The sequence below is a fragment of the Micromonospora sp. NPDC003944 genome, from assembly GCF_053605225.1.
Genome location: NZ_JBSGIV010000012.1, coordinates 56,415 through 111,995 on the forward strand (window position 1 = coordinate 56,415; position 55,581 = coordinate 111,995).

Annotated in this window: 56 protein-coding genes (2 of these 56 running past the window's edge); 30 read left to right on the forward strand and 26 right to left on the reverse strand. The window is 71.3% G+C overall.

Translation table 11 applies throughout. The features are described from left to right. The 7 genes from ACWER9_RS08495 to ACWER9_RS08525 all read left to right on the forward strand — a co-directional run. A protein-coding gene (locus tag ACWER9_RS08495) for a class I SAM-dependent methyltransferase (protein ID WP_452301185.1) crosses the window boundary here: on the forward strand, positions 1 to 1,064 show its 3' portion. It extends 280 nt beyond the left edge of the window; only the last 1,064 of its 1,344 coding nucleotides appear in the window; the start codon falls outside the window, past its left edge; it ends in the stop codon at positions 1,062 to 1,064. A 101-nt stretch (positions 1,065 to 1,165) separates the two neighbouring features. Continuing rightward, positions 1,166 to 1,723: an ArsR/SmtB family transcription factor gene (locus tag ACWER9_RS08500; RefSeq protein ID WP_355005525.1), complete on the forward strand. Its 558-nt coding sequence runs from the start codon at positions 1,166 to 1,168 to the stop codon at positions 1,721 to 1,723. Then, positions 1,716 to 2,585, forward strand: coding sequence for an SRPBCC domain-containing protein (locus ACWER9_RS08505; RefSeq protein WP_452301186.1), 870 nt, complete (start codon positions 1,716 to 1,718; stop codon positions 2,583 to 2,585). The genes ACWER9_RS08500 and ACWER9_RS08505 overlap by 8 nt, the downstream gene beginning before the upstream one ends. Before the next feature lie 174 nt (positions 2,586 to 2,759). Beyond that, complete coding sequence (locus ACWER9_RS08510) at positions 2,760 to 2,993, forward strand: zinc-ribbon domain-containing protein (RefSeq protein WP_452301187.1); 234 nt, start codon at positions 2,760 to 2,762, stop codon at positions 2,991 to 2,993. 315 nt (positions 2,994 to 3,308) lie between these two features. Next, positions 3,309 to 5,576 carry a putative bifunctional diguanylate cyclase/phosphodiesterase gene (locus tag ACWER9_RS08515; RefSeq protein ID WP_452301188.1) on the forward strand — a complete coding sequence of 756 codons (2,268 nt, stop codon included), beginning with the start codon at positions 3,309 to 3,311 and terminating at the stop codon, positions 5,574 to 5,576. A 39-nt stretch (positions 5,577 to 5,615) separates the two neighbouring features. Next, positions 5,616 to 6,374 (forward strand): MerR family transcriptional regulator, encoded by a 759-nt coding sequence (locus ACWER9_RS08520; RefSeq protein ID WP_452301189.1) that lies wholly within the window; start codon positions 5,616 to 5,618, stop codon positions 6,372 to 6,374. A 54-nt stretch (positions 6,375 to 6,428) separates the two neighbouring features. After that, positions 6,429 to 7,202, forward strand: a complete 774-nt coding sequence (locus ACWER9_RS08525; protein ID WP_452301190.1) for a hypothetical protein — start codon at positions 6,429 to 6,431, stop codon at positions 7,200 to 7,202. A 7-nt stretch (positions 7,203 to 7,209) separates the two neighbouring features. Here ACWER9_RS08525 and ACWER9_RS08530 read toward each other — a convergent pair whose 3' ends face one another. Further along, positions 7,210 to 8,577 (reverse strand): serine hydrolase, encoded by a 1,368-nt coding sequence (locus ACWER9_RS08530; RefSeq protein WP_452301191.1) that lies wholly within the window; start codon positions 8,575 to 8,577, stop codon positions 7,210 to 7,212. 152 nt (positions 8,578 to 8,729) lie between these two features. Here ACWER9_RS08530 and ACWER9_RS08535 point away from each other — a divergent pair, with 152 nt between their 5' ends. Next, positions 8,730 to 9,014: a putative quinol monooxygenase gene (locus ACWER9_RS08535; RefSeq protein WP_452301192.1), complete on the forward strand. Its 285-nt coding sequence runs from the start codon at positions 8,730 to 8,732 to the stop codon at positions 9,012 to 9,014. A gap of 21 nt (positions 9,015 to 9,035) precedes the next feature. Here ACWER9_RS08535 and ACWER9_RS08540 read toward each other — a convergent pair whose 3' ends face one another. Further along, complete coding sequence (locus tag ACWER9_RS08540) at positions 9,036 to 10,577, reverse strand: gluconokinase (protein WP_452301193.1); 1,542 nt, start codon at positions 10,575 to 10,577, stop codon at positions 9,036 to 9,038. 168 nt (positions 10,578 to 10,745) lie between these two features. Here ACWER9_RS08540 and ACWER9_RS08545 point away from each other — a divergent pair, with 168 nt between their 5' ends. The 3 genes from ACWER9_RS08545 (at position 10,746) to ACWER9_RS08555 (ending at position 13,776) form a co-directional block, all read left to right on the forward strand. Then, entirely contained in the window at positions 10,746 to 11,879 is a 1,134-nt protein-coding gene (locus ACWER9_RS08545) for a hypothetical protein (protein WP_452301194.1), read from the forward strand. A 45-nt stretch (positions 11,880 to 11,924) separates the two neighbouring features. After that, a complete protein-coding gene (locus ACWER9_RS08550) occupies positions 11,925 to 12,458 on the forward strand; it encodes a WapI family immunity protein (RefSeq protein ID WP_452301195.1) in 534 nt (177 codons plus the stop codon). A 94-nt stretch (positions 12,459 to 12,552) separates the two neighbouring features. Next, the gene (locus ACWER9_RS08555) at positions 12,553 to 13,776 is read left to right on the forward strand and encodes a hypothetical protein (RefSeq protein WP_452301196.1); all 1,224 of its coding nucleotides are present in this window, start codon (positions 12,553 to 12,555) and stop codon (positions 13,774 to 13,776) included. Positions 13,777 to 13,800: 24 nt separating this feature from the next. On the opposite strand, the gene ACWER9_RS08560 is transcribed toward ACWER9_RS08555, so the two are convergent. Next, positions 13,801 to 14,238, reverse strand: a complete 438-nt coding sequence (locus tag ACWER9_RS08560; protein WP_452301197.1) for a VOC family protein — start codon at positions 14,236 to 14,238, stop codon at positions 13,801 to 13,803. 172 nt (positions 14,239 to 14,410) lie between these two features. Between ACWER9_RS08560 and ACWER9_RS08565 the strand changes: the two genes are divergently transcribed. Both ACWER9_RS08565 and ACWER9_RS08570 read left to right on the forward strand, forming a co-directional pair. Beyond that, a complete protein-coding gene (locus ACWER9_RS08565; protein WP_452301198.1) occupies positions 14,411 to 14,743 on the forward strand; it encodes a type II toxin-antitoxin system RelE/ParE family toxin in 333 nt (110 codons plus the stop codon). Then, a complete protein-coding gene (locus ACWER9_RS08570; protein ID WP_452301199.1) occupies positions 14,740 to 15,039 on the forward strand; it encodes a helix-turn-helix domain-containing protein in 300 nt (99 codons plus the stop codon). The genes ACWER9_RS08565 and ACWER9_RS08570 overlap by 4 nt, the downstream gene beginning before the upstream one ends. 17 nt (positions 15,040 to 15,056) lie before the next feature. On the opposite strand, the gene ACWER9_RS08575 is transcribed toward ACWER9_RS08570, so the two are convergent. The 4 genes from ACWER9_RS08575 to ACWER9_RS08590 form a co-directional block, all read right to left on the reverse strand. Next, positions 15,057 to 18,140 carry a DUF3427 domain-containing protein gene (locus ACWER9_RS08575; RefSeq protein WP_452301200.1) on the reverse strand — a complete coding sequence of 1,028 codons (3,084 nt, stop codon included), beginning with the start codon at positions 18,138 to 18,140 and terminating at the stop codon, positions 15,057 to 15,059. 54 nt (positions 18,141 to 18,194) lie between these two features. Then, positions 18,195 to 19,136, reverse strand: coding sequence for an aminoglycoside phosphotransferase family protein (locus tag ACWER9_RS08580; RefSeq protein WP_452301201.1), 942 nt, complete (start codon positions 19,134 to 19,136; stop codon positions 18,195 to 18,197). After that, entirely contained in the window at positions 19,133 to 20,593 is a 1,461-nt protein-coding gene (locus tag ACWER9_RS08585; protein WP_452301202.1) for a helix-turn-helix domain-containing protein, read from the reverse strand. Before ACWER9_RS08585 ends, ACWER9_RS08580 begins: the two co-directional genes overlap by 4 nt. A gap of 108 nt (positions 20,594 to 20,701) precedes the next feature. After that, positions 20,702 to 21,220, reverse strand: coding sequence for a flavoprotein (locus ACWER9_RS08590; protein WP_452301203.1), 519 nt, complete (start codon positions 21,218 to 21,220; stop codon positions 20,702 to 20,704). Positions 21,221 to 21,436: 216 nt separating this feature from the next. On the opposite strand from ACWER9_RS08590, the gene ACWER9_RS08595 reads away from it, so the two are divergent. Continuing rightward, on the forward strand, positions 21,437 to 22,564 hold the full coding sequence (locus tag ACWER9_RS08595) for an FAD-binding oxidoreductase (RefSeq protein ID WP_452301204.1): 1,128 nt from the start codon (positions 21,437 to 21,439) through the stop codon (positions 22,562 to 22,564). A gap of 32 nt (positions 22,565 to 22,596) precedes the next feature. After that, the gene (locus ACWER9_RS08600; RefSeq protein WP_452301205.1) at positions 22,597 to 23,253 is read left to right on the forward strand and encodes a hypothetical protein; all 657 of its coding nucleotides are present in this window, start codon (positions 22,597 to 22,599) and stop codon (positions 23,251 to 23,253) included. Between the two features lie 96 nt (positions 23,254 to 23,349). Here the strand turns inward: ACWER9_RS08600 and ACWER9_RS08605 are convergent, their stop codons facing one another. Then, a complete protein-coding gene (locus tag ACWER9_RS08605; protein WP_452301206.1) occupies positions 23,350 to 24,228 on the reverse strand; it encodes a fibronectin type III domain-containing protein in 879 nt (292 codons plus the stop codon). Between the two features lie 206 nt (positions 24,229 to 24,434). On the opposite strand from ACWER9_RS08605, the gene ACWER9_RS08610 reads away from it, so the two are divergent. Next, on the forward strand, positions 24,435 to 24,584 hold the full coding sequence (locus ACWER9_RS08610) for a hypothetical protein (protein ID WP_452301207.1): 150 nt from the start codon (positions 24,435 to 24,437) through the stop codon (positions 24,582 to 24,584). Between the two features lie 33 nt (positions 24,585 to 24,617). Next, positions 24,618 to 25,325 (forward strand): hypothetical protein, encoded by a 708-nt coding sequence (locus tag ACWER9_RS08615; RefSeq protein ID WP_452301208.1) that lies wholly within the window; start codon positions 24,618 to 24,620, stop codon positions 25,323 to 25,325. A gap of 63 nt (positions 25,326 to 25,388) precedes the next feature. On the opposite strand, the gene ACWER9_RS08620 is transcribed toward ACWER9_RS08615, so the two are convergent. Beyond that, on the reverse strand, positions 25,389 to 26,009 hold the full coding sequence (locus ACWER9_RS08620; protein ID WP_452301209.1) for a hypothetical protein: 621 nt from the start codon (positions 26,007 to 26,009) through the stop codon (positions 25,389 to 25,391). Further along, on the reverse strand, positions 26,006 to 27,097 hold the full coding sequence (locus tag ACWER9_RS08625) for a helix-turn-helix domain-containing protein (RefSeq protein WP_452301210.1): 1,092 nt from the start codon (positions 27,095 to 27,097) through the stop codon (positions 26,006 to 26,008). Before ACWER9_RS08625 ends, ACWER9_RS08620 begins: the two co-directional genes overlap by 4 nt. A gap of 198 nt (positions 27,098 to 27,295) precedes the next feature. Here ACWER9_RS08625 and ACWER9_RS08630 point away from each other — a divergent pair, with 198 nt between their 5' ends. Then, on the forward strand, positions 27,296 to 27,919 hold the full coding sequence (locus ACWER9_RS08630; RefSeq protein WP_452301211.1) for an 8-oxoguanine DNA glycosylase OGG fold protein: 624 nt from the start codon (positions 27,296 to 27,298) through the stop codon (positions 27,917 to 27,919). Positions 27,920 to 27,924: 5 nt separating this feature from the next. Here ACWER9_RS08630 and ACWER9_RS08635 read toward each other — a convergent pair whose 3' ends face one another. Next, positions 27,925 to 28,293 carry a DUF4180 domain-containing protein gene (locus ACWER9_RS08635; protein WP_452301212.1) on the reverse strand — a complete coding sequence of 123 codons (369 nt, stop codon included), beginning with the start codon at positions 28,291 to 28,293 and terminating at the stop codon, positions 27,925 to 27,927. Continuing rightward, positions 28,286 to 28,738: a helix-turn-helix domain-containing protein gene (locus ACWER9_RS08640; RefSeq protein ID WP_452301213.1), complete on the reverse strand. Its 453-nt coding sequence runs from the start codon at positions 28,736 to 28,738 to the stop codon at positions 28,286 to 28,288. Before ACWER9_RS08640 ends, ACWER9_RS08635 begins: the two co-directional genes overlap by 8 nt. Positions 28,739 to 28,909: 171 nt before the next feature. On the opposite strand from ACWER9_RS08640, the gene ACWER9_RS08645 reads away from it, so the two are divergent. Further along, positions 28,910 to 32,239, forward strand: coding sequence for an ATP-binding protein (locus tag ACWER9_RS08645; RefSeq protein WP_452301214.1), 3,330 nt, complete (start codon positions 28,910 to 28,912; stop codon positions 32,237 to 32,239). A 255-nt stretch (positions 32,240 to 32,494) separates the two neighbouring features. On the opposite strand, the gene ACWER9_RS08650 is transcribed toward ACWER9_RS08645, so the two are convergent. The 3 genes from ACWER9_RS08650 to ACWER9_RS08660 are packed head-to-tail and all read right to left on the reverse strand — an operon-like array spanning position 32,495 to position 34,944. After that, entirely contained in the window at positions 32,495 to 33,352 is an 858-nt protein-coding gene (locus ACWER9_RS08650; protein ID WP_452301215.1) for an ABC transporter permease, read from the reverse strand. Further along, positions 33,349 to 34,362 carry an ATP-binding cassette domain-containing protein gene (locus ACWER9_RS08655; protein ID WP_452301216.1) on the reverse strand — a complete coding sequence of 338 codons (1,014 nt, stop codon included), beginning with the start codon at positions 34,360 to 34,362 and terminating at the stop codon, positions 33,349 to 33,351. The genes ACWER9_RS08650 and ACWER9_RS08655 overlap by 4 nt, the downstream gene beginning before the upstream one ends. Before the next feature lie 27 nt (positions 34,363 to 34,389). Then, the gene (locus ACWER9_RS08660; RefSeq protein ID WP_452301217.1) at positions 34,390 to 34,944 is read right to left on the reverse strand and encodes an NADPH-dependent FMN reductase; all 555 of its coding nucleotides are present in this window, start codon (positions 34,942 to 34,944) and stop codon (positions 34,390 to 34,392) included. Between the two features lie 132 nt (positions 34,945 to 35,076). Between ACWER9_RS08660 and ACWER9_RS08665 the strand changes: the two genes are divergently transcribed. Beyond that, complete coding sequence (locus tag ACWER9_RS08665) at positions 35,077 to 35,622, forward strand: GNAT family N-acetyltransferase (protein WP_452301218.1); 546 nt, start codon at positions 35,077 to 35,079, stop codon at positions 35,620 to 35,622. A 60-nt stretch (positions 35,623 to 35,682) separates the two neighbouring features. Here the strand turns inward: ACWER9_RS08665 and ACWER9_RS08670 are convergent, their stop codons facing one another. Together ACWER9_RS08670 and ACWER9_RS08675 are read right to left on the reverse strand one after the other, a co-directional pair. Next, a complete protein-coding gene (locus ACWER9_RS08670; RefSeq protein WP_452301219.1) occupies positions 35,683 to 36,534 on the reverse strand; it encodes an aldo/keto reductase in 852 nt (283 codons plus the stop codon). Positions 36,535 to 36,631: 97 nt separating this feature from the next. Next, positions 36,632 to 37,597: a LysR family transcriptional regulator gene (locus tag ACWER9_RS08675; protein WP_452301220.1), complete on the reverse strand. Its 966-nt coding sequence runs from the start codon at positions 37,595 to 37,597 to the stop codon at positions 36,632 to 36,634. A 52-nt stretch (positions 37,598 to 37,649) separates the two neighbouring features. Between ACWER9_RS08675 and ACWER9_RS08680 the strand changes: the two genes are divergently transcribed. Together ACWER9_RS08680 and ACWER9_RS08685 are read left to right on the forward strand one after the other, a co-directional pair. After that, complete coding sequence (locus ACWER9_RS08680) at positions 37,650 to 38,576, forward strand: serine hydrolase (RefSeq protein WP_452301221.1); 927 nt, start codon at positions 37,650 to 37,652, stop codon at positions 38,574 to 38,576. A gap of 154 nt (positions 38,577 to 38,730) precedes the next feature. Further along, positions 38,731 to 39,726 (forward strand): MBL fold metallo-hydrolase, encoded by a 996-nt coding sequence (locus ACWER9_RS08685; protein ID WP_452301222.1) that lies wholly within the window; start codon positions 38,731 to 38,733, stop codon positions 39,724 to 39,726. 43 nt (positions 39,727 to 39,769) lie between these two features. Here ACWER9_RS08685 and ACWER9_RS08690 read toward each other — a convergent pair whose 3' ends face one another. Genes ACWER9_RS08690 through ACWER9_RS08700 form a run of 3 tightly spaced genes read right to left on the reverse strand, consistent with a single transcriptional unit; the run spans position 39,770 to position 42,161 of the window. Further along, positions 39,770 to 40,309, reverse strand: a complete 540-nt coding sequence (locus tag ACWER9_RS08690; protein ID WP_452301223.1) for a DUF1697 domain-containing protein — start codon at positions 40,307 to 40,309, stop codon at positions 39,770 to 39,772. A gap of 29 nt (positions 40,310 to 40,338) precedes the next feature. Then, entirely contained in the window at positions 40,339 to 41,007 is a 669-nt protein-coding gene (locus tag ACWER9_RS08695) for a response regulator (RefSeq protein ID WP_452301224.1), read from the reverse strand. Beyond that, positions 41,004 to 42,161: a sensor histidine kinase gene (locus tag ACWER9_RS08700; RefSeq protein WP_452301225.1), complete on the reverse strand. Its 1,158-nt coding sequence runs from the start codon at positions 42,159 to 42,161 to the stop codon at positions 41,004 to 41,006. The genes ACWER9_RS08695 and ACWER9_RS08700 overlap by 4 nt, the downstream gene beginning before the upstream one ends. Positions 42,162 to 42,330: 169 nt before the next feature. Between ACWER9_RS08700 and ACWER9_RS08705 the strand changes: the two genes are divergently transcribed. The 3 genes from ACWER9_RS08705 to ACWER9_RS08715 are packed head-to-tail and all read left to right on the forward strand — an operon-like array spanning position 42,331 to position 46,593. Continuing rightward, the gene (locus ACWER9_RS08705) at positions 42,331 to 43,080 is read left to right on the forward strand and encodes an ABC transporter ATP-binding protein (protein WP_452301226.1); all 750 of its coding nucleotides are present in this window, start codon (positions 42,331 to 42,333) and stop codon (positions 43,078 to 43,080) included. Continuing rightward, positions 43,074 to 45,503: an FtsX-like permease family protein gene (locus tag ACWER9_RS08710; RefSeq protein ID WP_452301227.1), complete on the forward strand. Its 2,430-nt coding sequence runs from the start codon at positions 43,074 to 43,076 to the stop codon at positions 45,501 to 45,503. The genes ACWER9_RS08705 and ACWER9_RS08710 overlap by 7 nt, the downstream gene beginning before the upstream one ends. Before the next feature lie 43 nt (positions 45,504 to 45,546). Continuing rightward, positions 45,547 to 46,593, forward strand: a complete 1,047-nt coding sequence (locus tag ACWER9_RS08715) for a hypothetical protein (RefSeq protein WP_452301228.1) — start codon at positions 45,547 to 45,549, stop codon at positions 46,591 to 46,593. Between the two features lies 1 nt (position 46,594). On the opposite strand, the gene ACWER9_RS08720 is transcribed toward ACWER9_RS08715, so the two are convergent. From ACWER9_RS08720 to ACWER9_RS08735, 4 genes are read right to left on the reverse strand one after another with little or no spacing between them, the layout of a single operon-like run. Next, a complete protein-coding gene (locus ACWER9_RS08720; protein WP_452301229.1) occupies positions 46,595 to 47,158 on the reverse strand; it encodes an SOUL family heme-binding protein in 564 nt (187 codons plus the stop codon). A gap of 32 nt (positions 47,159 to 47,190) precedes the next feature. Further along, positions 47,191 to 47,940, reverse strand: coding sequence for a YqeB family protein (locus tag ACWER9_RS08725; RefSeq protein ID WP_452301230.1), 750 nt, complete (start codon positions 47,938 to 47,940; stop codon positions 47,191 to 47,193). A 2-nt stretch (positions 47,941 to 47,942) separates the two neighbouring features. Next, positions 47,943 to 48,734, reverse strand: a complete 792-nt coding sequence (locus ACWER9_RS08730; RefSeq protein WP_452301231.1) for an ABC transporter permease — start codon at positions 48,732 to 48,734, stop codon at positions 47,943 to 47,945. Further along, positions 48,731 to 49,627, reverse strand: coding sequence for an ABC transporter ATP-binding protein (locus ACWER9_RS08735; protein WP_452301232.1), 897 nt, complete (start codon positions 49,625 to 49,627; stop codon positions 48,731 to 48,733). The genes ACWER9_RS08730 and ACWER9_RS08735 overlap by 4 nt, the downstream gene beginning before the upstream one ends. 132 nt (positions 49,628 to 49,759) lie before the next feature. Between ACWER9_RS08735 and ACWER9_RS08740 the strand changes: the two genes are divergently transcribed. From ACWER9_RS08740 to ACWER9_RS08750, 3 genes are all read left to right on the forward strand, one after another. Then, complete coding sequence (locus tag ACWER9_RS08740) at positions 49,760 to 51,013, forward strand: sensor histidine kinase (protein ID WP_452301233.1); 1,254 nt, start codon at positions 49,760 to 49,762, stop codon at positions 51,011 to 51,013. Continuing rightward, positions 50,992 to 51,705, forward strand: coding sequence for a response regulator (locus ACWER9_RS08745; protein ID WP_452301256.1), 714 nt, complete (start codon positions 50,992 to 50,994; stop codon positions 51,703 to 51,705). Before ACWER9_RS08740 ends, ACWER9_RS08745 begins: the two co-directional genes overlap by 22 nt. Before the next feature lie 190 nt (positions 51,706 to 51,895). After that, positions 51,896 to 52,249 carry a hypothetical protein gene (locus ACWER9_RS08750; RefSeq protein ID WP_452301234.1) on the forward strand — a complete coding sequence of 118 codons (354 nt, stop codon included), beginning with the start codon at positions 51,896 to 51,898 and terminating at the stop codon, positions 52,247 to 52,249. Positions 52,250 to 52,350: 101 nt separating this feature from the next. Here ACWER9_RS08750 and ACWER9_RS08755 read toward each other — a convergent pair whose 3' ends face one another. Next, complete coding sequence (locus ACWER9_RS08755) at positions 52,351 to 53,139, reverse strand: D-Ala-D-Ala carboxypeptidase family metallohydrolase (protein WP_452301235.1); 789 nt, start codon at positions 53,137 to 53,139, stop codon at positions 52,351 to 52,353. A 304-nt stretch (positions 53,140 to 53,443) separates the two neighbouring features. On the opposite strand from ACWER9_RS08755, the gene ACWER9_RS08760 reads away from it, so the two are divergent. Both ACWER9_RS08760 and ACWER9_RS08765 read left to right on the forward strand, forming a co-directional pair. Beyond that, complete coding sequence (locus ACWER9_RS08760; RefSeq protein ID WP_452301236.1) at positions 53,444 to 54,082, forward strand: DUF6642 family protein; 639 nt, start codon at positions 53,444 to 53,446, stop codon at positions 54,080 to 54,082. 43 nt (positions 54,083 to 54,125) lie between these two features. Beyond that, the gene (locus ACWER9_RS08765) at positions 54,126 to 54,587 is read left to right on the forward strand and encodes a PPOX class F420-dependent oxidoreductase (RefSeq protein WP_452301237.1); all 462 of its coding nucleotides are present in this window, start codon (positions 54,126 to 54,128) and stop codon (positions 54,585 to 54,587) included. 202 nt (positions 54,588 to 54,789) lie between these two features. Here the strand turns inward: ACWER9_RS08765 and ACWER9_RS08770 are convergent, their stop codons facing one another. Beyond that, on the reverse strand, positions 54,790 to 55,581 hold the 3' portion of the coding sequence (locus ACWER9_RS08770; RefSeq protein ID WP_452301238.1) for a serine hydrolase domain-containing protein. 441 nt of this gene lie beyond the right edge of the window; 792 of the gene's 1,233 nt are visible here — the last part of the coding sequence; the start codon falls outside the window, past its right edge; it ends in the stop codon at positions 54,790 to 54,792.

The following is a 55,581-nucleotide window of genomic DNA, read 5'->3' on the forward strand; positions in this document are numbered from 1 at the left end:
GGGTGCACCCGGGCGACCCGTACGAGGCGTTGCGGGTGCTCAAGGACGAGCTGCGGTTGCGCCCACCGTCGTTGGCCGAAGGGCTGGCGCTGGTCCGTGGGCTGGGCTGGGAGCGGCTGATGCCGCCGCCGGCACCGCCGCAGGAGGCGCAGCCACGCTGGAAGCGGGTGGTGAACGGGCTGCGGCACTCCCGGGTACGGGACAGCACGGCGATCTCGCACCACTACGACGTCTCGAACGCCTTCTACGAGAAGGTCCTCGGCCCGTCGATGACGTACACCTGCGCGGTCTTCCGTTCTCCGGACGACACGCTGGAGCAGGCCCAGGCCGCGAAGTACGACCTGGTCGCCGGCAAGCTGGCGCTGGAGAAGGGGATGCGGCTGCTGGATGTGGGCTGCGGCTGGGGTGGCATGGTGCGCCACGCCGCCCGGGAGTACGGCGTCAAGGCGCTCGGGGTGACCCTGTCGAAGGCGCAGGCGCAGTGGGCGCAGGCGGCGATCGAGCGGGAGGGGTTGACCGGGCTGGCCGAGGTGCGGCACATGGACTACCGGGACGCGCCGGCCGAGCAGTTCGACGCCATCTCATCGATCGGGTTGACCGAGCACATCGGGGTGCGCAACTACCCGACCTACTTCGGGGCGTTGCGTAGTCGGCTGCGCCACGGTGGGCGCCTGCTCAACCACTGCATCACCCGGGCGGACAACCGGGCGCCGCACCGCTCCGGCGCGTTCATCGACAGGTACGTCTTCCCGGACGGCGAGTTGGCCGGTCCGGGCCGGTTGGTCAGCGAGATCCACGACGCCGGGTTCGAGGTGCACCACGAGGAGAACCTGCGCCAGCACTACGCGCTGACGCTCGCCGCCTGGTGCCGCAACCTGGTCGACCACTGGGACTTCTGCGTCTCCGAGGTGGGTGCGGGCACCGCCCGGGTGTGGGGGCTCTACATGGCCGGGTCGCGGATGGCGTTCGAACGCAACGGCATCCAGCTGCACCAGGTGCTTGCCACCCACAACGGTCCGAACGGTGTCAGCGGCTACCCGTTGCGACCGGACTGGTTGCCCTGACCATCTGCTGAGTGCCGCCTGAAGCCGCGTCGAGAAAAGTCGGCGCGGCTTCTCGCGAACCGATTGACAAAGAAGTTTTGTACGTACAAACTGATTTTGCCATGAGAGACGTCCTGTACCTGGAGCAGATCGAGCAGGCCGAAGTCCTGCTCAAGCCGCATCGCGTCGAGGTGCTGCGGCAACTGGCCGAACCGCGCACCTGCACCGAGGTCGCGGCCCGACTCGACCAGACGCCACAACGCGTCTACTACCACGTCAAGCAACTCGTCGCGGCCGGCCTCGTCGAGCTGGTCAACGAACGCAAGGTCCGCGGCATCACCGAAGGCATCTACCAGGCCGCCGCCCGGTCCTACTGGCTCTCCCCACGGCTCGTCGGGCGGATCGGCCTACGCCGGGCCCGCGACGAGCTGAGCCTCGGCTACCTGCTCGACCTGATGGAGGAGGTCCAGGCCGACATCGCCGGCCTGGACCGGGCGGCACCCGAGCTGCCCTCGATCGGGGTCTCCGGCGAGATCCGGGTGCCGGCCGAGCAGCGCCAGCAGTTCCTGCACGACCTGCAAACCGCACTTCAGGACCTGTTCACCCGCTACGGCGGCAGCGAAGGAGATGCCTTCAAGCTGGCCGTCGCCTGCTATCCGAAAGGGAACGACAATGAGTGAGCCGATGAAGGTCCAGGCCCGTCTCTCCGCGCCGGTCGGGCGCGTCCGCCAGGCCCTGACCGACCCGGCCGAGCTGCGTGTCTGGCTGGCCGAGCACGCCGAGGTCGAGCTGCCCCGGCGGTACGAGTTCTGGGGCCGCTACACGCCCGAGGGTGACGCCCCGCACCAGCGGCTGCTGCACGCCGACGACGACACGCTGCGCTTCACCTGGCTGCTCGACGGCGTGGAGACCACCACCGAGTTCCAGTTGACCGCCGAGGGCACCGACAGCACCGTGCTGACGCTGACCCAGAGCCACTTCGACTTCGCCGAGGCGATGAGCGGCTCCAGCATCCGGGGCGTGCTTCAGACGTTCTGGGCGCTGTCCATCGCCAATCTGGCCGCCCACCTGGAGGGCAAGCCACTGTTGCCCCGCACCGACTTCACCTCCGCCGACCTTCGTGGCGAGCTGGTCATCGCCGCCCCCGTCGACAAGGTGTGGGAGTCACTCACCGACTCCGAGCAGGCGAGCGCCTGGTTCGGCTACCCGATCGGCATCGAGCCCTGGGTCGGCGGCCGGTACGCCATGGGCGGCTTCGAGACCGGCTACGCCGCCAAGATCGTCGACCTGGAGCCCGGTCGGCGGTTGTCCGTCGACTGGGGGCCGACCGGCGTGTCGAACTGGGAGCTGGCCGAGTCCGGCGGCAAGACCACGCTGACGTTCGTGCAGAGCGGCTTCGACGAGACCAACCCTCCGTACGGGGCCTGGAGCGGGTCGGTCGCCGGGCTGTACGAGCTGCGCCGCTTCCACGAGGTGCCGAACTGGCAGCCGATCTGGCTCGCCGAGGAGATCCCCGGCCTGGAGCCCGCACCGTCCAACTGACAGTCGCACGTCCGCCCTCGCCCACGTCGCGCCGGCCCAAGATCCGAGCAACATCGGGGAAACTGCTGCCTCCAGCCGCACGGAGGCAGCAGTTTCCCCGTACTTGAGCAGATCTTGTGACTTCCATCGGTGGGAGGTGGTGACTTTTCGCGGTCGGGTGGGTACTGGCTGGCGATGTTCTTCATCTTTGGTCTGCGTACCAAGGTCGACAGGTCCGGTGTCGTGCAGCAGGTCTGCCGCCACTGCGGCAACCAGGCCGCACAGGTGGTCACCCGCCGTTCGACGAAATTCACCCTCTTCTTCATCCCCCTCATCCCGATCCGCACCCGGTACGCGCAGCAGTGCACGTTCTGCGCGGCCGAGTACGAGATCTCCAGGTCCGACGCCGAGCGCCTCCCGGTCGGCTGAGCCGACGATGGAACGCTTCCTCTGCTGGCTGATCGGTCGACAGACGTCCTCGGTCGACGTGGCCGTGCACACAGTTGCCCGTCCGCCCTGCACCCCCGGCCGGCGTAGGCGCCGCCGCACCCGTCGGCCGTTGGCCGGCACCGCACTGCCCCGTTCACCCTGGAACAGATCCGCGGGCCGCTGAGCAGCGGCCGGGGCCGAGGCGGGGTGAACGTTCGGCTCTGGCGGCGTTTCTGGGCGCTGGTTAGGCTTTCGGGGTTTGCCGTGGACCGGCGCCGCCGAGGGTGCACGCACGACGAAAGAGCCGGAGCGACCGTGTCCCGACAGGACGGACAGCAGGCTGCGGGGGCGCTCAACCCCGCCGGTGCTGTCGTGGCGGCTGCCGTCATCGCGGTGGAGGCGGTCTGGCTGTTCGGCGCGTTGCCCGGCGCCGCACTTGTCAGCGATGTCGGCGCGATGCTCGTCGCCGGCTGGGCGACGTTCGCGTGCGTGGGGGTGGCCCGTCGGCATCCGACGCCGTTGCGCCGGTTCTGGACGCTGCTCGCCGTCACCATGGGGCTCGCCGCGTTCGGTCGGGCGATCTGGACGGTGCAGCGGCTCGTCGGCGACGACCTGCCGCACACCCCGGTGGTCGGGGTGGTCTTCACCGCCGGCATCCTGACCGGCACGGCCGCGCTGCTCAGCTCGCCGTCCGCACCGAGGACCGCGGTGGGGCGGGCCCGTACCCTGCTGGACGGGGTGATCGTCGCCCTGGCCCTGGTGCCGATCGGTTGGGTGCTCGTCTTCCGTGGGGTCGCCGCCGCCGAGCTGGCCGACCCGGCGCGCACCCTGGGGCTGCTCTTCCCGATGTTCGACCTGATGCAGCTCACCATCCTGGTGGCGGTCTCCGGGCCGGCCCGGCCGATGTGGCGGCCGATGAGCATCCTCGCGGCGAGCCTCACCCTGCGGGTTGTCGCCGACGTCGTCTACGTGTCGCTGGTCGCCCGTGCGGACTACGCGGCCGGTCACCCGATCGACCTGTGCTGGCCGTTGAGCTACCTGCTGATCGGCCTCGCCACCCGGAACCCGCCGCCACCAAACTGCGACGGCACCGACGACACCGCCGAGTCGCCGCTGCCGCCCTGGTGGCGGGTGGCGTTGCCGTACCTGCCGGTGGGTGGGGCGATCATCGCCGTGGTGCTGGCCCGCCGGCCGACCGGGCAGACCCCGCAGTTGGTGTTCGTGACGATGATGGTGTTGCTTGCGGCCCTCGCCGTTCGGCAGGGGTTGGCCGCGAACGAGAACCTCCGATTGGTGGCCCGGCTGCGTCGGCTCGCGTACGGCGACCAGCTCACCGGGCTGCCGAACCGGCTGCTGTTCAACCGGCGACTGCGGCTGGCCCTGCGCGACGGGGGGCCGGTGGCGGTGCTGCTGCTCGACCTGGACGGGTTCAAGCAGGTGAACGACCGGTTCGGGCACGCCACCGGGGACACCCTGCTGACCGGGCTCGCGGCGCGGATGCACGCTGCCGTCGACGGTGACGGCACCATCGCCCGACTCGGCGGTGACGAGTTCGCGGTGCTCGTCGACGGCGAGCGGCAGGTGTCGCCCGAGCGGCTTGCCGAGCGGCTGTTGGACGCGTTGCGGCCCTCCGACGACGAGGAGGACGTCGGGGTGCACCCGTCGGCGAGCATCGGCATCGCCGAGTTCGGCCCGCAGCACGCCTCCCACAGCGACCTGCTGCGCGACGCCGACATCGCCATGTACGCGGCCAAGGCGGCCGGGAAGTCCGCGTACCGGACGTGCACGGCGGCCCTGCGGGAGTCGGCCGTCTCCCGTGCCGAGTTGATCGCCGACCTACGTCGGGCCGTCGACGAGGACCAGCTGCGGCTGGAGTTCCAACCCATCGTCGACCTGGCCAGCGGGGCGGTACGCAGCGCCGAGGCGTTGGTGCGCTGGCGGCACCCTCGGCTGGGGATGCTGCCGCCGTCGAGGTTCCTGCCGCTGGCCGAGGAGACCGGGCTGATCCTGCCGATCGACCGCTGGGTGATCCACGAGGCGTGCCGGGCCGCCGCCACCTGGCGGGGGCGGGCGCCGGACGCGACGGTCGCGGTGAACATCGCCGCCGCGCACCTGCGCCGGCCGGATCTGATCGCCACCGTCACCGCGGCCACGAGCGCCGCCGGGTTGGCACCGAGGGCGTTGACCCTGGAGTTGACCGAGTCGGCGCTGATCGAGGGCACCGAGGCGGTGCTGGAGCGGCTGCACCAGCTCCGGGAGCTGGGCATCCGGATCGCCATCGACGACTTCGGCACCGGCTACTCGTCGCTGAGCTACCTGCACCGCATCCCGGCGACCGAGCTGAAGATCGACAGGTCGTTCGTGGCCCGGTTGGGCACCGACGACCGGGCGTACGCCACGGTGGAGATGGTCACCCGGCTGGCCGGCGCGTTCGACCTGGCGGTGGTCGCCGAGGGGGTGGAGACCGAGCGCCAGCACGAGGCGGTCACCGCGATCGGCTGCCCACGCGGTCAGGGCTATCTCTACGGGCGGCCGGACGGCCCCGCGATGGTGGGCCAGAATTGGAGTTTGACTCTCACGTAGCGGCAGGCAGGAGCCTGGTTCCCGGAAGGGAGGGGGACCATGGCGTACACGGTGGGTCAGGTGGCGAAGATCGCCGGCGTGACGGTGCGGACGCTGCACCACTACGACGAGATCGGCTTGCTATCGCCGAGCGGGCGCACCTCGGCCGGTTACCGCCGCTACGACGACGCGGACCTGCAACGGCTGCAAGTCGTCAGGTACTACCGGGAGCTGGGTTTCCCGCTTGAGGAGATCACCGCGATCATCGACGACCCGGCGGCCGATCCGGCTGCCCATCTGCGCCGACAGCACGAGCTGCTGACGGTACGGCTGAAGCGGTTGCAGGAGATGGTCACGGCGATCGAGTTCGCGATGGAGGCACGCAAGATGAACATCCAACTCACGCCGGAGGAGCGGTTCGAGGTCTTCGGTGACGTCGACCCGGAGGAGCACCAGGCCGAGGCGGGGCGGCGGTGGGGTGACACCGACGCGTACCGGGAGTCGAACCGGCGGGTCGCCGGCTACACCAAGGACGACTGGCTGCGGAACAAGGCGGAGAACGAAGACTGGGGTCGGCGGGTCGTCGCGCTGATGGCCGCCGACGCACCCGCGGACGGTCCGGCGGCGATGGAGGTGGCCGAGGAGCACCGGCAGCTCATCAGCCGCTGGTTCTACGAGTGCTCGTACGAGATCCACACCGGGTTGGCCGACATGTACGTGGCCGACGAGCGGTTCACCGCGTACTACGAGGCCATCGCCCCGGGGCTGGCCGCGTACCTGAACGAGGCAATCCACGCCAACGCGATCAGCCGGGCGTGACGACTGGCGGTCCGGCTACTCTGGCCGGACCGCACCGCCCCCGGGGAGATGACTGTGCAGAAACCGAAGCTGATCGCCGCTGGTGTCGTCGTCGCCGTGGCTGTCGCCGCCGGCGTGTGGGCACTTGTGGCCACCGGGGACGAACCCGGTGCGGGTCGCCCGGTGGCGTCGGCGGGCCCGACCGACCCGGCCGGTGTGCTCAAGGCCGCCGCCGGCAAGGTCGACGAGCAGACCTACAAGTTGACGTTGAGCAGCGGCGGGGCGTCGGGCGGGGACGGCACGGTGGTGCTCTGGGACCCGGGGGCGAAGCGTGGTCTGGAGACCACATCCCTGAAGGTGCCGAGCGGCGAGGTGAAGATCGAACGGCTCACCACCGGGCCGGACGTCTACGTGCGGGTCAGCGCCCCGGACCGGCGCGTTCCGGTCTGGGACGGCAAGACCTGGTGGCATGTCGGGGCTCCGGGCTCACCCCCCACCAACAAGGGGCTGGACAACACCAGGTTGGCCGGCACGGTCAGCGCGGCGACCGCCGTCCGGCAGACCGGTGCGCGGGAGTACGCGGGCACGTTGGACCTGCGCCAGAGCGCCGCGGTGCTCGGCGAAGGGGTCGGCGGTGTGCTCGGTGACCGGGCCGGGGCGGTGCCGTTCACCGCTGCAGTCGACGAGCAGGGTCGGCTGGTCCGTTACCGCATCGAGTTGGCGAGCAAGCAGTCCGAGGTCGCCCAGCTCGACCTGACGTACTCGGACTTCGGGTTGTCGGTGTCGGCGGACCCGCCGGCGGCCGACGTGGTCGGCGAGGACCCGCCGGCGAACATCCCGGGCGCCTGACGCCGGTTCACTCCTCGACCGCCCCGTCGACCGGGGGGACCAGGAAGTCGTAGACGGTGCGGGCCATCCGCCGGACCGTCTCGTCGCCGGTGGCCATGGGGCCGGCGGTGAGGAACGCGACGGCGGTCTCGGTGCCGGGGATCAGGTAGTAGCCGACGTCGTGTGAGGCGTCCGGCAGGTCACCGGTCTTGTGGGCCACCGGCACGCCTGGTGGCAACGCCGCCGGGATCTTCGTGTTCAGGGTCTGTTCCCGCATGAACCCGATCATCAGGTCGCGCGAGGCGGGGGTGAGGATCTCGCCTTCCCAGACCGCGCCGAGCAGCGACACCACGTCGTCCGGGCTTGTGTAGTTCTCCTCGCCGCGCTGCGCGGCCGCGCTGTCCAGCATCCGGCGGGCCAGGATGGTGGAGCGTTGGTTCATCGAGTCGATCAGCGCGTTGACCGGCGCGAACCCACCCAGGTAGGTGATCAGCACGTTCGCGGCCACGTTGTCGCTGTACTTGATCAGATACTGGGCGAGCCGGTGCAGGGTCACCACCTGCGGGAACGTCTCGAACTGCAACTGACCGGTGCCACCGACCACGTCCTCCGGGGTGACAAGCACCCCGTCGTCGAGGAAGACCTGTCCACAGTCGACCCGACGCAGCAACTCGACCAGGATCCACAGTTTGATGACGCTCGCCGCCTTGGGCCGCAGCGATCCGTTGACGGCGATCTGCTGGTCGCCGTAGCGGCCGGACAGGTCGCGGACGGTGGCCCCGGCCGGGTTGAGGCTCGCATCGGCGACCACCCGGGCGAGCTGCCCGCTGAGCGGGAACAGGCGGGCACCGGCGACCGGGTCGGTGGGCGGCTGCGGACTGGTGACCACCACGCCGGTCAGCGTCGTCGGCGGGCGGTGCCGTGGGATCACCTCGAGGGTGCCCTCGCTGCGCCCGACAAGCGGCACCCGGTAGCGGTAGGCCGTGCCGCCGACGACGACAACCCCGCTCGCCACCCCGGCGGCGACGCGCATGCCCGGGTCGCCGACCCGACCGGTGTCGCCGTCGCAGGCGCGGTAGCGCACGGTGTGCCCGAGCGAGTCCACCGCGAACACACCGCCCGGGAACGACAGCCAGGACACCTCGCTCGTCGGCGGGCGCTCCGGAGTCGGGTCCACCCCCGGCTCGTGGCCCTGACCGTCGCCGGGCTCAGCTCCGTACCCCGGCGGGGTCGTCTGCGCCGGGTCCGCGCCGGGCGCGCGGCCCGGACCGTCCGCGGTGGCCGGCCCGGTCGTCGCGAGCACCGCGAGCGCGACCGCCGCCGTCAGGACTTTCAGGGGTACGCGGGCAGAGTTGCCCAGCAGGGAAGATGAGCGCCTCTTGTCGCTTTTTCTCACGTTTGCACGATATGAAGCGCCGGAGGCTGGTGAGGCCGGCGGGACCTGCATCACCCGTCCGGGGCGGCAACGTCCCCCCGAACACCATGACCCACAGGTATAAAGACGACGCACAGGCATCACGCTTCACGGCCACTCACCCCGGAGGACTCGTGCTGATCATTGCCGGCAGCCTGAAGGTCGAACCGGCCACTCGCGAGGCGTACCTGTCCGACTGCCAACAGGTGATCGCGCGGGCGCGCGCCACCGCCGGCTGCCTCGACTTCCTGCTGGTGGCCGACCCGTTGGAGCCCGACCGGATCCACGTCTACGAACGCTGGGAGTCACCGGAGCAGTTGGCCGCGTTCCGTGGCTCCGGGCCGGACGACGCGCAGGAAGCGGCGATCCTCGACGCCGACGTGCAGCGCTACCTGATCGCCGGCATCGAGGCGCCCTGACCCGGTGCGAACCGGCACCGGTCACCCCGTTGGTTCGGGATCGGTGGGCAGGCCGGGCGCCATCCGGCGGATCGAGGTGAAGGCGGGTGTGAGGGCCTCGTACAGCTCGGCGAAGAGCGGCAGCAGCGACGCGTAGGTGGCGGCGGCGGCCGGGTCGGGGCGGACCGTCTCCTCGATCTGCACCAGGTCGGCGGCGAGGTCGATGCTGGGGATCAGCCCGAGCGCCTCCATGCCGAGCAGCGCCGCGCCGAAGCTCGACCCCTCGTGCGCGGCCGGGAAGCTCACCGGCATGCCGAGCACGTCGGCGAGCATCTGCCGCCACAGGCCGCTGCGGGCGAAGCCGCCACCGGCCCGGATCTCGCGGACCTCGTTGCCGGCCGCACGCACCGAGCTGAGCACCAGCGCGAGCTGCTGACACACACCCTCAAGCGCGGCCCGCACCAGGTGCTCGCGGCGGTGCCCGTGGGTCAACCCCACGTACGCGCCGCGCGGCAGGGCGCTCCAGTGTGGTGCGCGTTCGCTGTGCAGGTACGGAAGCATGATGAGCCCGCCCGAGCCGACCGGCGCGCGGGCCGCCAGGGCGACCAGATCCTCCTCGGAGTGCTCACCGAGATCCGGGGCGAGCGCCGCGCCGGCCCACTTGAGCACGATGCCGCCGTTGTTGATCGCGCCACCGACCGCCCAGCGGTGCTCGGTCAGCGCGTAGCAGAACACCCCGCCGAGCGGGTCCACGCCGGGCCGCTCGACCATCACCCGCATCGCCCCGCTGGTGCCGATCGAGCAGGCCACCATGCCGGGGTGCACAGCGCCCAGCCCCAGGTTCGCAAGCGGACCGTCGCCCGCGCCGACCACCACCGGGGTGCGCTCCGGCAGGCCGGTCTCGGTCGCGGTCCGCGGGGTGAGGTTGGGCAGCACGGCGGTGGTGGCGACCAACTGCGGGAGCTGCGCCTCGGTGATACCGGCGATGTTCAACGCCTCGCTGTCCCACTCCAGCGTGTGGATGTCGAGCAGGCCGGTGGCCGACGCGATCGAGTGGTCGGTGACGAGCGTGCCGCAGAGCCGCAGCAGCACCCAGTCCTTGATGCCCACCCAGTGCGCGACCCGCGCGAAGAGCTGCGGCTCCTGCTCGGCGTACCAGAGCAGCTTGGGCAGGGGCGCCATCGGGTGCATCGGCGTGCCGGTACGCCGGTGCAGGGCCAGCCCCGACGGCACCGCCCGCAACCGCTCGGCCTGCCGGGTGGAGCGCGAGTCGGCCCAGGTCACCGACGGGGTGATCGGATTGCCGTCCCCGTCGAGCCCGATCAGGCTGTGCATGGCCGAGCCGAACGACAGCCCGGCCACCGGTTGGACCAGCTCGGCCACGACCAGGCTTATCGACTGGAGCACCGCTTCGAGGATGAGCTGCGGGTCCTGCTCGGCGTAGCCGGGTTCGGGGTTGTTCAGCGGGTAGCCGGCCAGGTGACTGCCGAGCTGCCGTCCGTCTGTGTCGTACGCGACGGCCTTGGTGCTCGTGGTGCCGATGTCGACCCCGATCACGACCCCGGGCAGCGTGACTGTCGGCACGACCGTCACCCCCTCGGAAACGTGAATCGACGCAAGCTTATCGCCCTAACGTGCTGGTTGGTCCGCCGATCGGGTACTTCGCCCGTTTCGGCGTGTCTGGGCACCGCGCCACGCCTGTTAAACCCGGTGACACCCCAGATTGGTGGCCTGCGCGGCGAAGGAGTCGGCGTGGCAAAGACTGATTCGACGGGTTCCACTTGGCGGTACCGGTGGGCGCACCGGCAGAACGTGCGGCGGGTCAGCACGTACCGCGGCGCCGAGGCGGCGTGGCGGCGACGCGACGACGAGTTACGGCGGCTCCGCGCCCTGGCCGCCGACTTCCAGGGGTCGGCCGCCGCCGGCGCCGGTCTGGCGTTGGAGTTGGCCGCCGACGAGGTGGTGCTCTGGGCGCTGCCGGCGGCGCAACTTGTCGAGGTGCGGCACACCACGGTGCTGCCCGCGCCGGATCTCGCGGTCGCCCCGAGTGCCGGGCCGCTGCGTCCACGTCGCCCGGACGGCGTACGCGTCACCGACGCCGGCATGGCCGTGATCACCAACCGTCGACTCGTGCTGCTCGGCGGGAGGGGCCGGCGCGACTGGGCGTACGGCCGGATCACCGGCCTGGCCCACGACCCGGCGGCGCCGGTCACCCTGATCCAGGTGCTGGACCGGCGGCGTACCTCCGGGCTGTTGCTGCCCACCGACGCCGCGCCGGACTTCCGGTTCAAGCTCACCCTGGCCTTCGCCGACGCGATCGAGCAACGCGCCGCGGTGCTCGCCCAACTCGACGAGCTGATCGCCGAGCACGCCCAGCTCAAGCCGTTCCGGCCGGCCGTGGCCACCCCCGGGCAGGCCCGGCTGTCGTCGTTCGTGCCCGGGGGGCGCAGGACCATCGCGGTGGCGGCGGCCATCGCGCTGCTGGTGCCGGCGGCGCTTATCGAGTCGGACCCGTCCGACCGGAGGGAAGTCGCCGTGGCCGCGACCCCGGCGCCCACCGCGAGCGCCGCACCCGCGCGGATCGGCCCGGCGCTCGCCCTGAAACCCCCGCCACCGAAGCCGACACCATCACCACGCCGGTCGCCGAGCGCGACCCCGGGCCCACGCTGCGGGGCGCCGGAGAACCCCCTGGGGTACGACTTCTGCGGCGGCACACGGATCCGCAAGCCGGCCGCCGAGGTGTGCGACTGGTTCGACTGCGTACCGGAGTTCTGGGCCGGTCGCGGTTACCTCGTGCAGTGCCGCGACGGGTCGGTCAGCCTGACCGGCGGCCGGTCCAGGGCCTGCGCCGAGCACGAGGGCGTACGGCGGACCGTCACCAAGTGACCGATTCAGGGGCTAAAGTCCGCTTCGCTCGGCCAGAATGATCGAGTGGAGATCCGGTCTGACGATGGCGCGAGGGTGCGGATACGCCCCGTCGGCTACCAGCCCGGCATCGACCCGCCCGACGACCCCGACCGGGCCACCCCCGGCTGGCACGACTGGCTGCTCATCGAGGTGGACGCCCGCACCGCCGACGGTCAGAACTGGTCGCACCACTACCCGAGCCTCATGGTCGAGGAGGCCCGCGCGCTCGGCGGGTGGCTGCACGGGCAGGCCACCGCCGCCCTCGCGCTGAGCGCGCCACCGGCGATGGTGCGGTTCACCGAACCCAACCTGGCCCTGCGCAGCCGAGTGCTGCGCAGACGCCGGCTGGAGTTGATCGTGGAATTCTCCGCCGAGTCGCTGCCGCCGTGGATGCGCCGGCCGTCAAGCGCGATCTACCCGCTGATCCTCACCGTCTCCGCGGACGCCCTGGTCACCGCCGCCGAGCACTGGACCGAGCACTGCGAGGCGTACCCCCCGCGTACCCAGTCGCGGTTCCCGACCCACGGCCCGCAGCCGTACCGGCGGCGCGCCGGCTGATCACCTGCAACTCTCTCCTTCCGGGCAAGACGGGACACATCGATCCTGGTCGCGTTCCCTGTCACGTACGTGAGCGGTTGTACCGCGTGTGACCGTGACCTCTGTGTCCTGCGCACCCTGGCGGATCGCCTGGGCGGAGCGCGAGAACGAGCGCCGGCAGCGCGCGTACCGCGACGCCACCGAAGCCTGGCAGCGCCGCGACGACCACCTGGGCCGGCTCCGCATCGAAGCCGCAAGCTTCCTCGGGTGTACGCAGCCCCGCGCCGGCCTACCGGTGGACCTCGACGACGACGAACTCGTCTTCCGCGTCCTCCCCGCCGCCACGCTCGTCGAGGCCGAGGCGCGACACGTCCCCGGCCTGCCCACCCCCGGCTTGTGTTCCTTCACTGAGCCCTCTTCCGAGACTCTGCCGCCGGGCCTGCGGGTCGTCGACAGCGGCATGGCCGTCGTGACCAGCCGGCGGGTGGCCTTCGGCGGTCGGGAGCACCGGCGCGAGTGGCGGTACGACGACCTGATCGGCCCCGCCCCCCACCCCGACATCCCGGTCACCCTGCTACCAGGCCACGCTCGACTTGATGGGCTGCTGGTTCCGGCGAATGCCGTGGTGAACTTCCGCTTCTATCTCACCCTCGCGGCTGCCGACGATCGCGCCACCGTCGTGGCGCACGTCGAGGCGCTGCTGACCGCGCACCGCGCCGCCCCGCCCGCGCCTCTGCTGTTGGTGAACCCCGACGACGCGCCGCTGACGGCGGTACGCCCCGACCGGCGGGCGCTGGGGGCTGCCGCCGTCGCCGCAGTGGTTCTCGTGACGCTCGGACCGGGCGCTCTGGGGCCTGCCGCGTGGGGTCCGCGGGGGCCGGTGGCCTCGGCGGAGATCATCGCCATGGACGTACCCAGGGCTGGAGTGCCGCTCGTACCGACCGGGCCGGTGGCACCCAGGACGCGGGTCGGCTCGGCCGTGAGTGCCGTGTGGAACCCGCCGTCGGTCCCCGCTGTCCGGCCGTCGGCACCGGCAGATGTCTCCACAGTGGTGCCGCCTGTCGTGGCGGTGGCCCTGCCGCCGCCCGCTGCGCCGCCCGTCCTCCCGACCGCCGCCCCGACTCCGTCGGCCAGTACGGTGCCGACGCCGGTCACCACCACGGAACCGCCCGCGTCAGCGCTGCCGACGCCGCCCGTCGCGTCCGTCTCGCCGACGCTGACCCCGCTTCCGACCCCAACACCTACGCCCTCGCCGGACCCCGGGTTGCTGGCTGTCTGTCCGGACCCGCTTCACCTGCCGGTGGTGGACCCACTGCTCTGCCCGTCTCCGATGCCGTGATCAACGCCTCTGCCTGCCGTTTGCTCAGTTCATGGCGCTGAAGTCGGGGACGGTGAGGGAGCCGTCCTCCGCAAGGGTGAAGCCCGGGTTCCAGGCGATCTCCCAGAGGTGACCGTCCGGGTCGGCGAAGTAGCCGGCGTAGCCGCCGTAGAAGGTTTCGCGGGCCGGCTTGGTCACCGTGGCACCGGCCCTGGTCGCGGTGGCGATCACCTCGTCGACCTCGGCCCGGGAGCGGACGTTCTGGGCGAGCCCCATCCCGCCGAAGCCGTCGGTCACGGGGTCGTCGATGCCGGCGTCGGCGGCGAGCTTGTCACGGCCCCAGAGGACGAGGGCCAGACCGCCGGCCTGGATGAAGACCGTCTCCTCGACCTCCTGGCCCTGCCAGCCAAGCTGCTCGTAGAAGGCCTTTGCGCGGGCCACGTCCGCGACCCCGAGAGTGATCAGACTGATCCGCTGCTCCATGTCCTCAACCTAACGCGCCATCACTCGGGTGCGTGGCAGGCAGCCTCGACGTTGTTACTGCCCCAAGTGCGGCAAGGTCAGGAGCGACATCATCGACGACACGCCTTGGATGAAGCTCGCTGGGAAAGACCCAACCCATAGCATCGATGCTATGGGTTGGGGTAGCGTTGAGATGGAACCAGAGGTCCGAGACTGGCTGGAGGACCTACCAACTGCCGACTTCGCCCGAGCGGCGTTCTACATCGATCTTCTGGCTGGCCAAGGCGTGCTGCTCGGCGAGCCGCACAGCAGACAACTCGACGGCAAGCTGCGAGAGCTGCGGTTTTATCTGGAGCGCGACGCGGTTCGCGTGACGTACTGGATAGCCTCCGACCGAAGGATCATCCTGCTCACGGTGTTCCGCAAGACGCGGATGCGGGAGGACCGGGAAGTCGAGCGGGCTCGCCGCGCATTCGAGCGGTGCGTGGCGGAGCGGCACATCGTGAACGAGGGGGCAGAGCGATGAGTGATCGCCTGGACTGGAACGACCTGCGTGAGCGCCGGATGGCTGAGCCAGGGGCGGCCGAGACCTACGAGGCCACCCGGATCGCCTTCGAGCTTGGCCAAGAGGTGCGCCACCTGCGCGAAGGGCATGGTTGGAGTCAGAGCCAGTTGGCGCGCGCCGCGGGCATGACTCAGTCTGCGGTGGCCCGCTTCGAGGCAGGCGGGACCGTGCCGACGCTGCCGGTCCTGGAGCGGCTAGCCCGAGCCTTGGACCGAAGGCTGGACGTCAGGTTCGCCCCGAACGCGGACGCAGCCTGACCAATGGCCGGAGAAAGCTAGGCGGCGATCGTTCGGGCGGTGGCGTACACGTCGGCGGGTAGGGCGTGGTGGAGCTGCCACAGGACGCGCATGGGCCGGTCGCCGGTGTGCGAGTCGTACGTCATGGTGCCGGCGTAGAGGTATGGCGGTGCGCCCAGGTCGCGGTCGGCGATACGGGTCTCCCGAATGAAGAGGTGCACCGTCGACCCAGCCGACGTGTAGCGCTGCCCGGTCGCCGACGCCGACGAGGTGGTGCTCTGTGACTCCCACTGGAACAACGTGTCGGTGATGGCCCGGTCGGCGTACATGGTGGTGGGGGAGTAGTGCGCCTCGGACTTCACCAGGGTGACGAAGAACAGGTCGGCCTGGGCGTCGGGCAACCACTTCACCCCTTCTCGCAGCGACCCGGGGTTGGTCATCCCGAAGGCGGCGCATGCCTCGTTGCGGCTGTACCTGGCGTGCACCCGCAATGGCACCGCCCCGGCCGCGCGCGTGGGCGTGACCCGGTGGATGCGATCCCGCAGCACCTCGGCGACCTGCCGCAACTCGGCGCAACGCGCCGGCTCCTTCCACAGCCGTGCCAGCCGTTCGTCGCGCGTCGCGAGCGCGGCGTTCGGCCCCCAGAGGCTGAAGTGCAGCATGTCCAACAGTCGGCTGCTGCCCGCGTACACCTGATGTCCTGGCGCGGGCGGTCCGGCCGCGACCTTTGTCAGCAGCTCTAGCCGGTCGATGTCGTCGGTGTGCAGCATGCGGCCGATGGCCCGGCCCAACTCGCGGTCGTCCGGGCCGGGCGCGGCCGTCTCGATGCCGGCGAGACGCCGCAGCCCGGTCCAGCCGCCGATGCTTGCCGATCGGTACACGTCCTCGATCTCCAAGCCGGTCTCGCGCAGGAACGTCGCCAGGGTGACGTCGCCGAGTTGCCGCAGCTCGGAGACCAGGCCAGCCTTCGAGGTGGGCAGCGCCGATCGCAGGTTGGCGAGGACGATCTCCTTCGCCACCCGGTCCAGCTCGATGTGGCAGCCGCTCGGCAGGCTCGGGAAGTCGTCGCGGACGGCCTCGGTGATCGCCCGTCGGCTCACCCCGGTCAGGGCGCGCCATCGTAGGTCGAAGCGGAAGTTGGCGTTCTGCCCGCCGATGAAGTCGAGCACCGTGAGGCAGGGCTTGTCGTCATCGAGGCGCAGACCACGGCCGAGCTGTTGCAGGAAGATCGTGGCGCTCTCGGTGGGTCGCAGCATCAGGATCGTGTCGACCATCGGCAGGTCGACGCCCTCGTTGAACAGGTCCACGGTGAAGAGCACCCGCAGCTTGCCGGCCTTGAAGTCCCGCAACAGCCCAGCCCGATCGGTGCTGGCCCGCGAGGTCACCGCCGCCGCCTCGACACCGTGCCTCCTGAACCGGGCGGCCATGAACTCGGCATGCTCGATGCTCACGCAGAAGCCGAGCGCACGCATTCGGCCGACGTCCACCTTCTCGCGGACTGCGCGCAGCACTGTCAGCGCCCGAGCATCGGTGGCGGTGTAGATGGTGCTCAGTTGCGTCAGGTCGTAGCCCTGGCCACGTTTCCAGGTGACGTGCGACAGGTCCTCGTCGTCGTGCAGCCCGAAGTACTGGAAGGGCGACAACAACTGCCGCTCCAGCGCCTCCCACAGGTGCAGCTCAACAGCCGCGTGCCCGTCGAACCACCGGCGGACGTCGCCGCCGTCGGCCCGGTCGGGGGTCGCCGTCAGGCCCAGGAGTACGCGGGGACGCAGGCGCTCCAGCAGCCGCGTGTACGTCGGCGCTTCGGCGTGGTGGAACTCGTCCACGATCACCATGTCGTACGCCTCGGGGTCGACCTCGCGGCGGTGCAGCGACTGGATGGAGGCGAAGACGTGCTTCCAGCCGTTCGGCTTCTCGCCCGCGACCAAGGTCTCACCGAAGCTGCCATCGCCCATGACCTGCCGGAACGTGGACAGGCTCTGCCGGAGAATCTGCTCCTGATGAGCGACGAAGAGCAGCGAATCCACCCGCTTGCTGCGGTGCAGCCGGCGGTAGTCGAGGGCGGCGACCACGGTCTTGCCGGTGCCTGTCGCCATCACCACCAGGTTGCGCCAGCGCCCGTGCACCAGGCGCTCGGCGTCCAGGTCGGCAAGGATCTCGGCCTGGTACGGGTACGGGCGCACGTCCAGGTTCGAGATCGCGGTCGGTGCGTCGTCGCGGCGCTCCCCGCGCAACGCATGCCGTAGCCGCTCGGCGTCCCTGGTCGCGTCGTACGCCTCGAACGCCGGGTCGTTCCAGTAGTCCTCGAACGTCGCCGTGAACGTGTCGATGACGTGCGGCTGCTCGATGTTCGAGATGCGCACGTTCCACTCGACGCCGTCCACCAGGGCGGTCTTCGACAGGTTCGACGAGCCGACGTACGCGGTCGTGGTGCCGTTGGCCCGGCGGAAGAGCCACGCCTTGGCGTGCAGGCGAGTGGTCCGCGTCTCGTACGACACCTTGACCTCGGCACCCAGCTCCTTGAGCCGGTCCAGCGCGCGCTGATCGGTCGCGCCGAGGTAGGTGGTGGTGATGACGCGAACCTTGCCACCTCGGTCGATCAGGTCCCGGATGGCTGGCTCGACGATGCGCAGGCCGTACCACTTGATGAACGCACAGAGCAGATCGACGCTCTCGGCCGACGCCATCTCGTGGTTGACCTCGTGGCCGATGCGGGGCTGGTGACGGCCGTTGACCAGCAGCGCGCCGGTGGAGAGGGGAGTGGTGGGGCGCTGTGGGAAGGCTGGCAGCGCCGGTGGGGTCGGTGGGGCGGCGATGGCGTGGAGCAGGTGCTTGGCGTCGGTGACCTGGTCCTGCTCTGTGGCCGCCTTCGGGCTGAGGGCGGCGATGGCTTCGGAGATCTGGTTCGCCATTGCGATCTGGTGAACAAGCCTGTCGTCGCCGTTGGGGACGGACTGAAGGGCTCGGGCGGCCAGGGTGGCGATGTGCCGGGCGAGGGCGGTGTGTGCGTCGGCCGGGTCGAGGTTGTGGTGCTGGATCAGGGCGGGGTCGACGTGCTGGAGGCGGTCGGCCAGCTCACGGGTGATCAGGTGCTCGTACACACCCCGCTCAAGATCCGTCATTCAGGCAATCTAGTCGGTCGTGGCGCTTCTAGACCGTCCCTGGTTCATGTCTCTTCACATGTGTCGGCTCGTCGACAGACGCATGTGACGACGGCTTGGGACGAGATCGGCGAAGGGCTTCCAACGAGCTGTAGGGTCGTTCTCTCGCACTGATTGGAGGCGATTTGCGAACTCGCCCGCCACATTCGGCGAGTTGTTAATGAGTGGTGCGGCGGCAGCGATCATCTTCAGCTCACGGGCTTCTCGCAAGACTGGCCATGACTGGTCCGAGGTCACGTCGTAGCCGTATGCGGTAGCCAACCCTTCGTGTAGGCCCGTGCCTCCGAACCGCGCCTCGCCTACCGCCACCGCTACCAAGTCAACCTGCCATGGCCCAATGCAGGTGGCATCGAAGTCACATATTACCGTCCGGCCCGATGTCTCTCGCACCAGGTTGCCGACGTGCGCATCCCCGTGGATAAGCTTCGGCTCCTCTCGGTGGCTGAGCTCTACCAACTGCGGCTCCAAGCGATCGCACCATCTCACCAGGAAATCGCGGTCGAGCTGATCAAGACCTTCGGCGTCGGCCAGGCGTCGTCGGGCGTCGCCGACAGGATCCCAAGCCGGGAGTGCGATGGGCGCCGCGCCGAGAGCATGGAAGTCGCGCAACACAAGGCCGAGATCCTCCACCGTGGGAGCAAACGGCGACGGTTGAACGTAGGACCAGACTGAGGCGACGAAGTTGCCGACTCGCACGGGCTGCTCGACATCGGGCGTGAGCCGGATCGTCGGTGCGTCGACCCGGGCAAACCACCGCCCAAGCTGGACTACCTTGGTCACCCGGTCAAGGAGCTGATGGGTTCGCGCGATCCGGATGACGATTCCGAATCGAGGCAATGCGAACACGGCATTGTTGGTCAATTGCAGCAACTGGGCAGCATCCGCGGAAACGCCAAGGGTGGCGGCGATATCCCGCATAGCCGCCGTCATTGCCTCCTCGGAGAATCGCCCGCTCATGCGGTCCTCGAAGCTTGGGCGGTAAGCCCCCGCTCGAACGCTGCCACTGCCGGAAGCTCCCGGTGCGGAGCGAGATCACGACGCAGATTCACCACTCGATCGATTACCCGCCGGGAGCTCATTGCCTGTGCCTGTTTCAGCACCCGCGCCCCGACAGCGAGCGCCTGGTCGGGTTCATCGGCCAAGAACAGCGCGCTGCACAGCCCGACCTCATTGAGCACGGTGCTGCGCACGTTCCCCGCGCCAAACGCAGCGATGGAATCCCTGCCCCAGCGCACCGCCTCTGCCGCGTGCCTGCGGTCTATCCGTGCCATGTCCCGGTACACCCGCCCGTACTGAGCGAACAACTCGCCGCGGTCGTAGAAGCCCATCCAGGCCGGCTCGCGCTCCTTGTTGATGCGCTCGAACTGTTCGCTCGCCTTGCCGAGGGTTGTCAAGGCGGTCTGATGGTCGCCGAGCGCCGCGATCGAGGCTGCTTGCGCGCCCCAGAGCAGGGCCTTGGACGCTGGTGTGGCATGCGATCCGAGCTGTGCGTACGTGAGTTGCAGGGTCGCGAGGGCATCCCGGTTGTGCCGTAGGTGTTGAAGTTGCTTGGCCTGCGCGTACCGAATCATCGCGACAAGCGGCGCGTTATCAGCAGTCAACGCGGCACGCTCACCGGCGACGAAGTGCCGCTGCGCGTCGCCGTGCCTCCCCGCGTCGAGTGCGGTCCAGCCGGCCAGTTGCCGGGCTGTCGCCACCGCTGCGATGAGGGGCGGTGTGACTTCGGCTGGGCGCGACCAATCAAGCATTCGATACACCGAATCTGCGAACCGGGCCACCTCCCGATACAGCAGGCCACCGCCAGTTTCGCGGTCTACCGACCGATACAGCTCCAGCACTGCGTTCAGCCGTGCGATATCCGCCGTGCCGATACGCCGTGGCTGGATAAGTTCGCTGCCGCCGAGCAGACCCGCACCCGCAGCGACAGCGGCGATGCCGGCCAACAGAGCCCGCCGACCCTCGTCCGGCCCGGCATTCTGTAGAACGGTTGAGGCGTGAGCAAGTTCGGGTCTATCGATCGGCCGCTGAGGTTGTCCAGGGAGAGCGAACCAGAGACTGGCAGCCGGCACCCCCAGGAGCTGTGCCCAGTGCGCCAGCCTGTCCAGATGCACGAGCGGCGGGCCGTTCTCCACCCGACTCAGCTGCGCCTGCGTGATCCCCAACCACCCCGCCACCACGGTCTGCGGCAACGCGACCCGCCCGTGGTACGGATGGCAGCGGTACGCCCGGATGACCCGCCCCAGATGCCGCTCGGCAAGCGCGAGTCGCACCGGCTCGTGGTCCCAGAAGCTCGCCGGCACCACCGGCGGCGCGCTCAGCCGGTCCCGCTCGGCGGCCTGGCACGGCGTACACCGTCCGTTGTCGTTGTCCCGGGCCAGCCGTCCGCCGCACCGAGGGCAGTTCGCGTGTGTCACCGGCGGCTCCGTCCGTCTCGCCTCATCGAGCTCATCCATTGAACACGCTGCGTGGGGCACTGGTATACGCGCGACGCATATCGTCAAGGGACCGCCGGGCAAACGAACTCAGGACTGGCGTACCGCCCGCAGCGCCTCGACGACCACGCCCCAACGCACCGGCCCGTCCACCGAGTTCAGCGGCTTCCCGTCGGCCACGGCCACGCCGGCAGCGCGCAGCACCTCCAGGTGACCCGCGTAGGCGGGATGCGCGGCCAACTCCTCCCTGGTGTGCGGAAAGGCGATGATCGGCAGCCCTGCGCCAAGTGACTCGTTGAGGACGCCGAGCGCCAACGTGTCGTTGATGCCCAACGCCCACTTGGTCACCGTGTTGAACGTGACCGGGGCGGCCACCACCACATCGGCCGGCGGGTGCGGCTCGGGGTCGCCGGGCATCCGCCACTCCACGCGTACCAGATAGCCGGTTTTGTTCTGCAACGCCTGACGGTCGAGCCACGGCGCGGCGGTGGGGCTGACGATCATGCACACCCGCCACCCGTCGGCGATCAGGAGGTCGACCAACTCGTCGATGTGTTCCGCCGGACCCGCGGCACAGACGACCAGATACAGCACCGGGCGTTCCGTCATGCCCGCAAGTCTGCCGGATCCGACAGTCGCGGCGTCGGCCGCATACCGATCGCGCATGGCGCCGACGATCACGGTGACATGCCGTCGCGCCTGGTCAGACGCGACAGTCGACGGATGGCCCGGGGCGGGTGCTCGGCCTCGGAACTGCGCCGGCCCTCAACGGCACAGCTTCGCCCGCCCCGGTGCCAGCCCATGAGTCGACGACTTGGAGCCGGCATGCCCACCGTGATCGACGACGACCACCCGGCCCGCGTGAGCCTGGCCGCCGCCTGGGAGTCGGTCGACGTGCGGGCCGCCGCCGACTTCTGGTGCACCCTTGAAGACCGTCGCCCCGGGCTGCTCCCACAGCGCGACGCGCCGCTGTTCTTCACCGCACTGGGCCGCCTCCTGGTCGGCGGCGACGCCTCGGCGAGTCGGGCGGCGCTGCTCCAGGTGCTCGGCCGCGCGTACCGTCACTTCGACCTGCTCCCGCACGCCACCACCATCGGCGACGCGTTGCTCGCGACCGTGGCCCGCCACGCCCAGCCAGTGTGGACGCCGCAGCTCACCGTAGCCGCCGAGCGCGCCCTGGGCCGCGCCACGCACGCCATCCGCCGCGCCGCCGCCCGCGCCGGCGACGGCCGGGCCTGGTGGCACGTCGAGGTCGTCGGCCATGACCGGCCGTCGCCCGACATCGCCATCCTGACGGTACGTCCCTGGCGGCGACTGCCCTTCCAGCCAGGTCAGGCCCTGCCGGTCTGCGCACCGCGCCTACCCGGACACTGGCGCTGGCTCTCGCCGGCCAACGCCCCACGCACGGACGGCACCGTCGAGCTGCACGTCCGCGCCGTACCCGCCGGCACCGTCTCCCACCACCTTGTCCATGACGTACGCCCCGGCGAGCCGCTTTGGCTCGGCCCACCCGTCGACACCGGCCTGAGCCTCGGCCCGGCGAGCACCCACGACCTGCTGCTCGTCGCCGGTGGCACCGGCCTGGCGCCGCTGCGCGCCCTCGTCGAGCAGGTCGCCGCGGCACCGGACGGGCGGCGGGTGACGCTGATCGTCGGCGCGCGGACCTTCACCGACCTGTATGACTCGGTCGCCCTCGACAAGCTCCAGTGCGCCCACGACTGGCTGACAATCGTGCCGGCGTTCTCCGACGACCCGTGCGCCGAGCCGGCCGAGCGGGGCGACGCCCTGACCATCGCCCTCGATCATCACCAGCCCGACCAGGACATCTACCTCTGCGGCCCACCCGCGATGCTCGCCGGCGCGCGGTCCCGGCTACGTGCCCTCGACATCCCCGCCGCCCACATTCACTGCGGCCGTCTCCCCATTGACGGTCATGAGAGGCTTTCTATCTGAACGTGTGCGCGCCAGCACGGGGGGTGAGCGACGTGGGTGGGGATGGTCCGTCGCAATGGTCCGTCGAGAAGTTCGGGCTGCCTCTGGCAGTTGCTCTGCGCACCGCTGTTCCGGCAGCGCTGGCGCGTGCGGTCGAGCTTGCGCAGGGTGCCCGCGAGGCGTCGGAGTTGGACACCGACCACGCCTTCGGCCCCGTCCGGTGGAAACAGCAGTACGAGGTGTTGCACGAGTATCTGCACGACTTCCCCGACGTGGTGGATGTACATCCGCCGGGGGCCCAGGTGCGGGTCACCATCTGCCGGGGTCACCTCCTGTTGCCGTGGCGGTACGCGACCCGGAGCGACGTGGACATGCGTAACGTCCGCCCCGGGCGTGACCTCAACCGCTTGATCCGCGATCTTCTGATCCTCTTCGGGCCCGAACAGAGGCACGAAGAGGTCACGCTGCCCCTGATGCCGCTCACGCCAGATGAGGCCCGCGACCGCTCAGCCCTGCGGGAGGCCGTGGAGCAGTTGGCCGACGAGCCGAAAGTGCTGCTCGTCGGCTTCGCCTGCAACTCCGACGAGGGTTTGCTCCGGGTCTCTTGGGGCGAGGCGGCGCTGCTCCATGGCAGCGACCTGAAGTGGGGCCACGTCGAGGACCTACCGATCCATGGCGTACGGCATCCGCCGCGGGACGGTCGGGAGTAGTTCCCCTTCGAGCGGTATACCTGTGAGTCATAGTTATGACTCACAGGTATACCGCTCGTCAGGACAAGGCCCGCCGTCACACCGGCCGGCGCACGATCAGGACGAGGTGTCTCCGAACTCGCGTACCCCGTCCACATCGAGCGTGATCCGGTCGTTCGAGATCCACTGGCCGGTCGCAGTGAGCCAGCTCGGGTCGTCGCGTTCGTCGATGCTGCTCCAACTGTGCCGGTGGTGCCGTAGCTGGATCGGCCCGGTCGACTGGCCCGGCGCGAGTGTGCCGTCGGTGAAGGTCAGCTCCACCCAGCCGGGGACGGGCGTACCCGGCGGGGGTCCTGGCGGCGCTGGCGTGGTCAAAGCCGAGGGCCCGCCTGGCGGGACGAAGAACTGCACGGTCTGCCGGATCCGGTCACAACCCAGCGCGGCCCAGTCGCAGTTCGGCACCAGCGAGGTGTTGCCGCCCTCGAAGCGCAGGTGGTAGCGCACCTGCACGGTGCTCAGGTCGAGCGGCCCGGTGCCGGTGTTGGTCACCTTCAGGAGGTGCTGGATCTGGTTGTTCGTCGGAGACCAGTCCAGGTTGAGGTAGCTGACCGTCGCGCGGCCGTTCGCGGTGCGCACGGTGGTGGTGGGCGAGGTGTCGGAGTAGCCGCCGAGCGCGCGGGCGGCAACCGCGATCCGGTACGTCGTCCCGGGTGCGAGGTCTGTCAGCGTGATCGTGGTGTCGGTAGTGGAGTCGAGGAAGCGGTACGTGTTCGGTCCCAGCGGTACCTGCACCTCGTAGTTGATCGGCTGCTCCATGCCGGGCTCGACCCAGGCGGAGGGTGCCCAGCTCAGTGTGAGCTGATGTGGCTCGTTGGCGACCACGGTCGGGGTGCCGGGGGTGCTGATCGCCGGGCCGTCGGCACGGGCGGCGTTGACGGTGAGCAGACTCGCCAGCGCGGCGACGGCTACGGCGACGGTGACGCGGCGAGCGGACATGAGGCGAATGCTAGGGCCGCGCCCGCAGGATTGATAGTTAACAGTCAATATGTGGGCGCGGGCTCACGCTGCTGGTCTGTTACGCGACGTAGTCGGTTTGGAGATAACGCCTGTTCAGGTAGCTACTTAACGTCAACCCGTCATTCGACCGGCCTTGACATCGGCGGTACGACAGCCGCTGATCGGGCCTCAGACGGGAGATATGTATGCGTACCCAGAAACAAGCCCGCGCCCTCGTACTCGTGCTTGGTCTTGTCGCGGCCGGGGTGGTGCTCGTCCCGGCGAGCCCGGCGTCCGCCGCGGTCCCGGGCCTGGTGCGTGTCGCCGCGACGAGCGTCAGCAACTCGGCCGACTAGCGCAGCGTCACGGCGACCTGCCCGGTCGGGAAGGTGCTGACCGGCACCGGCTACGAACTCAACGGCGTCACCGGCGAGGGCGTCGTCGACGACCTGCGCCCCAACGGTGGCGTCGCCACGGCACCGACCGCGGTCACCGTCGGCGCCTACGAGACCGAGGCGTTCGCGGGGAACTGGTCGGTGACGGCGTACGCGATCTGCGCCAACCCGGTACCCGGCCTGGTCCGGGTCACCACGACCAGCGTCAGTAACTCGGCCGACTACCGCAGCGTCACGGCGACCTGCCCGGTCGGGAAGGTGCTCACCGGCACCGGTTACGAGTTGAACGGCGTGACTGGCGAAGGTGTCGTCGACGACTTCCGCCCCAACGGCGGAATCGCCACCGCGCCGACCGCCGTCACCGTCGGCGCGTACGAGTCGGACGCCACGGCCCTGAACTGGTCCGCGACCGCGTACGCGATCTGCGCCAACCCCCTCGCGGGCCTGGTGCGCGCCTCCACCATGGGGGCCAGCAACTCCCTCGACTTCCGCAGCGTCACGGCGACCTGCCCGGTCGGGAAGGTGCTCACCGGCGCCGGCTACGAGCTGAACGGCGTGACCGGCGAGGGCATCGTGGACGACTTCCGCCCCAACGGCGGCCCCGCGACCGCACCGACGTCCGCCGCGTCCGGCGCGTACGAGGAGGACGCGTTCGCCGGGAACTGGTCCGACACGGCGTACGCCATCTGCGCGACGCCGTAACGCTGATCCGGTGTGGTCGTCCCGCCTCCGCGCGGGGCGGCCACACCGCCGACTGCTCAGACGCTAGTCATGCGTCCGGGCTGGCGGACCTGTCGATGGTCGTGCCGGACTCGGTATCTGCGCCGATGCGAGCGGGAGTAGGCCCGCCTTCCGGGCGTACGAGGGGAACTCGGCCCCGCTGCACGGCAGCCGATGCTGCGTTGCCCGGAGGGCGTCGACGATCGCACCGGCGTTGACCTCGGTGAGTCTGCCGGACCGGCACCTGTCAGCAAGCAACCAGATGGTGCCGTGCACCGCGAGCCCGTAGGCCCGACCCACCTTGGTAGCCGTGCGGTCATCCGTGACGGCCGTACCGCCGTGGATCTCCGCCGCGGCGAACACCGTCGCCTCGCCCAGGTCCCGTCTGCCGGCCCCGATCCGGCGAACCCAGTCGGAGAAGCAGAGGATCTCCCGCATCGTGTCGAGAGCGAGGACGTCGACCCAGTCAAGATTCAGTGCTGCGGTAAGAGCGGGCTCCCGCACGGAGTTGACGCGAAGTTCGTCGAGTACGACCGCTGTCGTGGCCACTCGCTGCTCGGCGACCAGGTCGGCCAGCACGTCGAGCCGGTCGGCGAGGGCGAAGTGATGCAGCACGGTCGTGTCGAAGACGAGAAGGGGAACGCGGACCGGGGCTGTGGAGGTCACGGTGCCAGATCTGTCTCGTCGCGCGTTGGTAGGTCGTCCAGACGGATCTGACCATGCAGAAGTTCGACCGCGCGGGCATCCGAGACCAGATATCGACGCCATGCCTCCATGACCGCGTGCGAGTAGCCCGGTGGTACGCGGATGGCGTCGAGATCAGGCTGCGGAGCCCAGCCAACCGCATCCATTATCTCCGCGCGCGTCGGCGTGATTCGGCTCCAACGGGCCGACGACGTATCGAGCCAACCAGCGCGTTCGGCTTGTCGTACAGCGAGTGACCACGACGTGCGGTAGCGCGCAGTGAACCGGATCAGATCTTCCCGAGTGGCGGTGCGGCCGACGGCATCACTGAACGCGGCGACCGGAAGGAGTAGCTCGGCGGCAAAGGCGTTGATCAGACTTTCCCGGTCGGCGCGGGACACGTGAACAGCGAGATCGCTGGAGTATTCGTCGCCCAAGACCAAGTGGCCCAGTTCGTGGGCGGCGGTGGCTCGGCGCCGGCCCGGGTCTCCCTCGACGCTGACGATCGACACCGCCACGTCTCCGTCCACCATCGAGGCGCCCTCCCCCGGCAGGTGACTGATGAGGACGTACTGGCCGCTGCGCTCACAGAAGTCCATGAGGGTGGCAATCGGCTCGGTGCCAAGGCCCCGGACGTCCCGCAACCAGCGAGCTGCGGTACGCGCATCCTCGTCTGAGGTGATACTTCCCTCGAAGCGAACAGGGACTCGGGGAGTGAGGGTGCCCGCGTCAAGGAGTTGACGGACGTCCCTGAGCCAGGAGGCGACCGTGACCTCCAGTCGTTGAGAGCGTCTCGCGACATCCGTGTCGTCGCCCTCGGCGATAACGTCTGATCGGCGCGAGATGACCGCTGGTCGTCGCTGGAGCAGATGATCGAGGGGTACGTCGAGTGAGCTGGCGAGCCGAATGAGTTCCAGCGCGTCTACCCGTCGTACCCCTGATTCGATCTTGGCGATCATCGTGCGGTCGAGCCCGAGGTGAGCACCCAGCTCGGCCTGGGAGAGGCCAGCACCCAGCCGTGCCTGGCGTACCTGCTCGCCGACTGTCGTCCAGTCGCCGGTTTCGGTCATGGTGCGATAATCGCACGCCGCTGTGCTTCATGTCTCGGCCGCAGGAAATCGACGCTGCGAAATCGGCCGATGATGTCCGCCGTCAACACCCCGATATGACGGCACCGGTCAGTTGACGGGACCACCGGGCCCTAGCGTTCGAGCGAAGGAGTTCCCCGGATGCGCCGGGGCCGCTCAACGACCTGGGGGAGGCCGACCATGCGTAGCCCGATGCCGGACGAGCGAGCCCCGGTCACAGTGCGGGTGGATCGTTGGCGGGTGGGGCTGCCACCGGATGCGTGGCCCGACATCCTTCCGGCCAGTGGCGTGCTCTGGCGGCGCGACGTCTTCGCGGTGGCCGAGGCGTACCGCGCGGGCACCGCGACCCCACGCCACCTGCTGACCGCCGTGCTGGCCTGGGGTTACGGACCCATCGGGTACGGCCCGTGGCGCGCCGCCAGGTCGCTCGACGCCGACCCCGAGGGCAAACGCCTGGCGTACGCGCTTGAGGAGGTGTCCGGCCCGGCACCCGACGAGGGCGCGTTGCGTACGGCGTACCGCCGCTTTCGCGACCCCGATCACGCCCGTCTGCCGTGGCTGGGGCCGGGCCTGTTCACGAAGGTCCTCTACTTCGTCGGCTACCGGCGTGGGGCCTGCGGCGTGCAACCCCTGATCCTCGACCGTGTGGTGGCCAGCCACCTCCCGGCCGAGGCGGGTGTCGGCCGCCGCAACGGGTGGTCATCCGAGGAGTGGCTGGCCTATCTGCGCTGGGCTGCGGAGCAGGCTCGGGGCAGGGGAGTGGAGCCGGACGAGGTGGAGATGGCCGTCGTGCCCCGCCGGTGAGGTGGCTATCGGGCGGTGCTCAGGCGTGCGTCGAGCGCGTCGAGGTCGGGGACGAACCAGATCTGCTCGCCCTGGTTCGACTCGTGCACAAGCGCGCGCAATGCGGAACTCCCCGCGAGCTGCGTCGAGATGTCGCCGACGACGGCCAGCCGCACCCGGTAGTTGACGAACTTCTGCATCACGTCGCCGGCGAAGCGGGTGCCCAGCGAGAAGAAGCGATCGTCGAGCCGGGTGGCCGGCACGGCCACCACCTGGGCGCCGAGGAACGCCGCACCGATCAGGTCCAGTGCGTCCTGCTCGGTGGTCAGCGGCGGCCCCGCCGGGTCGCAGACCAGCACCGGCACCCCGGCGCGTTGCTGGATCTCGTCAGGCATCACGAACCTCCTGGTTGAACAGGCCGTTGTCGGCGTCGAGGACGGCGTCGAGCAGGCGCAGCAGCTCGGCGGTGGCGGCCGGGTCGCCCAGAATGATGATCTTCATGCGGTGGCGTTCCTCGTCGTGCACCGTCTGCACCCGCAACGGGTGGGCCTGGTCGTGGGCGGTGTTGGCGCTGGTGAGCACGAGCGTGCCGAGCCGTTCGGCGGCGGCCCGGTCGACGCCGTCGATCTGCACGATGCTCGACACCTCGACCTGCCCGCCGACCCGGGTGGCGACCGGGGTCTGCCCGGTGAGGGCGTCGAGGTCGCGTGCCGCGATCCGGTACTGCTTACCGATCCGCACCGCCCGCAGCCGCCCCGAGCGGATGTAGCCGCGCACCGTCCGCACGTGCAGGTTGAGCCGGTCGGCCACCTGCTCGACCGAGTACATGTCTTCCTTCATCGGTCCCTATACTACCTCAACAGGGAAGTATAGGGAATCATAGGGAGCGCAGTGGGCGACTCGTTTACGACATCAGCTCCAAAGGACTTGCTTCCGGAGCGAGGCCCGGCGAAGCGTCCGTCCGGTTAACCCGCCCGCATTGTCGGACGGTTCCAGTACCGTCTGGGAACCATGGACGCGCTCGACGACGCCATCATCGGGCGGAATCACCCTGCGGGCCTGCTGCGCGCCGAGTTGGATCGCGCCACCACCAGCCACGGCGGTTTCGTCCTCGTCACCGGCGAGCCGGGCATCGGCAAGACGACCCTCGTCACGTCGGCGGTCCGGGAGGCCCGGCAGCGAGGGGCGCTGGTGCTCGGGGCCGCCTGCTGGGATTCTGACAGCGCCCCCGGCTACTGGCCCTGGGTGCAGGTGCTGCGCGGTCTACAGCGGTCCGCCGACGACTGGGCAGTGGCACGGCAGTCCGCGGAGCCCGCCCTCGCGGCGCTGCTGGGCCAGTCCGGCACCGGCGGCGAGCAGACCGGTCGCCTCGTCGGTTGGGCCGGCGTCGACCCGGGCCCGGATGTCGCCGACCAGGAGGCCTTCGCGCTCTACGACGCGGTGACCGCCGCGCTTGTCGCCGTCTCCCAGCACCGGCCGGTCGTGGTCGTCCTCGACGACCTGCACTGGGCCGACCCGGCCTCACTGCGGTTGCTGAGCTTCGCCGCGCAGCACACCTGGTTCGAGCAGCTCCTGCTTGTCGGCACCTACCGCGACGCCGAGGTCGAGTCGGGTGAACACCCACTGCGCCCACTGCTGATGCCGTTGGTCGCCAAGGCCACCACGATCACCCTCACCGGCCTCTCCCGCGACGAGGTGGCCGCGCTGATGACCCGGACCGCCGGCCGGGCGCCAGGGGCCAGCCTGGTCGACGAGGTGCACCGGCGCACCGGCGGCAACCCGTTCTTCGTCGAGCAGACCGCGCGGCTCTGGCACGCCGACGATGCGGTCGGCACGATCGCCCCCGGCGTACGGGAGGCCGTGCGCCGCCGCCTGGCCCAACTGCCCGCCGCGGTGGTCGAGGCGTTGACCGTCGCCGCCGTGCTGGGGCGTGAGTTCCACCGTCAGGTCCTCGCGGCGTGCACGCCCGCCCCGGTGGCGCAGGTCGACCGGCTGCTCGACCGGGCGGTGACCGCCCGACTGGTGGTGGCCCGGGGCGGTGGCCGCTTCGCCTTCGCCCACGATCTGGTCCGGGAAACCCTCTACGACGGGCTGACCGACGACGGCCGGCAGGCCCGGCACGGCGCGGTCGTCCGGGCGGTCGACGCCCTCAGGGAGCTGACCGACCGGCTGATCCCGGCCGACCTCGCCCGCCACGCCTACCTCGCCCGCTCCACGCTGGACCAGGCCCGGGTGGCCACGCTGCTGGTCGCCGCCGGGCGGGACGCGTTCGCCCGGCTGGCCGGCGACGAGGCAGCGGTGCACTTCCGTCGAGCCCTCGAGGTCGTCGAAGACCCGGCACAGCGAGTGCGGGTCCTCGTCGAGTTCGCCGAGTCGCACTACCACCACTCCGGCCGGGAAGAGGCCGTGCGACTGCTGACCGAGGCCGCCACGCTGGCCCGTTCACTCGACGACCCGGTGCTGTTGGCCCGGGTCGCCCTCACCGTCAACCGTGCCCGCCAGGTGGAGACCGCCCAGTCGATCGAGGCGGCGGAGTTGGTGCGCGAGGCGTACCGCAGGTTGATCGGCGAGCCGGACGCCACCGCGACGGTCGGCGCCCTTGTCGCGGATCTGATCACCGCCAGCGAGACGATCGCCCGGCGTGGGCAGGACGACGAGGCGCTGACGTTCAGCCTCTGGGCCCGCCACGACACGACCTGGGGGCTCGGCACCGCCGGGACCCGTGCCGCGCTCACCAACGAGATCAGGGACGTGGCCCGCCGGACGGGCGACCGGGAGACCGAGCTGTGGGCCACCTCGCTGCGCTGGGTGGCGCTGCTGGAGCTGGGCGACCCTCGATTCGTCGAGGAGTTCACCACCTTCGTCGACGCCGAACAGCAGGGCGACTTCGCCCGGCACCGGATGGCGGCGGCCGTCGACAGCGGCATCATCGCGGCGTTCCGCGGCGACTTCGTCACTGCCGACGAGCGTTTCGCCGTCCTCACCGACCAGGCCGACCCGAGCCACGCCGAGTTCGGCTTCATGCGCCATCACCTGCGCTGGTCCCGGCTGCTGCTCCAGGGCCGCGTCACCGAGGCCGCCGCTCTCGTGGACGGGCTGGCCCCGACCGACTACCCCTACCGGGAGCTGCTGCGGGCGATCACCGCGGCGGAGCGTGGCGACGGTGAGACGGCGGTCCGGGTGACCGCCGGCATCGAGGACGCCGCCATCCGGTACCCGCGCCCGGTGTCACCGCTCTGGCTCCGACTCCGCGCGCAGGTCGCCGCCGCGTCCGCCGACCCGCAGCGCTGCGCTGCCGCGCGGGCCGCGCTCACCCGACACCGTGGCGAGTGGGCGGTGGGGCTCTTCGGCTGCGATATCAGCGGCCCGGTCGACCACTGGCTCGCGCTCATCGACCTCGCTGAGAAACGCTGGGACGACGCCATCGCCGGCTTCACCACCGCCCGGGATTCCGCCGACCGGATGGGCTCCCGACCCTGGTCGCTGCTCGCCCGCACCGGTCTCGTGCACGCCCTCGCCGGCCGAGGTCACCCCGGTGACTCGACGGCGTCGACCGCGCTGCGCGCGGCCACCATTCGGGAGGCGACAGCCCTCGGCATGACGCAGGTGCTTCACCGGCTCGCCGCCCCGGATACCACGGACCCCGACCGTCCCGACCAGCACGTCGGGTCGGGCGGGGGTGCCGGGTCGGGCCAGGCCGTCGGGTCGGAGCAGGTTGCTGGTTGGGGCCTGGCGGTCGAGTCAGGCAGGGTCGTCGCGCCCGGTCGGGCCGCGCCGGTCGCGGCGACCATCGAGGGGTACGCGTTTCGGCGCGACGGGCCGGTCTGGCAACTGGCGTACGACGGTGCCGTCGTGCACCTGCCCGACGCCAAGGGCCTGCACGACCTGCACCTGCTGCTCAGCCGGCCGGGCAGTGACGTGCCAGCGGTGGAGTTGCTCGACCCGGCCGCCGGGCCGGAACTGGTCGCCGCCCGCCGGATGGGCGCCGACCCGGTGCTCGACGACGAGGCGAAGGCCCGCTACCGACGGCACCTGGCCCGCCTCGACGAGGAGATCGACCGGGCCGCCGCCCGCGACGACGACCGGAAGGTGTCCAAGCTGGACGCTGAGCGGGGCGCGTTGCTCGACGAACTGCGTGCCGCAGCGGGCCTCGCCGGCCGGAGTCGCCGCCTGGGCGACGAGACCGAGCGGGCCCGCAAGACGGTGACCGCGCGGATTCGTGACACGTTGCGCAAACTCGACAGTCGACACCCAACCCTGGCGAGCCACCTACGCGACTCCGTCTCCACGGGCACCACCTGCCGCTACCTACCGTCCACCCCGCCGCCCTGGCGCCTCTAACCCCCGAACCCCAGCCCACCCCTCCCCACCCCTCCCCACCCCAGCCCCACCCCTCCGCGATCTTGCACTTTCGGTCGCCGGTTCGGGGTGCTCTGCCACATATGTCGGAACAGAAAGTGCAAGATCGCGGGAGCGTCGCCGCGTCGATCATGGAGTTGTGGTGGGTGACAAAGCGCCTTTACAGCGCCAAGGCGGGCACCACAACTCCATGATCGACGAAGCCGGGCGGGGTTGGGCCGGCGCGGGGCGGGGCTGTTAGCGGCGGTTGTATCGGTACATGGTCAGGGTGCCGAAGATGAGGACGAAGCCGGCGCTCCACAGCAGTAGCCACATGGTGGCTGCCGGGTCCGACTCGCCGCTCATCGCTCCGCGGATCGCCGCCACCAGTTGCGTCACCGGGTTGACCTTCACGAACGCCTGGAGCCAGCCGGGCATGGTGCTCGGCTCGACGAAGACGTTGCTCAGGAACGTCAGCGGGAACAGCACCATCATGCTGACCCCCATCACCGACTTCTCGCTGCGCAGGATCAGCCCGAAGAACGTCCACACCCAGGAGAACGCGAACGAGAAGACCACCAGCAGGCCGATCCCGACGGCGGCCCCCACCACCCCACCTTCGGGGCGGAACCCGAGCACGAGCCCGAGGCCCAGGATCACCACGGCGGCGAGGATGTAGCGCAGCACGTCGCCGAAGATCATGCCGACCAGGGCGGCCGGGCGCCAGACGGGAAGCGTCCGGAACCTGTCGAAGATGCCCTTCTCGATGTCGGTGTTGAGGCCGATGCCGGTGTACATGGTGATCATGACGACGCTCGTCACCATGATGCCGGGCAGGAAGAACTGCAGGTATTCGCGCGGACTGCCGGCGAGGGCGCCACCGAACAGGTACGTGAACATCAGCACCATGATGATCGGGAACGCGGTCACGTCGAAGAGCTGCTCCGGCACGTGCTTGATCTTCAGCATGGCCCGCCAGCCGAAGGTGAGCGACGCGCCAAGCGCGGTCGGCCGGGGCGGTCGGGCACCGGGCGCGAGCACTGTCGCCAGCGCCTCGGCGGACGGCACGTAGACGGACGGCGCCCGTTCGGTCGTGCTTGTCGTGGTGTCACTCATCGGGCTGCCTCCAGCTCGTCGTCGCGCTCGTCGGTCGGCACGGCGGGGTGGTCGGTCAGGGCCAGGAAGACCTCGTCCAGGCTGGGCTGGCCGAGGGAGAAGTTGTCCACGACGATGCCGGCGCGAGCCAGGTCACCGAGTACCCGAGCGGCCTGGGCGCTGGCGTCGAGGTCGGTGCCGGCCTCACCGACGCGGGCGGTCAACGCCACCGGGTCGGCGGCGAGCTGCACCGGCACGTCGAGCGCCTCCCGCAGCACCCGCTCCGCCTCGGGGCGCTGTGCGGGGTCGCGCAGTCGCAGGTGGACGGTGCCGGAGCCGATCGACGACTTCAACTCACCCGGGGTGCCCTCCGCGATCACCCGGCCGTGGTCGACGACCGCGATCCGCCCGGCGAGTTGGTCGGCCTCGTCGAGGTACTGGGTGGTCAGCAGCACCGTCGTGCCGTGCGACACCACCGCCCGGACGATCTCCCACACCTGGTTGCGACTGCGCGGGTCGAGACCTGTCGTCGGCTCGTCGAGGAAGAGCAGGTCCGGGGTGTTCAGGATGCTGGCCGCGATGTCGATGCGTCGCCGCATCCCACCGGAGTACTTCTTCACCTGGCGGTCACTCGCCTCGGTCAGACCGAACGCGGCAAGCAGGGCCGCCGCGCGCTCCCGGGCGGCCGGCTTGGGCAGGCCGAGCAGGCGACCGAGGAGCACCAGGTTCTCCGTACCGGTCAGGTCCTCGTCGACGGAGGCGTACTGGCCGGTGAGGCTGACCCGGGAGCGGACCTTGTCGGCCTCGGTGACCACGTCGTGGCCGAAGACCCGCGCCGAGCCGCCGTCGGGGCGCAGCAGTGTGGCGAGCACCCGGACCGCTGTGGTCTTACCCGCCCCGTTCGGGCCGAGCAGGCCGTAGACGGTGCCGGCGGGCACCTGGAGGTCGATGCCGGCCAACGCCCTGGTGTCCCCGAACGAGCGGGTGAGACCCTCGGCCTCGATGGCCAGGCCGGTGGTGCGTCTACTCATGATCCTTACCTTTCGTGGTGGGCGTGTTCAGGAGACGTAGGGTCGAGCCGCCCGGCCGTCGCGCAGTGCCAGGCCCCACCACCGCAGCTGGTCGAGCAGGACGCCGACGTCGCGGCGCAGCTCGTCCGTGCAGTGGGCGGTCGGGTCGCCGGCGAGCAGGTCGATCCCGACGACGTCGCGTACCGTCATCGCGTGTAGTGCGGTGAAGACGGTACGTAGTTGGTCGACCGCGTGCAGGCCGGTGGAGCGACAGCCGTACGACACGAAGCCGACCGGTTTGGCCTGCCACTCGTCGTACGCGTAGTCGATGGCTTGTTTCAAGGGTGCCGGAAAGCTGTGGTTGTACTCGGGGGTGACCACGACGAACGCGTCCGCCCGGCCCACCTCACCGACGAACGCCCGGATGGGCGCGGTCGGCTCGGCGGGGTAGGCGGCCGGGAAGTCGTACCCGGTCAGGTCAACGACCGTCACCGCCAGGTCGTCGTGCCGTGCGGCCTGCTCGACGAACCAGGTGGCGAGCCGGTCACCGACCCGCCCCTCCCGGGTGCTGCCGACGATCACGGCGATCCGCAACTGTGTCATCGCCACCCCCCTTCCACGGTGAAGGCGCGAGGTGGCGACAGAAAACCCGCTAGATCCGATCTAGCGGGCACCGATTCGGGGCTAGATGTCGCACGGGTCGGCTTGACTGGGGTCGACGAACAGGGGAGCGGGATGACGCAGGTGCACATCGAGCCGTGGTACGAGGGTGACCTCGACCTGCTGCGGCAGCTCAACTCACCGGACACGCGCAAGCACACCGGCGGCCCGGAGACCGACGAGCAGGTGCTCGCCCGGCACGACAGGTACGTGCACTTCGCCGACACCGGGCAGGGGTGCATGTTCACCCTGGTGCTGTCGGACGGCACGCGGGTCGGCAGCGTCGGCTACTGGGCCCGCGAGTGGCGCGACAAACAGGTGTACGAGCTGGGCTGGGCGGTGCTGCCCGCGTACCGGGGGAAGGGCCTGGCCACCGACGCGGTGCGGGCGGTGGTGGACGTGGCCCGCGCCCGACGGGACCGGCACTACGCCCACGCCTACCCCTCGGTCGGCAATCCCGCCTCGAACGCGGTGTGCCGCAAGGCCGGCTTCACGCTGCTCGGCGAGACCAACTTCGAGTATCCGCCGGGGCGGCTGATGCGTGCCAACGACTGGCAGCTCGACCTGACCGCCCCGCGTCCGGCCCCGGACCCCGAAAAGCGCCATACCTCAGAGTCATAACTATGACTCTGAGGTATGGCGCTCACCGGAACATCACCGCCGACGGGTCGGCGGGTCAGGTCAGTTGGGCAGGTAGGCGAAGGTGTCCGGGTTCGGGCCCTGCCGGCCGGCCTCGCCCTTGCCCAGCTCGGTGATCCGCTCCATCGCCGCGTCGTCCAGCTCGAAGTCGAAGATCCGGGTGTTCTCCTCGATCCGCTTCGGAGTGGTCGACTTCGGGAAGATGATGTCGCCGCGCTGCACGTGCCAGCGCAGCACCACCTGCGCCGGGGTCCGGTCGAGCTGCCCGGCGATGTCGACCACCGTCGGGTCGTCGAGCACCTTGCCCTGCGCGATCGGCGACCACGCCTCGGTGAGGATGTTGTGCTCGCGGCCGTAGGCGCGGACCTCGTCGTTGGTGAAGTACGGGTGCGCCTCGATCTGGTTGACCGCCGGCACGACGCTCGCCTCGTCGGCCAGTCGCTGCAGGTGTGACACCTGGAAGTTCGACACGCCGATCGAACGGGCCCGGCCGTCGCGCTGGAACTCCTCCAGGACCTTCCAGGTCGACACGTAGTCGCCGTCGTACAGGGTCGGCAGCGGCCAGTGGATCAGGAACAGGTCGATGTAGTCCATCTTCAGCGCCGAGAGCGTCGACTCGAACGCCTTGCGGGCGTCGTCGGGGCGGTGGAAGGCGTTGCTCAGCTTGCTGGTGACGTAGACCGAGCCCCGGTCGAGCCCGGACATGCGCACCGCCTCGCCGACCTCGGCCTCGTTGCCGTACATCTCGGCGGTGTCGATGTGCCGGTAGCCCACCTCCAACGCGGTGGTCACGGCCGCGACAGTGTCCTTCGGCTCGATCTGGAACACCCCGAAGCCGAGCTGCGGAATGGTGGTGCCGTCGTTCAGGCTGATGTCGGGAATCGTGATTGCCACTGCGGCTCCTTCGCGTCTTCGTTACCTGTCATCCATACCCTTGCGGGTGGACGATCCACCGCCCAACCGGGGGTGACGAACGCAACGGCGGGCCGGCTCACCCGGTCGTGTCGAACAGCACCGGCCACGGCCGATCGGCCGGCACCGACGTCGCGGGCGGCGCGGGCGCGGTGGGCTCGGCGGCGGCGAGCACCTCCGCGGCGAGTTGGCCGAACATCGCCGCCGCCGGGTGCGCCGACCGGCTCGGCCAGGCCGCCGAGGTGCGCTTCGCCAGCGGTGCGTCGACGATCGGCCGCCACGCCATCCGGGGTTCCCGGCGGGCCACCGCCGCGGGTTCCACGGCCACGCCGCCGCCGGCCAGCACCAGCCCGCAGAGGAACTCCGGGTTGCGCGCCGGGCGTACCCGGGCCGGGCGCCAACCGTGCTGCCGGCACAGCGTCAGCAGGTGGTCGTGCCAGCCGGGGGCGGTGGCGCGGGGCGCGGCCACCAGGTCCAGACCGGCAAGCGACGCGAGCGTCACCGCACGGCCGCGGGCCAGCGGCGAGGTGCGCGGCAGCAACACCCCCAGGGGTACGTCGACCGGGGCGCCGAAGCGCAGCCCGTCCGCCGCCACCGGGTGGTGTACCAGCCCCACGTCCAGGGTCCGTTCGGCGAGCATCCGCACCTGCTCGGCGGTGGTCAGTTCGTGCAGCTCCACGTCCAGGCCGGACGCCCGCGCGGTGAGCCCGTCCAGCAGCGAGCGCAGCGTCACGGCGGGCGTCTCCGGTGGCACGCCGGCCCGGAGTACGCCCAGCTCACCGGCGCGGACCTGGCCCATCAGGCTGCGGAGTCGACCCTCGCCGGCGAGCAGCTCCTCCGCCTCGCCGAGCAGCAGCTCTCCGGCGGTGGTGAGGCGTACCTGGCGGCGGGATCGGTCGAACAGCTCGACGGTCAGCTCCCGTTCGAGCCTCTGGATCGACTGGCTCAGCGGCGGCTGGGCCATCTCGAGCAGCTCGGCGGCCCGCCCGAAGTGCAGTTCGTGTGCGACCACCACGAAGTGCCGCAGGTGTCGGAGCAGATCCACGGCCGCGACCCTACGCCGGCGCCGCCCCGGCCTCGCTGGATACCGTGCTGGCGTGGACGTGGAGGAACGTGTCGAGGCCATCTTCGCCGCCGTCGGGGTGACGGCCAGCCTGCACGTCGTGGACCTGGACGCCGTCGACCTGGACGGTGGCCCGGTCGACGGTGGCCCGGTCGACGATGACCGCGAGGTCGGGCTGCGGGCCGACGAGCAGGTGGTGATCGCCTCGATCTTCAAGATCTTGCTGGTGCTGGAGTTCGCCCGGCAGGTCGAGGCCGGTCAACTGGACCCGACCGAGCGGGTCCTGGTCACCGCCGCCGACCGGCTCGGTGGGTGGGGCCTGGCCGGCTGCGCCGACGACGCCGAGGTGTCGTTGCGCGACCTCGCGTACTTCGCCATGTCGGTCACCGACAACACGGCCGCCGATCTGCTACTGCGCCGGGTCGGCCCGGACCTGCTGCCGATGCTCGCCGTCGAGCTGGGGCTGACCCGTACCCGCGTCCTTGGTGGCCCTCGGGAACTTGTCGAGATGATGCTCGCCGACGTGGGCGCCCGGACCGAGGCGGACTTCGCCCGGATCTTCCCCACGCTGCCGACGGACCGGGTCCGGGCCATGCGGGTCTTCGACCCCGCGCACACCACGTCCAGCACCGCCCGGGAGATCACCCGGCTGCTCACGCTGATCTGGCGGGACGAGGCCGGGCCGGCGGCGGCCTGCGCGATGGTCCGCACCTGGATGGCCCGGCAGATCTTCTGGACCCGGCTGGCCGCCGGGTTTCCGCCCGGCGTCCGGGTCTCCGGGAAGACCGGCACCCTGCCCGGGTTCCACCTGGAGGCCGGGGTCGCCGAGTACCCCGACGGGGGCCGGTACGCGATCGCCGTCTTCGCCCGCGCCGAAGAGTTGACCCCGCGCCGCATCGACGTGGACCTGGCGATGGGGGAGGCTGCCCGGACGGCCGTGGAGGCACTGCGCGGCGACTGATTTGGCGCCGGTCCGAGCATTGCCGCACCCCCGCCGAGCAGGACCGATATCCGGTGACGTATCGGAGCCGACGGCCTTCGATCTTGGACTGCGGCTCGGTGGCGCTGGTTGGGTCGTGGTCGACACCACGCCCGAACACGGGGAGTAGATCCGTATGCCAAGCATCGACCGCCGCCGCTTCCTGCGCGACGCCGCCGCCACCACCGCCCTGGTCTCCGCCGGTGGGCTCGCCGCAGGCGCCGCCACCCCGGCCCAGGCCGCGCCCTCGACCACCGCCCCCGCGCCGACCACCGCACCCGCGCCGACCTCTCGCCGCAAGGGCGCGGTCAGCTTCCGCTGGTGGGGTACGGCCGGGTGGCGCGTCGACATCGGTGACCGCACCATCCTCGTCGACCCGTTCCTCAGCCGGATCGACACCGGGCTGTTCACCGGCCCGTTCAAGCCGGAGACCCCGCTGACCGTGCGCGCCGACGTGATCGACCCGCGCGTGGACCGGGCCACCACGGTGCTCGTCACGCACACCCACTGGGACCACTTCATGGACGTGCCGTACATCGCCAAGCGCACCGGCGCGCGGGTGTTCGGCACGCTCACCGCGTACCACCTGGGGTTGGCCTACGAGGTGCCCTCGACGCAGCTCAGCGCCGTGAAGGGTGGGGAGGTGCTGGACTTCGGCGACCACAGCGTCGAGGTGGTCGGCTCGCTGCACAGCCGTAACCCGTCGTACTCGGTGGCCTTCCCCGGGGTGCGGGTGAGCCCGCCGCCGCAGCCCGCCACCATCGCGGACCTGCCGGAGGGGGACACGCTGGGCTACCTGCTGCGGGTCGACGGCGGCCCGTCGGTCTACTTCACCGGGGCCAGTGACGTCGCCGAGCGGAATCTCACCGGCCTCGCGCCCGACGTGGCGATGGTGGCCATGCAGAACGCCACCACCACCGGCGACTACCTGCCCCGGCTGCTGGCCGGCCTCGACTACCCGAAGGTCGTGGTGCCGGTGCACTTCGACAACTTCGAGACGGAGCTGCGGAACCCGCCGCCGGTCGCCCCGAACGACCGCACCCGGCTGAACGAGATGATCGCCGCGGTACGCCGGATCTCGCCGCGCAGCCGGGTGCTGGTGCCCGAGTACGAGACCGCATACCACTTCTGAGCAGCATCGGGTGGGGGTCGCGCACCTGCGGCCCCGCCCGAGGTCAGGAGGCGGTCATCTCCGCCAACGCCCGCACCGACTTCCAGTTGCGGGAGGTGGACACCACGCCGAGCTTCTTCTCCAGGTAGGCGTTCGTGAACTTCGACCGCCCGTAACCACCGTCGACGTAGTGCAGGAACACCTCCCGGCCGGTCACCGTGAACGACACGTTCTCGCCACCGGGCACGGCAAGCGCGTCCACGGTGGACGTGTCCGGTGCCGTACCGAGGAAGGCCACCAGCAGCCGCGTCGGGTCGTCCTCCCGGTCGGCGTACGGGTTGCCACCGGCGATCGCCGCCAACTCCCGGCCGCTGCGCACCAACACCGGCACGGTCAACGCCAACTCGTCGGCGAGCGCCCGTTCGATCCCGGCGGCCAACTTGTGCGCGTCGCGCACGGTGCTGGCGAAGGCCACGTTGCCGCTCTGCAGGTACGTCGTGACGTCCTCGTGCCCGAGGTCGGTGACGATCCGGCGCAGGTCGGCCATCGCCAGCCGGGTGGTGCCGACGTTGACCCCGCGCAGCAGGGCGACGTAGCGGGTCATGGCTCCTCCTCGGGCGCGTGCCGACCGGCTCAGCCTAGGCTGCCCGGCCCCACCAGGCCCGTCTCGTACGCGACGATGACCAGTTGCGCCCGGTCGCGGACCGCCAGCTTGGTCAGCAACCGCCCGACGTGCGTCTTGACGGTGGCCTGGCTGAGGTTGAGGTGCGCGGCCAACTCCGCGTTGGACAGCCCTCGGGCGATGAGCGCGAGCACCTCCCGCTCCCGGTCGGTCACCCCGTCGAGCTGGCGGGGCAGCGGCCGGGCCGGCTCCGGCCGCCGGGCGAACTCGTCGATCAACCGGCGGGTCACCGTCGGCGCGAGCAGGCCCTCGCCGGCGGCGACCACCCGGATCCCGGTCAGCAGGTCCGCCGGTGGGGTGTCCTTGAGCAGGAACCCGCTCGCCCCGGCGCGCAGCGCCCCGTAGACGTACTCGTCGAGGTCGAACGTGGTCAGGATGATGACCCGGGCGTCGGCGGTCGCCGGGTCGGCGCAGATCCGCCGGGTCGCCTCGATGCCGTCCATCTCCGGCATCCGGACGTCCATCAGCACCACGTCCGGGTGGTGCTGCCCGGCCAGCGCGACGGCCTCCACCCCGGTGCCCGCCTCACCGACCGTGGTGCAGTCCGGGCTGAGATCGACGAGCAACCGGAAGCTGCCGCGCAGCAGCGCCTGGTCGTCGGCGATCAGCACGCGGATCACGCGGCCACCCGGTAGGGCAGGCTGGCCGTCACCGCGAAGCCACCGTCGGAGCGGGGGCCGGCGCGGAACTCCCCGCCGTGCAACGCCACCCGTTCCCGCATGCCGATCAACCCGTGCCCCTCCCCACCGAGCAGGACCGGCCGTTCGCCGTCGTCGGTCACCTCCACCCGCACCTCGTCGGGCCTGACGGTCACCGTGGCCCGGCAGGCGGCCGGCGCCGCGTGCTTCACCACGTTCGTCACCGCCTCCTGCACGATCCGGTACACCGCGAGACCCACCGACTCCGGCACCGCGCCGGCCGGCTCCTCCCGCCGTACGTCGAGCTGCACGTCGACGCCGCCGATCGCCGCCTGCCGGGCGAGGACGGGCAACTCGTCGAGCCCCGGCGTCGGCGCGTACGGGCTGTCCTCGCGCAGGACGCCGAGCACCCGACGCACGTCGGTGAGCGCCGTACGGCCGGTCTGCTCGATGACCCGCAGAGCGGCACCCGCCTCGCGGGGGTCGGCCTCGGCGACGTGGTTGGCGACTGCCGCCTTCACCACGATCAGGCTCAGCGTGTGGGCGACCACGTCGTGCAGCTCGCGCGCCACCCGCAGCCGCTCCTCGGTGGCGGCCTGACGGACCAGCTGGTCACTCTGCCGGACGGCGAGGGCACGCCGCTCCCGGAGCAGCCAACCGATCACCCAGGCCGGCGCGACCATGACGGCGGCGTACACGACCGCGCCGGTGCGCGACCAGAGGTCACCGGCGGTCAGCACCAGGGCGACGCTCACCAGGGCGAGACAACCGGCGGCGCAGAGCATCGACCGGCGGGTAGGTGTCGACACCGCCACCGTGTAGAAGGCCAGGGCGATGGCGAACGCCGGCGCGGCGGCCGCGAAGTTGGGTATCACCCCGGTGATCAGAGCAACGGTGGTGACGGAGCTGATCACGACGGCCACCGTCATCGGCCACCGTCGGCGAACGGCCAACGGCAACCCGAGGGCCAGCCCGACCAGCACGGACACCCAGAGCGGTTCGCGTACGCCACCGTGCAACGGCGACTCCAGCGCCGCGTACGGGCAGAGCAGCCCGCCGACGGCCACCGCCAGCAGACCGTCCACGACGTACAGGTCCACCGGCCGCATCCGTCGGGTCAGGAGGAGAGCAGTCACCCGCCGAACGGTATCGGTCGGCGGTGCCGGACGCGTCCGCCCGCGGGTGGTCATTCCGGAGGACGACACGCCGGCGGTTTCGGGCCGCCGACTCCACCCGGGGGAGGGCCGGAAAGTGCCCGCCCCGGCACGACGCGCCGCACCCAGGGCGTTCGGCACCGTACCGGTCATGACCACAGACACGGTGACCCTGACGGGGCTGCGCGCGGAGTACGGCACCGGAACCCGGCGGGTGACGGCGCTCGACGGCGTGACCACCAGCTTCGCGAGCGGCACGTTCACGGCGGTGATGGGCCCCTCCGGCTCGGGAAAGTCCACCCTGCTGCACTGCGCGGCGGGGTTGGACCGCCCGACCGAGGGGGTCGTCACCATCGACGGCATCCGCCTCGACGACCTCGGTGAGGACGCGCTGACCCGGCTGCGGCGCGACCGGATCGGCTTCGTGTTCCAGGCGTTCAACCTCGTGTCCACACTGACCGCCGCGCAGAACGTCGAGTTGCCGTCGCGGCTGGCCCGCCGCCGCCCGCCGGCCCGGGACGTGGCCGCCGCCCTCGACGCCGTCGGGCTCGCCGACCGGGCCGGGCACCGGCCGAGTGAACTCTCCGGCGGCGAGCAGCAGCGGGTGGCGGTGGCCCGAGCGTTGATCACCCGACCGGCGGTGCTCTTCGCCGACGAACCGACCGGGGCGTTGGACAGCGCGTCGTCCCGACAGGTGCTCCGGCTGTTGCGTGCGCTCGTGGACGACCACGGGCAGACCGTCATCATGGTGACCCACGACCCCGCCGCCGCCGCGTACGCCGATCGGGTCCTCCTGCTTGCCGACGGCCGCGTCGTCGACGAGCTGACCGACGGGATCACCGCCGCTGCCGTCGCCGCCCGGATCGCCGAGCGCGAGACCGACCGGGAGCTGTCGTGCTGAGCGTGAGGCGTTCGGCGAGCGCGTTCGTGGCCGTCGCCGTCGGGGTCACGCTTGTCGCGGCGGCCACCCTGCTGCAGGCCTCTGGTCGTCCGCAGGTGCCGGACCGGCTGACGAGGGCGGCGGTCGTGGTGCAGAGCCCCGAGGCAGGTGCGTCGGCCGACGAGTTCGTGCCGAGCCGGCCCTGGTCCGCAGGCGTGGCGACGGACCTCACCAGCAGGCTGGCCGGTCTGCCGGGCGTCGCGGCGGCGGTCCCGGACCGGACCTTCTACGCCCAGCCGCTCGTGGACGGCCGACCCTCGACCGCCGACAACCGGCGGGAGGACGCCCACCAGGGGCACGGCTGGTCCAGCGCCCAACTGGGTGGGGTGCGCCTCACCACCGGTGAGCCGCCCCGCCGGCCCGGCGAGGTGGCCGTCGACAGCGCGCTCGGGCTGCGCGTCGGGGCACCCGTCACCCTGTTGACCGCGGCGGGTCCGGAGCCGTACACCGTCAGCGGCCTGGTCGACGGGCCCGGCGTCCATGTCGCGGACGAGGTCGCGGCCGCCCTCGCTCCCGGTGTGCGGGCGATCGGGCTGGTGCTCGCGCCGGGCGCCGAACCGGAGCGGGTCGCCACGGCGGCCCGCGGCGTCGTCGGCGACGACGGACGGGTGCTGACCGGTGACGCCCGTGGTGCGCTGGAGCCGCGCGACGACGCCCGTACCCGGTGGATCGGCATGCAGGTGCTCACCGCCACGGCCGCCCTCGCCGGCTTCGTCACGGTGTTCGTGGTGGCCTCCACCTTCGCGTTCACCATCGCACAGCGCCGCCGTGAGCTGGGCCTGCTGCGCGCCGTCGGCGCCACCGGGCGTCAGGTCCGCCGGATGGTGTACGCGGAGGCGCTCGCCGTCGGCGTCTCGGCGGGGATCGTCGGCCTGCTTGTGGGCGCGGCGCTCGCCCCGTTGCTGGGTCGGCTGCTCGTCGACGTCGGCTACCAACCGTCGACCTTCCGGGTCCGCTACGAACTCCTGCCGATCGCGCTCTCGCTCGTCGCCGGCCCGGTGATCGCTCTGCTTGCCGTCTGGTCGGCGTCCCGTCGGGCGGCGCGGGTCCGCCCGCTGGAGGCGTTGCGCGAGGCAGCGGTGGAGCAGCGACCGATCGGGTGGCTGCGCGCAGGCACCGGGGCGGTGCTCCTCGCGGCGGGGGCGGCGCTCAGCATCGGCACCGCGACAGCCGGCGAGGCGCGGGTGGCGGCGCAGTACGCGCTCTACGCGGTGATGGCGCTCGTGGCCGGCGCCACGGTGCTCGCCCCGGTGGTGGTCGGGCCGGTGGTGCGGGTGCTGCGCTCTCCGGTACGTCGACCCGGTGGAGCGATCGGCATGCTGGTCCGGGGCGGGGCGTTGACGGCGACCCGGCGCACCGCCGCCATCGCCGCGCCGGTGCTGCTCACTGTCGCGTTCGCGGTGCTCGTGTCCGGAATGGTGCGCACCACCACCGCCGCGTACACGGCAGGTCGGGCGGACAACGTGAACGCCGGCTGGATCGTCGTGCCGGACCGTGCACCCGGCCTCTCCGACCGGGCCGTCGCCGCCACCGGCGGCACCGCCCTGCTTCCGACCACCGTCTACCGCACCGATCCCGGAACCGTGCCGCAGGATCAGCCGATGACCGCGCTCGGCGTGGACCCGGAGGGCTTCGCCGCCGCCAACCGGGTGCTCACCGTCGTCGCCGGCTCGCTGGACGACCTCAGGGGCGCCGACACGGTGGTGGTCCCCGCCTCGGCGAACCGTCTGCCGTCGGAGCCGTACCCGGTGGTCTTCGCCGACGGGACGGCGGTGTCGCTGCGCGTCGTCGCCGTGGTCACCGACACCTCGATCCCCGGCGACCTGCTCGTACCCCGGGCCGTGGTACGAGCGCACGACCCGTCGGCGTTGACCTCCACTGTGTACGTCCGGGATCGCATCGAGCCGCCGGTCGGCGCGCGGATCGTCGACGTCGCCACCTGGGCGGCCGAGGCGGACGCCGCCGAGGACCGCCTCGTCTGGCTGTTCACGCTGCTGCTGATCGGGGTGTCCGCCGGCTACGGGGCCATCGCGGTGGCCAACACGTTGGTGCTCGCCGCCGCCGGCCGGGCCGCGGACCTGCGGCTGATCCGGTTGGCCGGGGCGACCCGACGGCAGGTCATCTGGCTGGTCACGGCGGAGTCCGCCCTGGTGGTGTTCATCGGCGCGTTGCTGGGTGGGGTGGTCGCGTTCGTCGGTCTGCTCAGCATCCGGGCCGGCCTCGCCGAGCAGGTCGGCGCTCCCGTCGATCTGGTGGTGCCCTGGTCGGTGGTCGGCGGGGTGGTGGGGCTGTGCCTGCTCCTCGCCGTGCTGTCGAGCGTGCTGCCGACGTGGCGGCTGCTGCGTCACCGTCCCGCACGGTCCGCGGTCGGCCTGGTCGGCTGACCACGGTCACCCGTACGGGCGCGCGGACCGCTACCGTCGATGGATGCGATCCGCGCGCCCGGTCGGGCTGCTCCTCTCCGCCGTCGCCGTGGTGCTCTGGGCGTACGGCATGACCCGGTGGCAGCCGCTCACCGAACCGCTCGGCCCGTGGTCGGAGCGCCTGCCGGGCAACAACGCCTACTGGGCGCGCGACCTCCGGTTCATGGCGATCATGGCGGTGCCGCTCGGGCTGGTGCTGGCCGGTCGGGGGCACCTGCGGTGGGGCGGCCCGGCGGTGGTGCTTGGCGGCTGCTGGGTCGCCGCCGACGTGGCGATCGACCGGGCCGACCCGATCGGCTCCGACGCGACGGTGCTGCTCGCCGTCGCCGGCTGCGGGGTGCTCGGCGTGGTCGCGGCGCTGCTGCTGTGGTGGGAGCGCCGGACGCCGACGGCGCGGGAGCCGGGCACGCCGTCGGGGCAGGAGCCGGGCACGCCGTCGGGGCGGGAGCGGGCCGGCGACCGGCGGGTGCTGACCGGCGCGGCCTGCGTGGCCGGGGTGTTGACGCTCGTGGCGGCCGGGATGGAGTCACCCACCGATCGGGAGCCGGAGCTGAACCAGGGCGCTCTGGCCACCGCGGCGCTGCTGGTGATCCTGGCCGTCGGTGCCGCGCTGGCGGCGGCTCCGGCGCGGAGCCGGGTTCGGGTCGGGCTGGCGGTCGGCCTCACCGTGGTCGGCCTGCTCGGCGTGGGGCTGGTCCGTGCCGCCGCGCCCGGCGAACGACTCCTGCCGGAGGTCGCTCTCGGGGCGGTGCTGCTCACCGGGGTCACTCTGGTGGCCTGGGACTGGCCGGGCGGTCGGCCGGTCTGGTGGCACCACGCGGTGGCCGCTGTCCTCGCGTTGGTGGGCCCGGTGGTCCTCCTCCTGGCCACGGCCATTCCCATGATGATCATCCTGCCGATCGGTGCGGCGTTCACCGCGCTGGCCGGCAACAGCCCGATCAACGCCGCCGATTCCGACCTGCTGGTCTCCCTGGTCGGGCTGCTCGCCGGGCTGGGAATGGCCGTGCTGCTGGCCCGGCCGAGCGTCGAGGACCGTCGGCAGCTCAGGTAGCTCACTCGACGACCGGGAGCACGACCTCGTTGCGGCGGAGGAACCACGGCTTCCACGGCGGGTCGAAGCGCGCGTACCGGATGGCACCTGTCGGTTGCAGCCCGGCCGCCGTCACCGATCGGCCGAGCATGGTGGCCCGCTGGCTGAACGCCTGCTCCGTCCACCGTCCGGAGAACCGCATCGCCGCCGCGAGCTGAGCCGGCACCTCGCGGATCCGCACCCGGGCGTCCACCGGCTCGGGCAGGGTGGCGGTGGTGAAGGTGGCCGGCATGACGAACTGGATGAGGTACGCACCCGGCCACTCGCCCTCGATCTGCACCACCGGCACGGTCATCGCGATCTTCTCCGAGCCGCCGGCCGCAGCCATCGCGGGTGCTGCCGAACCGATCGGGTGCCGGGCCCGGTTGGCACCACCGAGGTACGCGGCCAGCGGCCGGAACGCCTCGATCGGCGCCCGGCCGAACGACGCCTGGATCTGCATCTCGGCCACCAGGTGGGCGGGGTACCGACGCAGCTCGAAGCCGGGGTGTCGAGACACCACCCGGTACGGCTGCTGTTCGGTCATCGCGCTGCTCCCAGGGTCTGCTGGGACAGACGCTACCGCCCGTCCGGCTCCCGCTCGGCCGAAGTCGGCTGCTCCGGCCCGGAGGCGAGGGCCCGGGTGGTCAGCCGCCAGTACTGGCGTTTGCCCTCGTCGCGCAGCACCACCCCGATCTGGCCCAGCTCGCGGCGCAACTCCCGGGCGTCGTCACGGCGGTCCCGCTGGACGGCCCGTTCCCGGGCGCGCAGCAGCGCGTCAGCCCCGGCGGGCAGGCCGGGCAGGCCCGGGACCCACAGCCGGTACGCCGACAGGTGCGGGTCGTCGTCCGCCCAACCCCAGCCGTGCGCCCGGAACGCCGCCGCCAGGTGGTCGGCCGATAGGTCGGTGGACTCCCGGACCAGTTCCGCGCCGTCGGCGTCGAGCAGCACCAGGTGCTTGTCGGCGAGGAAGACCACCCGGGTGTCGACACGTGCGACGGCCCGGTTCTCGTCGGAGCGGCGCAGCTGGACCTGCGCCGCGTCGACGGTGACGATCAGCCGTTCGGCGGTGCCGATCCCGGCGACGACCAGGCCGGCCAGGACGCCCACCGCGATGGTGCCGGCGGTGGCCTGCGGCTCGGGCAGCCGGTCCAGCCACTCGATCAGGTCGCTGAACGGCACCCAGGGCAGCCGGGCCAACCAGCCGGTCGCCGCCGCGAGGAGCCACCCGGCGCCCGCGCCGAGCAGCGGGAAGCCACCCCACAGGACCGCCAGCTCCAGCGGGCCGCCACTGACCACGGTGCGGGGACGGTTGCCGGCCAGGTCCATGGTCAGGACACCTCGCGGCGCAGCGTCCGGAACAGGCCGGCGGCAAGCGGAAGAACCATCCAGACGAGCAGCGACACCGCAAGCCGACCCCACTGCTCGCCGGTGACGTGGCTGGTGAACAGCGGTTCCATGGTCCGGCTGGTGTCCAGCCACCCGGCCGGACCACGCAGGGGCCGGATCAGTTCGCCGAGCACCGACCAGAGGGTCGGCAGCAGCAGGTAGCCGACGATTGCCAACGGCGGGTTGAGCAGCAGCAGGCCGAAGGCGGCACCCATCAGCACGCCGACGACCTGGACGATCGCCCCGTTCACGATCAGCGTCGCGTCGACCTGCCAGGTGCCCGCGCCGCCCGTGGCCGACGCCACGAGCGTCCCGATGCTCGCGACGGCCAGGGTGACAAGCACCGAGGCGAGTGCGGCCAGCACCATGGCGATCAGCTTCGCGGCCACCACCCGCTCCCGCCGGGGCACCAGCGCGTACGTGGTGAGGGCGGTGCGCTGGGACCACTCGCTGGTGATCGACAGGATGCCCAGCACCGGCAGGAGCACGTTGACGGGCAGCAGCGAGGTGACGAAGAAGGTGAAGAAGGTCTGCTCGGAGTCCTCGGCGTAGATCAGCAGGAGGGTGACGATCGCGACGACCACCAGGCCGATGGTGATCAGCAGCCAACGGCCGGCCCGGGTGTCGACGAGCTTGCGCAGCTCCACACCGGTGAGCCGGAGCAGCGACGGGCGGCGTACCGGAGCGCGGTGCTGGGGTGCGACGGTGATGGCGGGCGCGGTGGCGGTGGTCATCGGACGGCCTCCTTGGTGGATTCGCCTGCGGTCAGGGTCAGGAAGAGCTGTTCGAGGCCACCGCCGCCGGCAGGGCGCAGCTCGGCGAGCGCGACACCGGCGTCGGCGGCGGCCTGGCCGACGGCTTCCGCGTCGGCCTGCACGAGCAGGCCGTCGGAGCTGTCGGCCGCGGTCAGGTTGGCGGCGTCCAACGCGCGGCGCAGCGCCGCGTCGTCGCGGGCCCGGACCACAGTGCCGCCGCCGGCAAGCAGCTCGTTCTTGTCGCCCTGGGCCACGATCCGGCCACCCCCGATCACCACCAGCCGGTCCGCGACCGCCTCCACCTCGCGCAGCAGGTGGGAGGAGAGCAGCACGGTGCCGCCCCGGTCGGCGAAGTCGCGCAGCAGGCCGCGCATCCAGAAGATCCCCTCCGGGTCCAGGCCGTTGGCCGGCTCGTCGAGGATCAGCACGCGGGGGTCACCGAGCAGCGCGTGCGCCAGCCCGAGCCGCTGCCGCATGCCCAGCGAGTACGCGCGGACCCGGCGCTTCGCGGCCACCGCGTTCAACCCGACCAGGTCGAGCTTCGCGGCGACCTCGCGCTTGTCCAGACCCATGGCGTACGCGGACAGCGTCAACGCCTCGCGGCCGGTGCGCCCGGCGTGCTGGGCGGAGGCGTCCAGCAGCACCCCGACCTCCCGCCCCGGGTTGGGCAGTTCCCGGTACGGGTGCCCGGAGACGGTAGCGCGGCCGGCGGTCGGCGCGGTGAGCCCGCAGATCATGCGCATGGTCGTCGACTTGCCGGCGCCGTTGGGGCCGAGGAAGCCGGTGACGGTGCCCGGCTCGCACGTGAACGAGACGTCGTCCACGGCCGGGTGTGGTCCGTACCGTTTGGTGAGGTTCTCCACGGTGATCATGCCGTCGAGCCTGCCCGCGCCGCCCGGCCATCCGCTGCGGCCACCGGTCGGTGCCGCGCCGACCTTTGTCGATGGCGGGGTCTCGACTTTGGTAGCTGGTTGTCGGCCCCCGATGCTGCCTAGCATGGGCGGGTGACAAGCATCGCCGTTCCGGAGCACCCCTGGCTGCTGCCGGGGGAGCTGGTGGTGCCGGCCGAGCGCGTGCGGGCGCGGCCCCGCCGCACCACCCGGGACTGGGTGGTGGACGGCCTCGCGTTCCTGATCGGGTTGCTCTGGGTGCTGTTCGCCACCGCGGACGCCTTGTCGCCCACTCCGGAGATGGCGCTTCCGCTGCCGCACGACTGGATGCTCGGCGTGGACGCGGTGCTCGGGCTGGTCTGTTGCGGGCTGCTCTGGCTGCGTCGGCGGTGGCCACTCGGGCTGGTGGTGGCGACGCTGCCGCTCACCATGTTCTCGATGGCCGCCGCGATCCCGCTGCTGATGCTGTACTTCACCGTGGTGGTGCATCGGCGCACCGCCGTCGCGATCGCGGTCACCGGCGCCGGCCTGCTAACCAGCCTGGTCTTCAGTTGGGCTCGCCCGGATCCGGTGATGCCGTACTGGGCCACCGTCGCCTGGGGTGTGGTGATCAGCCTCACGGTGTTGGCCTGGGGGATGTTCGTCCGGGCCCGGCGACAGTTGATCGTGTCGCTGCGCGAGCGGGCCGAACGCGCCGAGGCGGAGCAGCAGCTCCGCGTCGCCCAGGCCCGCCACCTCGAACGCACCCGGATCGCCCGGGAGATGCACGACGTGCTCGCGCACCGGATCTCGCTGCTCAGCCTGCACGCGGGCGCCCTGGAGTTCCGGCCGGACGCGCCGTCGGACGAGGTGGCCCGCGCCGCAGGGGTGATCCGGGGCAGCGCACACGCCGCCCTACAGGACCTGCGGGAGGTGATCGGGGTGCTCCGGGCCGAGGACGGCGGCGATGGCGACGCGCCCGAGCCGCCCCAGCCCACCCTCGCCGACCTGCCCGCCCTGATCGCGGAGTCCCGGTCGGCAGGGGTACGCGTCAACGTCAGCGACAGCGTCGTCACGCCCGAGCAGGTGCCGGCGGCGCTGGGCCGGGCCGCGTACCGGATCGTGCAGGAGGGGTTGACGAACGCCCGCAAGCACGCGGCCGGCGCGGCGGTCACCGTCGACGTGGCGGGTGGGCCGGGCACCGGCCTGACCGTGGCGATCGGCAACAGGTGGCCGGTCGGAGCGCCCGCCAGCGACACCCTGCCGGGTGCGGGCACCGGCCTGGTCGGCATCAGCGAACGGGTGACCCTGGCCGGCGGTCGGCTCGCCTACGGCCGGGACGACGCCGGTGACTTCCGGCTCGCCGCCTGGCTCCCGTGGGCGGCGTGACCAGCCCTGCCGGCGCAGCCGGGCCGCCGGTGCGCGTGTTGATCGTGGACGACGACGCGCTGGTCCGGGCCGGGCTCTCGATGATCCTCGGCGGTCTGCCGGACCTGACGGTGGTCGGCGAGGCGGCCGACGGTGGCGAGGTGCCGGCGGCCGTCGCCGCGCACGCCCCGGACGTGGTGCTGATGGACATCCGGATGCCCCGGGTCGACGGGCTGACCGCCACCGAGGCGCTGCGCGCCCGGCCGCACCCGCCCGAGGTGCTGGTGCTGACCACCTTCGACGCCGACGAGCAGGTGTTGCGGGCGCTCCGCGCCGGCGCGGCCGGTTTCCTGCTGAAGGACACCCCGCCAGCGGAGATCGTGCACGCCGTACGCCGGGTCGCGGCGGGCGAGGCGACGCTCTCCCCGACGGTGACCCGGACGCTCATCGACCACGTGACGGCCGTCGCCCCCGGCCCATCCGGCCCGGACCCGCGCCGGGAACGGGCGCGGCGGCTGCTCAGCGGGCTCAGCGAGCGGGAACGGCAGGTGGCGGTCGCACTGGGGCAGGGCCAGACCAACGCGGAGATCGCGGGGGAGTTGTTCATGAGCGTGGCCACGGTGAAGGCGTACGTCTCCCGGCTGCTGACCCGGCTGGAGCTGAACAACCGGGTCCAGGTGGCGCTGCTCGTGCACGACGCCGGTCTCGTCTGACCATCGATGTCGGCAGAGGATCTGCTTACCGCGTACCGGAATTGAACTTTCGTACGGTCCTCGCCGTACTCATGGCCGAGGATGTCGGTGCGGTGGGTCCGCCGTACCGCTGCCGAACTGCGGGAGGCCTGCCGTGCGAGTTGGTGAGCAGTCGACGGATCCCATCGACCAGGTACTGGGTGAGGTGCCAATGCCGGCACCGTTGACCCCGGAGGATGTCCGGCTCGCGGTCCGGGCGGTGGTGGTCCACACCGCCGAGGAGTGGCCCACCGGGCCGCTGTGCCGCAACGACGGTGCCTCCTACCCGTGCCGGCTGCACCGTTGGGGGCGACGGGTGTTGGAGACACACGGGCTCAACGAGCGGCAGATCGAGGCGTTGATCCGGCACGGCAACCCCTTCGTGCACGTTCCCTTTCCGTTCACGGCGACCGGGCCGTCGCGGCAACAGGCCACCCGGGTCGGCCCCCAGGCGGTACGGCCCACCGCTGCCGGGCGGCCGGTGACTCCCCCCGTCACCGCGCCGCGCTGGCCCCGGGCGAGCTGAGCGCGGCACCCCTCCGCCCCCCCGACCCGGGGCGACACGACGTCGGCCCGGCGCGAAGATTCCCCCTCCGCGTCGGGTCGACGTCGCTCCGGTCGGCAGGGTCAGTCGTTGCCGGCCCCGATGCCGCAGTCCGGTGCGGACCAGTTGGTCGTGTTCGAGCTGCTGTCGCTGTTGTTCTCCCGGCGGGAGTCGACGTGCACGTGGTCGTCGTGGTCGGGGTAGCCCGGCCCGTAGATCCCGCTGAAGCCGTTGTCCCGGGCGTCCCGGGCGATCTGGCACAGTGAGGACGTCCGCGAGGTCACGTCGGCCGCGTTGCCGTACAGGTGTTGGCTGTCGGACGCGCCACCGACCTGGTTGTTGCAGGCGCGACTGCGGAAACCGCTGGACACGTCGAGTGGCTTGTCGCCGAGACTCTTGCGCAGCGCCTCCAGCTTCCACATGGTGCGCAGCGCGTTCTGCTTGGTCTGGCTCGCCGACAGCGGGCCGCCGCTCCAACCGCTCCCGCCGCACCCGTTGTCCAACTCGCTGTAGCTGAAGTGCGCGGGCGTGCAGTCGTTGTCCTGGAGTTGGTACAGCTTGGCGAAGGTCTGCGGGCCGGCGATGCCGTCGGCGCGCAGCCCGTACGCCTGTTGGAACCGCTTGACCGCGGCGGCGGTCTTCGGCCCGTACCGGCCGTCGTTCTCCACGATGTCGCGATAGCCGGCCCAGCCGGCGACCCGAATCTGCAACTGGCGGACGTCGTCGCCGGAGCGCCCTTGGCTCAGGGTCCGGTTCCAGGTGTAACAGCCGTCCGCGTGCGCCGCCGGTGCGGCGATCACCGTGGCGATCGCGGCCCCGGGCAGTGCCAGGGCGAATGCGACGGCGGCACGCTTCAAGGTGTTGACGCGCACAGAAGTCCTCCCGATTGGAGAGCGAATGGGGTGGCTCCAGGACATCGACCGAGAAGTCCCGTGATTTCCACCCTCGCACTGATCCGTGCCGTTGGAGGTGATTAACGAGAATCGTGCTCACAATCCGCTGTCCCTGGGTATTGGCTGGGAATTCGGCTGATTTACGAAACAGCCATTTCCTGCCGATCGGCCCTCCTGTGGCCAAGCACACCGAACGTCGCAATCTGCCACACCGAGGGTGATGTTCCCGGGGCGATGACGGCCGGTAACGTCAGCCCCGGGCGGCGGACTGGCGGAGGTGCGCGTGGCACGCGGTGGCGTCTTCTGTGTCGAGGGTCAGTGGCACCGTGACCTCAACGAGCGGGGCTCGGTGCTGCCCACCCTGGAGCTGCTGGAGCGGCTCGGCAAGATCCGTTTCATCCACAAGGACGCGGCCACCCGCGACGAGTTGTTCTACTTCCTGGACCGTTGGCTGCTCAAGCAGTACGCCGACCACCGGGTCGGGTTCTTCGCCATGCACGGCGAGCCGAGCCGGCTCTGCCTCACCGACTGGCAGTCGGTCGAGTTGGCCGAGGTCGCCGACCTGATGGCCGGCCGCGCCGAGGGGCGGCGGCTCTATTTCGGCAGTTGCTCGGTGCTGCGCGCCTCGGATGCGGTGCTGCGCGAGTTCCTGGAAGTCACCGGAGCCGCTCTGATCTGCGGTTTCACCCGAGAAGTCGACTGGGTCGAATCGGCGGCCTTCGAAACCGTGCTCCTCGACGTGCTCGCCAACGGCCAGCGACACAATGCCGCCGAGCTGCGAATGGGCTCCGCGCACTGGGCGCCGCTCGCGTCGTACCTCGGTTTCCGGGTCATCTACGCCAACGGTCGGGCCTGGCGGCCGTCCGGCCGTCCCCGGGTGCCCACCCAGGCCGCGCGCCCCGCCGCCGCCCGACCGCACTGACCCGCCGCCGTCGCTGTGCCCGCGCCCTGGTAGGAACGGGGGCATGGCACGCAGCATCGCAACGAACACCCGGGTCGACCGGGACGGCCTGCTCGACTTCCTCCGGCCGCGACACCGCGTCCTGCTGATGACCGCCCGTTCCGACGGCCGCCCGCAGTCCTCCCCGGTCTCCGCCGGGGTCGACGGGCAGGGGCGGCTTGTCGTCTCCACCTACCCCGAGCGGGCCAAGGTGAGCAACCTCCGCCGCGACCCCCGGGTGTCGGCCTGCGTGCTCAGCGACGACTGGAACGGCCCCTGGGTGCAGGTCGACGGCACCGCCGAGGTGTTGGACCTGCCCGAGGCGCTGGAGCCGCTTGTCGAGTACTTCCGCAGCATCTCCGGTGAGCACCCGGACTGGGACGACTACCGGGCGGCCATGGTCCGCCAGGGCAAGTCGCTGATCCGGGTCACCATCGACACCTGGGGGCCGATCGCCACCGGAGGCTTCCCGGCCCGCCTCGCCTAGGCCGCCACTGCCCAGGGTGGCGATCTGGCGGCCAACCTCGGGTTTCGGGTCCTTTGCTCTGCTTACCTGTACGCGCCGCTCGGCGCTCGGCGCTTGGCCGCGCCGCTCGGCGTCATGTCGCAGATTGGGGTGCAGAGCAAAGGCGGGTCGGGCGGGGTGGGCATCCGTCGCCGGAGCGACGACGACGGGCGGCTCGCAGCGGTCAGTCGACCAGGGCCGCGTAGACGAGCTGGCGCAGCTGGGAGCGGAGCGGGTACGTGCTCGACGGCATCAGCTGCGTGAACAGCAGCGCGGTGACCTCCTCGGCCGGGTCCACCCAGAAGGCCGTGCTGGCCACCCCGCCCCAGTAGTACTCGCCGACGCTGCTCGGCACCCGGCTGGGAACCGGGTCGTCGACCACCGCGAAACCGAGGCCGAAGCCGATCCCGTCAAGGGTGGTCTCGGCGAAGCCGCCGGTGGAGAGGGTGCCCAGGTCCTGACCGCCGGGCAGCTGGTTGCGGGTCATGAACCGCACCGTGCGGGGCCCGAGCAGCCGGACACCGTCCAGCTCGCCGCCGCGCAGCAACAGTTGGGTGAAGCGGTGGTAGTCGGCGGCGCTGGAGATCAGCCCGCCGCCGCCGGAGAGCAGCGCCGGCTTGCTGAACGCGAGCGACCCGAGGCTGTCGTAACGGACGGCCTTTCCGCTACGCGGTTCCGGTACGTAGAGCGCGGCCAGCCGTTCGGCCTCGTCGCCCTCCACCCACCAGCGGGTGTCGGTCATGCCCAGCGGCCCGAAGATCCGGTCGGCGACGAACGCGTCGAGGCTCTGCCCGGAGATCACCTCGACGAGTCGACCCAGCACGTCGGTGGCGACCGAGTAGCCCCACGCCGAGCCGGGCTGGAACAGCAACGGCAGCTCGCCGAAGGCCGCGCAGGCGCCGGCCAGGTCGACGTCCGCCGGCGGGTAGAGGTCGTAGCCGGCGGCCCGGTAGAGCCCGTCGACCACCGAGGTCTG

Bases quoted from the DNA above. Each gene is read 5' to 3' on its own strand.
- ACWER9_RS08665 (WP_452301218.1), top strand. From the start codon at position 35,077: ATGACGCAGGTGCACATCGAGCCGTGGTACGAGGGTGACCTCGACCTG.
- ACWER9_RS08630 (WP_452301211.1), top strand. From the start codon at position 27,296: ATGCGTAGCCCGATGCCGGACGAGCGAGCCCCGGTCACAGTGCGGGTG.
- ACWER9_RS08635 (WP_452301212.1), bottom strand. From the start codon at position 28,293: ATGCCTGACGAGATCCAGCAACGCGCCGGGGTGCCGGTGCTGGTCTGC.
- ACWER9_RS08590 (WP_452301203.1), bottom strand. From the start codon at position 21,220: ATGACGGAACGCCCGGTGCTGTATCTGGTCGTCTGTGCCGCGGGTCCG.
- ACWER9_RS08765 (WP_452301237.1), top strand. From the start codon at position 54,126: ATGGCACGCAGCATCGCAACGAACACCCGGGTCGACCGGGACGGCCTG.
- ACWER9_RS08690 (WP_452301223.1), bottom strand. From the start codon at position 40,309: ATGACCCGCTACGTCGCCCTGCTGCGCGGGGTCAACGTCGGCACCACC.
- ACWER9_RS08705 (WP_452301226.1), top strand. From the start codon at position 42,331: ATGACCACAGACACGGTGACCCTGACGGGGCTGCGCGCGGAGTACGGC.
- ACWER9_RS08645 (WP_452301214.1), top strand. From the start codon at position 28,910: ATGGACGCGCTCGACGACGCCATCATCGGGCGGAATCACCCTGCGGGC.
- ACWER9_RS08720 (WP_452301229.1), bottom strand. From the start codon at position 47,158: ATGACCGAACAGCAGCCGTACCGGGTGGTGTCTCGACACCCCGGCTTC.
- ACWER9_RS08715 (WP_452301228.1), top strand. From the start codon at position 45,547: ATGCGATCCGCGCGCCCGGTCGGGCTGCTCCTCTCCGCCGTCGCCGTG.
- ACWER9_RS08520 (WP_452301189.1), top strand. From the start codon at position 5,616: ATGGCGTACACGGTGGGTCAGGTGGCGAAGATCGCCGGCGTGACGGTG.
- ACWER9_RS08595 (WP_452301204.1), top strand. From the start codon at position 21,437: ATGCCCACCGTGATCGACGACGACCACCCGGCCCGCGTGAGCCTGGCC.
- ACWER9_RS08640 (WP_452301213.1), bottom strand. From the start codon at position 28,738: ATGAAGGAAGACATGTACTCGGTCGAGCAGGTGGCCGACCGGCTCAAC.
- ACWER9_RS08660 (WP_452301217.1), bottom strand. From the start codon at position 34,944: ATGACACAGTTGCGGATCGCCGTGATCGTCGGCAGCACCCGGGAGGGG.
- ACWER9_RS08610 (WP_452301207.1), top strand. From the start codon at position 24,435: ATGCGTACCCAGAAACAAGCCCGCGCCCTCGTACTCGTGCTTGGTCTT.
- ACWER9_RS08735 (WP_452301232.1), bottom strand. From the start codon at position 49,627: ATGATCACCGTGGAGAACCTCACCAAACGGTACGGACCACACCCGGCC.
- ACWER9_RS08570 (WP_452301199.1), top strand. From the start codon at position 14,740: ATGAGTGATCGCCTGGACTGGAACGACCTGCGTGAGCGCCGGATGGCT.
- ACWER9_RS08625 (WP_452301210.1), bottom strand. From the start codon at position 27,097: ATGACCGAAACCGGCGACTGGACGACAGTCGGCGAGCAGGTACGCCAG.
- ACWER9_RS08650 (WP_452301215.1), bottom strand. From the start codon at position 33,352: ATGAGTGACACCACGACAAGCACGACCGAACGGGCGCCGTCCGTCTAC.
- ACWER9_RS08575 (WP_452301200.1), bottom strand. From the start codon at position 18,140: ATGACGGATCTTGAGCGGGGTGTGTACGAGCACCTGATCACCCGTGAG.
- ACWER9_RS08565 (WP_452301198.1), top strand. From the start codon at position 14,411: ATGGAACCAGAGGTCCGAGACTGGCTGGAGGACCTACCAACTGCCGAC.
- ACWER9_RS08560 (WP_452301197.1), bottom strand. From the start codon at position 14,238: ATGGAGCAGCGGATCAGTCTGATCACTCTCGGGGTCGCGGACGTGGCC.
- ACWER9_RS08505 (WP_452301186.1), top strand. From the start codon at position 1,716: ATGAGTGAGCCGATGAAGGTCCAGGCCCGTCTCTCCGCGCCGGTCGGG.
- ACWER9_RS08510 (WP_452301187.1), top strand. From the start codon at position 2,760: ATGTTCTTCATCTTTGGTCTGCGTACCAAGGTCGACAGGTCCGGTGTC.
- ACWER9_RS08685 (WP_452301222.1), top strand. From the start codon at position 38,731: ATGCCAAGCATCGACCGCCGCCGCTTCCTGCGCGACGCCGCCGCCACC.
- ACWER9_RS08750 (WP_452301234.1), top strand. From the start codon at position 51,896: ATGCCGGCACCGTTGACCCCGGAGGATGTCCGGCTCGCGGTCCGGGCG.
- ACWER9_RS08500 (WP_355005525.1), top strand. From the start codon at position 1,166: ATGAGAGACGTCCTGTACCTGGAGCAGATCGAGCAGGCCGAAGTCCTG.
- ACWER9_RS08580 (WP_452301201.1), bottom strand. From the start codon at position 19,136: ATGAGCGGGCGATTCTCCGAGGAGGCAATGACGGCGGCTATGCGGGAT.
- ACWER9_RS08605 (WP_452301206.1), bottom strand. From the start codon at position 24,228: ATGTCCGCTCGCCGCGTCACCGTCGCCGTAGCCGTCGCCGCGCTGGCG.
- ACWER9_RS08725 (WP_452301230.1), bottom strand. From the start codon at position 47,940: ATGGACCTGGCCGGCAACCGTCCCCGCACCGTGGTCAGTGGCGGCCCG.
- ACWER9_RS08655 (WP_452301216.1), bottom strand. From the start codon at position 34,362: ATGAGTAGACGCACCACCGGCCTGGCCATCGAGGCCGAGGGTCTCACC.
- ACWER9_RS08730 (WP_452301231.1), bottom strand. From the start codon at position 48,734: ATGACCACCGCCACCGCGCCCGCCATCACCGTCGCACCCCAGCACCGC.